39 protein-coding genes and 4 pseudogenes (1 of these 43 running past the window's edge) are annotated in these 50,490 nt (G+C 37.4%); 27 read left to right on the top strand and 16 right to left on the bottom strand.

Annotation, left to right across the window (positions count from 1 at the left end; genetic code table 11):
- The first annotated feature begins 504 nt into the window (after window positions 1–504).
- The 14 genes from G6R30_RS03615 (at window position 505) to G6R30_RS03550 (ending at window position 10,925) form a co-directional block, all read left to right on the top strand.
- On the top strand, window positions 505–738 hold the full coding sequence (locus tag G6R30_RS03615; protein WP_213821535.1) for a helix-turn-helix transcriptional regulator: 234 nt from the start codon (window positions 505–507) through the stop codon (window positions 736–738).
- A complete protein-coding gene (locus tag G6R30_RS03610) occupies window positions 728–1,699 on the top strand; it encodes a replication initiator protein A (protein WP_213821534.1) in 972 nt (323 codons plus the stop codon). Before G6R30_RS03615 ends, G6R30_RS03610 begins: the two co-directional genes overlap by 11 nt.
- A gap of 27 nt (window positions 1,700–1,726) precedes the next feature.
- Window positions 1,727–2,002, top strand: coding sequence for a hypothetical protein (locus tag G6R30_RS03605; protein WP_213821533.1), 276 nt, complete (start codon window positions 1,727–1,729; stop codon window positions 2,000–2,002).
- Entirely contained in the window at window positions 1,971–2,327 is a 357-nt protein-coding gene (locus G6R30_RS03600; protein ID WP_213821531.1) for a hypothetical protein, read from the top strand. The genes G6R30_RS03605 and G6R30_RS03600 overlap by 32 nt, the downstream gene beginning before the upstream one ends.
- Window positions 2,317–2,751, top strand: a complete 435-nt coding sequence (locus G6R30_RS03595; RefSeq protein ID WP_213821528.1) for a single-stranded DNA-binding protein — start codon at window positions 2,317–2,319, stop codon at window positions 2,749–2,751. The genes G6R30_RS03600 and G6R30_RS03595 overlap by 11 nt, the downstream gene beginning before the upstream one ends.
- Window positions 2,752–2,755: 4 nt before the next feature.
- On the top strand, window positions 2,756–3,724 hold the full coding sequence (locus G6R30_RS03590) for a hypothetical protein (protein ID WP_213821526.1): 969 nt from the start codon (window positions 2,756–2,758) through the stop codon (window positions 3,722–3,724).
- Between the two features lie 205 nt (window positions 3,725–3,929).
- Window positions 3,930–4,307, top strand: a complete 378-nt coding sequence (locus G6R30_RS03585; protein ID WP_213821524.1) for a hypothetical protein — start codon at window positions 3,930–3,932, stop codon at window positions 4,305–4,307.
- A gap of 15 nt (window positions 4,308–4,322) precedes the next feature.
- Complete coding sequence (locus G6R30_RS03580; protein WP_213821522.1) at window positions 4,323–5,108, top strand: DNA/RNA non-specific endonuclease; 786 nt, start codon at window positions 4,323–4,325, stop codon at window positions 5,106–5,108.
- Entirely contained in the window at window positions 5,109–5,822 is a 714-nt protein-coding gene (locus G6R30_RS03575; RefSeq protein WP_213821520.1) for a hypothetical protein, read from the top strand.
- Window positions 5,812–6,126, top strand: a complete 315-nt coding sequence (locus tag G6R30_RS03570; protein ID WP_213821518.1) for a hypothetical protein — start codon at window positions 5,812–5,814, stop codon at window positions 6,124–6,126. The genes G6R30_RS03575 and G6R30_RS03570 overlap by 11 nt, the downstream gene beginning before the upstream one ends.
- The gene (gene mobP2, locus G6R30_RS03565; RefSeq protein WP_213821516.1) at window positions 6,110–7,591 is read left to right on the top strand and encodes a MobP2 family relaxase; all 1,482 of its coding nucleotides are present in this window, start codon (window positions 6,110–6,112) and stop codon (window positions 7,589–7,591) included. Before G6R30_RS03570 ends, mobP2 begins: the two co-directional genes overlap by 17 nt.
- A 228-nt stretch (window positions 7,592–7,819) precedes the next feature.
- Complete coding sequence (locus G6R30_RS03560) at window positions 7,820–8,128, top strand: hypothetical protein (RefSeq protein ID WP_213821514.1); 309 nt, start codon at window positions 7,820–7,822, stop codon at window positions 8,126–8,128.
- 330 nt (window positions 8,129–8,458) lie between these two features.
- Window positions 8,459–9,565, top strand: coding sequence for an McrB family protein (locus tag G6R30_RS03555; RefSeq protein WP_238476783.1), 1,107 nt, complete (start codon window positions 8,459–8,461; stop codon window positions 9,563–9,565).
- Window positions 9,543–10,925 (top strand): McrC family protein, encoded by a 1,383-nt coding sequence (locus G6R30_RS03550; protein ID WP_213821510.1) that lies wholly within the window; start codon window positions 9,543–9,545, stop codon window positions 10,923–10,925. Before G6R30_RS03555 ends, G6R30_RS03550 begins: the two co-directional genes overlap by 23 nt.
- Window positions 10,926–11,138: 213 nt before the next feature.
- Here G6R30_RS03550 and G6R30_RS03545 read toward each other — a convergent pair whose 3' ends face one another.
- Together G6R30_RS03545 and G6R30_RS03540 are read right to left on the bottom strand one after the other, a co-directional pair.
- The gene (locus tag G6R30_RS03545) at window positions 11,139–11,777 is read right to left on the bottom strand and encodes a DUF4230 domain-containing protein (protein ID WP_213821509.1); all 639 of its coding nucleotides are present in this window, start codon (window positions 11,775–11,777) and stop codon (window positions 11,139–11,141) included.
- 235 nt (window positions 11,778–12,012) lie between these two features.
- Entirely contained in the window at window positions 12,013–12,639 is a 627-nt protein-coding gene (locus G6R30_RS03540) for a plasmid pRiA4b ORF-3 family protein (RefSeq protein ID WP_213821506.1), read from the bottom strand.
- A gap of 369 nt (window positions 12,640–13,008) precedes the next feature.
- Between G6R30_RS03540 and G6R30_RS03535 the strand changes: the two genes are divergently transcribed.
- The 6 genes from G6R30_RS03535 (at window position 13,009) to G6R30_RS03510 (ending at window position 22,135) form a co-directional block, all read left to right on the top strand.
- Window positions 13,009–13,350: a hypothetical protein gene (locus G6R30_RS03535; protein ID WP_213821504.1), complete on the top strand. Its 342-nt coding sequence runs from the start codon at window positions 13,009–13,011 to the stop codon at window positions 13,348–13,350.
- 215 nt (window positions 13,351–13,565) lie between these two features.
- Complete coding sequence (locus G6R30_RS03530; RefSeq protein ID WP_213821502.1) at window positions 13,566–16,763, top strand: helicase-related protein; 3,198 nt, start codon at window positions 13,566–13,568, stop codon at window positions 16,761–16,763.
- Complete coding sequence (locus tag G6R30_RS03525) at window positions 16,764–17,339, top strand: DUF4391 domain-containing protein (RefSeq protein WP_213821500.1); 576 nt, start codon at window positions 16,764–16,766, stop codon at window positions 17,337–17,339.
- Window positions 17,336–19,180: a site-specific DNA-methyltransferase gene (locus G6R30_RS03520; protein WP_213821499.1), complete on the top strand. Its 1,845-nt coding sequence runs from the start codon at window positions 17,336–17,338 to the stop codon at window positions 19,178–19,180. The genes G6R30_RS03525 and G6R30_RS03520 overlap by 4 nt, the downstream gene beginning before the upstream one ends.
- Complete coding sequence (locus G6R30_RS03515; RefSeq protein WP_213821498.1) at window positions 19,180–20,454, top strand: SIR2 family protein; 1,275 nt, start codon at window positions 19,180–19,182, stop codon at window positions 20,452–20,454. The genes G6R30_RS03520 and G6R30_RS03515 overlap by 1 nt, the downstream gene beginning before the upstream one ends.
- On the top strand, window positions 20,444–22,135 hold the full coding sequence (locus G6R30_RS03510) for an ATP-binding protein (RefSeq protein ID WP_338018327.1): 1,692 nt from the start codon (window positions 20,444–20,446) through the stop codon (window positions 22,133–22,135). The genes G6R30_RS03515 and G6R30_RS03510 overlap by 11 nt, the downstream gene beginning before the upstream one ends.
- Before the next feature lie 354 nt (window positions 22,136–22,489).
- Here G6R30_RS03510 and G6R30_RS03505 read toward each other — a convergent pair whose 3' ends face one another.
- Window positions 22,490–22,789 (bottom strand): type II toxin-antitoxin system RelB/DinJ family antitoxin, encoded by a 300-nt coding sequence (locus tag G6R30_RS03505; RefSeq protein ID WP_213821497.1) that lies wholly within the window; start codon window positions 22,787–22,789, stop codon window positions 22,490–22,492.
- Window positions 22,790–22,849: 60 nt separating this feature from the next.
- Here G6R30_RS03505 and G6R30_RS03500 point away from each other — a divergent pair, with 60 nt between their 5' ends.
- The 3 genes from G6R30_RS03500 (at window position 22,850) to G6R30_RS03490 (ending at window position 29,432) form a co-directional block, all read left to right on the top strand.
- On the top strand, window positions 22,850–25,966 hold the full coding sequence (locus tag G6R30_RS03500; RefSeq protein WP_213821496.1) for a type III restriction-modification system endonuclease: 3,117 nt from the start codon (window positions 22,850–22,852) through the stop codon (window positions 25,964–25,966).
- A 389-nt stretch (window positions 25,967–26,355) separates the two neighbouring features.
- A complete protein-coding gene (locus G6R30_RS03495) occupies window positions 26,356–27,696 on the top strand; it encodes an SspB-related isopeptide-forming adhesin (protein ID WP_213821495.1) in 1,341 nt (446 codons plus the stop codon).
- Window positions 27,697–28,406: 710 nt separating this feature from the next.
- The gene (locus G6R30_RS03490) at window positions 28,407–29,432 is read left to right on the top strand and encodes an IS30 family transposase (RefSeq protein ID WP_213821494.1); all 1,026 of its coding nucleotides are present in this window, start codon (window positions 28,407–28,409) and stop codon (window positions 29,430–29,432) included.
- 567 nt (window positions 29,433–29,999) lie between these two features.
- On the opposite strand, the gene G6R30_RS03485 is transcribed toward G6R30_RS03490, so the two are convergent.
- The 8 genes and pseudogenes from G6R30_RS03485 to G6R30_RS03450 form a co-directional block, all read right to left on the bottom strand.
- Window positions 30,000–31,988, bottom strand: coding sequence for a hypothetical protein (locus G6R30_RS03485; RefSeq protein WP_213821493.1), 1,989 nt, complete (start codon window positions 31,986–31,988; stop codon window positions 30,000–30,002).
- Between the two features lie 376 nt (window positions 31,989–32,364).
- Window positions 32,365–32,889 carry a hypothetical protein gene (locus G6R30_RS03480; RefSeq protein ID WP_213821491.1) on the bottom strand — a complete coding sequence of 175 codons (525 nt, stop codon included), beginning with the start codon at window positions 32,887–32,889 and terminating at the stop codon, window positions 32,365–32,367.
- A 48-nt stretch (window positions 32,890–32,937) separates the two neighbouring features.
- Window positions 32,938–33,825: pseudogene (gene mobL / locus G6R30_RS03475) on the bottom strand (relaxase MobL); the annotation flags it as partial.
- A gap of 1,481 nt (window positions 33,826–35,306) precedes the next feature.
- Window positions 35,307–36,194 carry a phytoene/squalene synthase family protein gene (locus G6R30_RS03470; RefSeq protein ID WP_213821489.1) on the bottom strand — a complete coding sequence of 296 codons (888 nt, stop codon included), beginning with the start codon at window positions 36,192–36,194 and terminating at the stop codon, window positions 35,307–35,309.
- Window positions 36,191–37,678, bottom strand: coding sequence for a phytoene desaturase family protein (locus G6R30_RS03465; protein ID WP_213821486.1), 1,488 nt, complete (start codon window positions 37,676–37,678; stop codon window positions 36,191–36,193). The genes G6R30_RS03470 and G6R30_RS03465 overlap by 4 nt, the downstream gene beginning before the upstream one ends.
- Window positions 37,679–37,746: 68 nt before the next feature.
- Window positions 37,747–38,052 (bottom strand): hypothetical protein, encoded by a 306-nt coding sequence (locus tag G6R30_RS03460; RefSeq protein ID WP_213821484.1) that lies wholly within the window; start codon window positions 38,050–38,052, stop codon window positions 37,747–37,749.
- Window positions 38,053–38,436: 384 nt separating this feature from the next.
- Window positions 38,437–39,687, bottom strand: coding sequence for a lectin-like domain-containing protein (locus G6R30_RS03455; RefSeq protein ID WP_213821482.1), 1,251 nt, complete (start codon window positions 39,685–39,687; stop codon window positions 38,437–38,439).
- A 333-nt stretch (window positions 39,688–40,020) separates the two neighbouring features.
- On the bottom strand, window positions 40,021–40,176 hold the full coding sequence (locus tag G6R30_RS03450) for a hypothetical protein (protein ID WP_213821480.1): 156 nt from the start codon (window positions 40,174–40,176) through the stop codon (window positions 40,021–40,023).
- Window positions 40,177–41,219: 1,043 nt separating this feature from the next.
- Here G6R30_RS03450 and G6R30_RS03445 point away from each other — a divergent pair.
- The gene (locus G6R30_RS03445; RefSeq protein WP_213821478.1) at window positions 41,220–42,176 is read left to right on the top strand and encodes a GMP reductase; all 957 of its coding nucleotides are present in this window, start codon (window positions 41,220–41,222) and stop codon (window positions 42,174–42,176) included.
- 76 nt (window positions 42,177–42,252) lie between these two features.
- Here the strand turns inward: G6R30_RS03445 and purB are convergent, their stop codons facing one another.
- A complete protein-coding gene (gene purB, locus G6R30_RS03440; protein ID WP_213821475.1) occupies window positions 42,253–43,548 on the bottom strand; it encodes an adenylosuccinate lyase in 1,296 nt (431 codons plus the stop codon).
- A gap of 203 nt (window positions 43,549–43,751) precedes the next feature.
- Between purB and G6R30_RS03435 the strand changes: the two genes are divergently transcribed.
- From G6R30_RS03435 to G6R30_RS03425, 3 genes and pseudogenes are all read left to right on the top strand, one after another.
- Complete coding sequence (locus G6R30_RS03435) at window positions 43,752–45,032, top strand: adenylosuccinate synthase (RefSeq protein WP_213821473.1); 1,281 nt, start codon at window positions 43,752–43,754, stop codon at window positions 45,030–45,032.
- Window positions 45,033–45,335: 303 nt separating this feature from the next.
- A pseudogene (locus G6R30_RS03430) lies at window positions 45,336–46,591 on the top strand (nucleobase:cation symporter-2 family protein).
- 87 nt (window positions 46,592–46,678) lie between these two features.
- Complete coding sequence (locus G6R30_RS03425; protein WP_213821471.1) at window positions 46,679–47,266, top strand: xanthine phosphoribosyltransferase; 588 nt, start codon at window positions 46,679–46,681, stop codon at window positions 47,264–47,266.
- An 84-nt stretch (window positions 47,267–47,350) separates the two neighbouring features.
- Here the strand turns inward: G6R30_RS03425 and G6R30_RS03420 are convergent.
- From G6R30_RS03420 to G6R30_RS06265, 4 genes and pseudogenes are all read right to left on the bottom strand, one after another.
- Window positions 47,351–48,070 (bottom strand): annotated as a pseudogene (locus tag G6R30_RS03420) (IS3 family transposase); the annotation flags it as partial.
- Between the two features lie 110 nt (window positions 48,071–48,180).
- Complete coding sequence (locus G6R30_RS03415; RefSeq protein WP_213821469.1) at window positions 48,181–48,438, bottom strand: transposase; 258 nt, start codon at window positions 48,436–48,438, stop codon at window positions 48,181–48,183.
- A 977-nt stretch (window positions 48,439–49,415) separates the two neighbouring features.
- On the bottom strand, window positions 49,416–49,649 hold the full coding sequence (locus tag G6R30_RS03405; RefSeq protein ID WP_213821465.1) for a hypothetical protein: 234 nt from the start codon (window positions 49,647–49,649) through the stop codon (window positions 49,416–49,418).
- A 159-nt stretch (window positions 49,650–49,808) separates the two neighbouring features.
- Window positions 49,809–50,490, bottom strand: a pseudogene (locus G6R30_RS06265) (aldehyde dehydrogenase family protein); its annotated part runs 84 nt beyond the window's last position; the annotation flags it as partial.

The raw sequence follows: 50,490 nt of genomic DNA, 5'->3' as shown, positions 1-50,490 counted from the left end.
TCATACCTATGAATCGAACCTAGTGATGTAAAAAAAGTGTCTAACTTATTGACATACGAGCAAAGCGATACTGAAGAGTAATCAGTATCGCTTTATCTTTTTAAGTTGAAAAACTTTTTTGCTCAAACTAGAAATTGTGAGTGCTAGGAGAGAAAATAGTGGTTAGCGGAAAAAGATGATTTATTTTGCTAATGATAGATGTTGGTTGTTTTTTTATTAACTACTGTACCGTGCATAATCTAACGTAACATAGGCTTGTTGACACGTTGGCGCACAAGGGATTACACAATTTACTAAAAATCCAAAGTCAATAAATTGAAATGAAGTAACGTTTTTGTAACATTCGTTATTTTAAAAGCTCATAAGTCCTGTGTGGGCTTATTTTTTTTGCTTAAAAACAGCCTAAATATTAAGAAGTTGTTAAGAAACCGTCTTCATGACGGTTAATTATCGGTAATAAAATCAATGGAAATTGACAACTAAAACAAGGGAGAACGAGACAAAATGAAACATTCTTTTGGGTCAATTGTAAAAGCCTATCGGGAACGAAAAAGACTCACACAATTGGAATTAGCTGTGAAATCAAAAGGGGAGCTATCAACGGCGACGATTTCAAAAGCTGAAACCGATCCAAGTTATAATCCGAAACTGACGACGTTCATCAAATTTTACAAAATTATGGATGTGCCATTTGAAGATATTGTTGCGACATTAGAGGGGACTGCTGATGACAAATGATCAAGATACACCCAGGAAAATGGAACGTGTTAGTAGAGATCAAGTCGAAACTAATGAACGATTCTATAAAATTCCAAAAGCACTGTTTGAAAATGAATTTTATGCCGAAATGAAACTTGAAACAAAAATGGCTTATGCAATTCTGCGTGATCGTTTCTTGTTGTCCATTAAGAATAATTGGATTGATAAAAATGGTGATGTTTACTTGATTTACAAAAACAGTGACCTGCAAACAATCCTTAGTGTTGGCGAGAAAAAAGTCATTAGTTTGAAAAAAGAACTAGCAGATTTTGGTCTCCTTGAAGAAGAACGACAAGGGTTAAATAAACCAAACAGACTTTACGTTGGCAACATAAATGCTGATATTGAAGTTATGCACAGGGCTAATCCCTTGGGGGACAAGGAACTGTCAAAACGACAGTTCCGGAACTGTCAAAATGACAGGTCAAGAACTTCCAAAACGACAGCTCAAGAACTGTCAAAACGACAGTCAAGTGAGACTGAGAATAGTGAGACTATTTTGAGTGAAACTGAAACCAATTCTTTTGATGAGGATGAAATAAAGACTAATAATAATTCAAAAAAATCTCAACAATCGTTTATAGCAATCGGCAAAATCATTCAAAACAATCCTGAATTAAGAAGTGTAGTCCAAGGTTTGATTCCTGATTTACTTTTGAATGAATCCCAACAAGCAGAAATTGTTGTCCGCGCTCTTGATCGTGGCTATCACTTTTTGACGAACGAACTTGAAAAAGGTAATTCTATTTTGACTTTGCAAAAGCAATTACAAGGTGAGGTTGCCATAAAACAGTTGCTTTTAAACACTGGTTTCAAACAAGTAGATTACATGCGCGACCATCTGATTGATATCAGCCAATATGGTAAATATTTTGCTAGTGGTTTTGACAATCGTTTGAAAATTGCGGTCACAACAACTCAATCGGTATCAGGATTTTAACTTTAACTTGGAGAGAGGAGAGATATAATGGCAAACCAATACAACGTATTTATTGCAGTAGACTTTTTCAACTCAGACATACTTTTTGTGGCTAACTCATCAGGTGAACTCAGCCGAAAAGTGATTAAAGCAATTGAAAATCATAAATTAGAAAGCGATGGCGCAGTGAGGTTATACCGTACCTCTTATCAATCAATTAAGGCTATCGAAAATTTGATGGTACGCCACCATTTACCATTTCATGAAGCTGCAAGACCGAAAGGAAGAGATTATGAAAGTCAGACAATTAACGCTGTTGGATGAGCAAAGTTTAGAAGAGCTACAACAAACTAAATATGTCGTCATTCTCGTTAAAGAATTAAAAAATAATCTCGTTCAACCCACAAAAAAACAAGCCTTTGTTTGCTTAAAACCAAATGAAATGAAAGTCAAAGGTGAGCTGTTTGACGATTGCTTAGGGAATCATTACGTCGGTTGTACAGTCCTGAAAGGCATTCACTATTCTGAATCTGGTAACCAAATCCCCGTATTTAAACTACCAAATAATATCCAAGACTATTTAGCCAAACAACTGACACCGATTATTAATTTACTGGATCAAAAAAGGAGAAATTATTATGCAAATTAATCACCACGTAGGACGTTTAGTTCGTGACGTAAACTTTACCGTAAGAGGTGAAAAAGAAACCAAAATTGCCTACTTCAAATTAGCCATTAATGATTTAAAAGACGGCAAAGCAACTTACATTGATTATGTTGCTTTTAACAAAACAGCAGAATTGATTCGTGATTATGTAACTGATGTTGGACAAGTGGTTGAGGTTGAATTTGTGATGCGGAATCACAATTACACCGATAAAAATACTGGTCAAAAAATTTATGCTATACAAAATCAAGTGACACAATTCCGCATCTATAAATCTAATCAGTCATCAAAAAAGCTTGTGGATCAAACACAGATTGCTGACAGTAAAAATAGTGAAGTGACAGATAAGGAATTGCCACCATACCCTGACTTTAACAGCAATGCATTTGAGTATGTAGAGGGGTAGGACAATGACTGCAATAATCACAATAGCTGATAAATTTAGAAATATATTTCAAAGATTTAGTCGCTTTGGGACTTGGTTTTTGGAACATCAACGGCGCAATTTAATTGCCATATTTAGCCTATTTATTCTAATAGCTTTTAGTACAACCGTGATGGTTAATATTACTCCTCGACCTTCAAATTTGCCTAGTACGGAGTTAAATACCCCAGTGTCATTTGGCACTTTGAACAAAACTGCTAGTCTGACAAAAAGTGTTTTTAATAAAAATAATGGTGTTTTGGAACTGCATTATACAATTTCTGACGGAGCTGTTTCTGATCAAGATTTGGTTGATATTAGCAAAATTAAATTCACTGCTATGACTGATCATGGTGGTAGTCAAGTGACAGGTCGTGTCGTACCAACTTCAAATAATACACTCGTGGTCCAATTTAAAAACTTGAGTCATAACTTCAATGCTGTAACACTAACAGCTCATGATAAAAGCATCAATACTGCCACAGTCGAAGCGCCAAGTAGTGTTAGTGCTGAAAGCTCAAGTACGAAGAAAACGGCAACAGATACAAATACGGCAAGTGGCAAATTCATCATCAATCGTGACAAAGTATCTAAATCAAATACGCTAACATTTGCCAGCCAAAAGGAACTTGAAGTTAGCGAAAGTGAAGCTAAAATAGCGGCAGAACAAAAACTGATTTCCAAGAATACGAACGCGATTGCTGAATATCAAAAAGCAATTGGTCAACAACAATCTTCCATCAAAAAGTACCAAAAAATACTCGCCCAGTCTGATGACTCAGATACACAAACTAGCATTGATAATGCGCGTGATGCCATTACACAAATACGAACACAAATTAGTGATGCACAAAAAAATATTCAACGTGCTAAGACAAATATTACTCAATATCAAAAGACGAAAAAGCACGCTGAAGATGGCAAATCATTGTTGCCAAAACCAACCGATTTGTAATTCTAAATAGTTCAAAGATCCCCTATTGGGCTATTTTTTTCAATCAAATAAAGGTTTAAAAAGGGTTAAACGCAGGTTAAAAAATGGTTTAACTGTAATTCATTGAGGTAATCCCTTGAAAGGCCTGCACGGCGGGATTAAAACCACAAGGTTTTCCTTTCCCCTTAACCTGTTCCCAATTCATTAAGTATTTTATGGAGGTTGTATGAAAGGTATAACAAAAACAATTAAAAACATTGATGAACATGCTTTGAAAATCATTGAAGCACAAGCATCAAAAGAAAATGTATCGTCAAGTCAATTAATTCGAGAACAAATTGAAGACTATGCTAAGCGACTTGAAGAAGATAGCGCAGCAAAAATATTGCATACGTATCTCGACGATTTAATCATGGCTAACAATAACGTTGTGCACGGATTAAATGACAATACAATTGCGATAGGTGAAATGTTTAAAACAATTCTAGCGCGACTTGAAATGTATTTTCCAGACTTAAATGATGAGGTAGAACGAATTCAAAAAAACGCTCGCCCTCAGGAAAAAAATTTGCCAAAGTCGATTGACTTTGATGAGTTTGAATAAGCAGAAGGAGTTCAAATGAAAAATTATAAACGTGGTCGATTTGCGAGAAGAACCTTATTAGGTATTGTCATATTGATAGGTGTTGTCTATTTAAACCGTGTCTCGATTTTGCAAAAAATTGTAGCAATAGGTTCCCAATCACAACTGATTAATATTGATAAACAAAGTAGCTCTCCAACACAAAATGATGAGCTAGTGAACTTGAAATACACTGGTCAAACAGTTGTTGAAGTCAATCATAACCAACCAACATTTACACAAGATGATTTACAAATAAAACAGGGTGGCTGGCAAAAACTTTCGTCCCTAGATTGGTTAGGCAGACCACAAGCTGTTAATGCGTTGCTTAACCAAAAATTGATGCCGGCATCTCAAAAGTATAAAGCGCGTGGACGATTAACTATTAAAACGCCAGGATACCATGCCATCAAAATGGGAACGAATAATACAGACTGGTTATACAACCGTAGTCATCTGATTGGATATCAATTTACTGGTCTAAACAATGAAGCCAAAAATTTAATCACAGGCACGCGACAATTGAACGCGGACAGTCGCGATAATGCCAAAAGTATGGTGACTTATGAAACTGAAATTGCTGATTACTTGCATCAGTCAAAAAATAATTATGTGCGTTATCAAGTCAAACCAATTTACAAAAATGTTGAGTTAGTACCCCGTGGTGTTCACATGATGGTACAGTCAAATGACAATACTTTGAAATTTAATATTTATGTTTTTAACGTTCAAGATGGCTGGACAATCAACTATTTAAACGGTAATGCTGAAAGGAGCGAATAAGTGAAAGATGCAATAGAATTCAAAACAAGTCAAATGAAGGCACTCATCAAAAGAAGAAATGTTTTGAATAAAAAATATGATACAACGCTACCCGAAGATATTCCTTTAGAGGTTAAATCAGAACTAGAGTTTATTGAAAATTTGTTAAATGAATTTGACATCAATCAATTAATTTTTGATGAAAGACCAACAATGATTGGAATTAAAAATTCACGAGATGAAGAATGGTATTTTCAACAAATGAAACATTGGATAGAAAGACACCCAAATGCTCTTAATGCGAAGTTTAGTCGAAGTAGTGTCTATAAGTTTGCTTTGCATTTCTTCGTAGAAAATATTGCCCTTAATGCTAACAATGCTCGTCTCAATTACTCGGAGCTAGCCCAGAAGGTAAACGATGCCAACTCCACAAAAAGTGATTCAAAATTGACTGCGCAATTGGCAAATGTAGAGAATTTATTAGGCTTTCTTTTAACCATGCAGCAACGTCAACTTGAATATATTCCAGAAGGCATTAATTTAGAAAATGGTTTTGTTAAATATGCCATCAACCCAATTAATCCAACCGAGTTCCAACAATTTGGTACACCAACAGAACTCAATCCAAACAATGAATTGGCACAATCTTATGAAGAATATAAAAAAATTCGGAGTCGCGATAAGCAGCTGATCAAAAAATATCACCAAACAGGAGGACAACTCGATGACGACTAAAAAGCATAACAAAAGAAAAGCACAATTGACAGAATATTTAGCACAACTTGATGAATTTAATTGGCATCATCCGACGCAAGTTAGTGAGATGGCTGACAGTCAACATGAACGCGATAATCGTACGTACTATTTGGCTCAGATAAGTTTAATTCTGTTTAATAACTATCAACAATCCTACATGCAAATTGCTCAAATGCTGAACATGTCTTCCAGAACAGCCCGCCGTTTGACAATTGATTATGAACAAGATTTTGATAGTTTAGAAGAGATTATGGAGGAATTGCAAAATGGCGAAGACTGGTGAAATTGCTGCATTTGCCCTGGGTGAAAAAAAGACGGCAATGGTCAATTTACCAGCACAATTTGTCACGTCTAGTACAGCAGATATGAAGGGGCAAAAATACTCAGATCTAGTTGACTATGCTAATAATTCTGAGAAAACGAGTGATCTCAATAATGAGTCCATAACTGATCTCATTGATTTAAAGGAACAATTTAGCAAGCCTGGCTATGCTAACCGCAATTCTGCGGTAACAGAAACGCATCCAATATTTGGTCGCGATAAACTAAATTATGATAATCACGATATTTCTGTATTGAGAAAAGACTTGGATGAGGCTCAAAAAAATGGCAATAATATCCATGAACTCGCTTTTTCAATCAGAGGGGATTGGTTAGTTAAAAACAATCTCTATGATCCCGAAGCTCGTATGATAGACCAAAATAAATTGAAGCATGCAGAACAAGAGGTTGCTAAGACGCTAATTAACAAAGGATTTAATTTACCTTTGGGAGAAGATGAAAATGACGTTGTTTGGTTTGGTGTGATTCATCAGGATACTGACCACCTAAACATGCATCTGTGGTTTGCTAAAAAAAACCAAGAAACGCGGCCTGAGATGATCAAGCAAGAAGGTAAGTATAAAGGGCAGCCAATAGGTGTTATACCTTTAGAATTGATTGAACAAGCCAAGCGACAGTTTAGAAAACAATTAATGTCATCACAGGAATTAAGGCGGCATCAGGAAATATTAAAAGGTGTTGGTGGCTTTAAAAAAGAAATCGTTGAGGCAGCGCCTGAGAACCTATTAAATGATCGTCATGCTAAAGCCATCAAACAAATTTATGATGCTTTACCTCAAGACATGAAAGGGCGGTGGCAGGTTGGTAATGCTCATTTAACCGCTGGAAAAGGCAAAATGGCAAAAGCAAATCAATTAACAAATCAACTTTTAGACGATTTATTTGAAAAAGAGCTTAAACCCGAATATGAGGGTTTTAAGTCGTTGGCACAAGAATATGATGTCATTAATATTGAAGAACAAGGTGTGATGCATAAGGGGCAACGCAGGTGGTCTGAGAATAAGGAAGATGAATTAAGAAAACGCTTAGCGAATCAACTATATAAACATTTAGCACAAATTGAAGACACCTCAATAAATGATATTGACCAACAAATTTCGGAATTGTTAAGTCAGGTTAAACAGCGCGACAAAAGTAGTAACGCAGATAAAACTAAAATAGTATCTAGCCCTCAGGAAAAAAATTTGGCCCCAAAATCACCGGCCAACAATGTAAAACAAAATTCAAAGCACATAGGCGACCAGATGCCACTGCGGGGTGGTTCATTCAATAAAATTAGTCACTTGTGGCGGCAGGACATTCGCGCTGAAACAAACGCAGAACGTCAGTTCTTAAGAAATCAAAAGAAAGTTGAACAGGAAAAGGCCCAAGAAGAATATGAGTCAGAAATATCAAGAGGAATATAACAAGCATATAAGAAGCATTGCTATCATGTCACATGGCTGCGTGGCTTTTTCTATCAGAAGTCAAGTGCTAAATTTAATTTTGCAATTATTTTTTCAACGAATATTTTCGTCCGTACTTGCCTCATAGTAGTCATCATATACAAAAATGCTGTGCTAATATATAATACGACTTAGAAGTTTTTTTTGACGTTTGACACAAAAAAGTTAATAAATGCTGGAGGAAAATTGATGAGTAGTTTTACAGAATGGGCTGTCAAGTACGGAAAATTGCAAAGAGGTACAGCGGCAACTTATTGGAGCGGATTAAAAAACACAAAATTTAAGAGTGATGATATCCCGCTAACTGATATCGATAATATAGAGGACTATATTTTTAGAACTGGAAAACATAATGTTGAAAAATCCGACATAAAAAAACTCTTCAATACTCCTGATTATCGCAATGATTCTGATATTTTATCTTTTACTCAAAAATATGTCGAGTACTTAAAAAATAGTCAAGACTACGAAAATTTTTTTGCAATGCTCAAATTTTAGGTCAAACAAACTGAGAATAACATTGAAGACGACGGGAAACGAGTTGGGTTTCAGGAAATTAAGTCTGAAAACGTAATCAAAGCCGAAAATATGTTTACTGATCCGAAATTTCGAAAAGAGTATATAACTTATTCAGACTTTTCGATTCGAATTTCTTTCTTCAGAAGTGGTCAATACAAAGGTGACAAAGTTAACTTCATAGTTTATTGGCCAAAAACCCTAAAAAGTAGGTGGCTTAACATTAGATACCAGCATAATTCTCAGCAAATAGTTGTAAACTATAGACGTGAATTATCTAATAACACAGATAGCTTGGATTTTAAGGAATACATGACAAAATTGGGATATGAAACTGGGACTATCTTTCAGCTCAGTGAGCTCGGCTTGTCGGAACAAATGCCTAATGAAAAAGTCAAGGCATTGTTTGATTATTTTCATGAAATGGTTTTAGCGGCAAACTCTTTTAAAAAAGAAGGTGATAACGTGAAAGCACTTGAATTCATCGATAAATTAAAGCAAGACTATAACATTATTTTGCATGGCGCACCGGGAACAGGTAAAACTTTCCTAGCTAAGTCAGTTGCTGCTGGAGTTATAAGTAATGGTGAAACAACAAATTTCAGCAGCCTAACAGAAGAACAACAAAACCAAATTGGGTTTGTTCAATTCCATCCGAGTTATGATTATACCGACTTTGTAGAAGGTCTAAGACCATTAGCAAAATCTGATGGTAATGTGGGATTTGAACTTAAAAATGGTATTTTTTCAGAGTTTGTGAAGAAAGCTTTACGACAAACGGAACATGCACCACAACTTGGCGAAGAACAAACGATTGAAAATCAAGAACAAATTTATCCGGTAACAAAAAAGCCATTTGTATTTATTATTGACGAAATTAATCGGGGTGAAATTTCAAAGATATTTGGTGAATTATTTTACAGTATCGATCCTGGTTATCGTGGGAAGACAGGTGCTGTGTTCACACAATATGCTAACTTGCATGATGATCCAAGCGAAAAGTTTTTTGTACCAGAAAATGTTTATATCATTGGTACTATGAACGACATTGATCGTTCTGTCGATAGCTTTGATTTTGCTATGAGGCGTCGATTTCGTTTTGTAGAAATCAAAGCGTCAGACCAATTGAAAATGTTGGATACGCTCGAGGAAAGTGTTAGAGAGCAAGCTGTTAAAAAATTAACTGATCTAAATAATGAAATTTCTGCAACAGAAGAGTTGAATGAAAACTATCAAATTGGCCCATCTTATTTTTTGAAACTTAATCAGATTGATTTTGATGAACTTTGGAATGATTATCTGCAACCTCTTTTAGAAGAGTACATACGTGGCATGTATAATGAAAGTGAAATCATGGATCGATTCCAAGCGGCATATTATCAAAAGAGTACTCAAGATGAAAACGATACTAATTACTGATAATACAATGAACGATAAGTCGATATTGAATTCGATATCTTCATTAACGAACCAGATTTTGGATAAAACATTGAACCAGTTAGAGGAAGAAGACTTATTTGTTTTCCCAAATATCACAGATAACTCTGATGATCTAAGTGGCGACCAAATGGTTTTACAAAGTGTGAATAATAGTTATCGTTCAAGTAACGTTATGGGATTTCTGGGTTTTGACGACGAAGAATTGATTATTCAATCGCGTTTTTCACTTGTTCAAGGTGACGAGCAGCAAAGGAACGACTATTTTTTTCAATATTTGTTGGAAAAAGTTCTTGATCTACCAAATGTAACTGATTTTGATACTTCTTTTAGTCAGTCAGAACGAATTTTTAATCTTTATATTTTCTTATTTCCATTGTATTTGAAGAAAGCTATGCGCAAAGGACTGTATAAAACCTATGTCTGGCGAAGCTACAATAATTCGAACGTGAAGGGCATCATAGACGTAAAAAAACACGTTCAAGTCAATACACCATTTGTTGGTAATGTTGCTTTTAAACAGCGAGAATTTTCATTTGACAATGCTATGAATCAGCTCGTTCGGCATACTATTGAATTTGTTAAAACTAAGGAATTTGGAAAGGTAATCCTCGCAAAATGTAAAGATCAATCAGATAAAATCATTGAATCTACACCAAATTATCAATATTTTGACCGAAATAGAGTTATTACAAATAATAAACATAATCCTATTAGACATGCTTATTATCATGAGTATCGTTTATTACAGCGTTTATGCCTAAAAATCCTGCAACATCAAAAACACAACATAGGCTTTGGTCCAAATCATATTAATGGTATTTTATTTGATGGAGCATGGCTTTGGGAAGAATACATCGATAAGTTGATTGGGAAAAATTTTTATCATCCAAAAAACAAGTCAGGTATCGATGCGCAGCAATTATTTTCAAAAAGCAACAATTTTTCCAAAATTGGTCGAATTTATCCTGATTTTATTAGTAAAAATAGTAACAAAAGAATAATAGCAGACGCTAAATATAAACCCATTAAGAACATTGCAAATAAAGACTATTTACAAGTTTTGGCGTATATGTTTCGATTTAATGCCAAAATGGGGTTTTACATTTATCCAGCAAACAACAACGAATCAGAATCAGATCCTGAATCCAAAATGTATTTGAACGAAGGAACCACTTTTGAAAATAATGTGAAGCATCAAGAAGATATTATTATTACAAAATTGGGTTTGATAATACCGGACAATAAGGATTTAACATATTCTGAGTTTTCTCAAGAAATGAAATTTAATGAAACCCAACTTGTAAAATCGATAATTTATGATCAAGATGTTGGCTATTAATTACTTTTATTCTGATCTAAAGTAAAGTCTAGATATCCTACTACGCACTTGGTAAAATATCAGTATTTCACTAACTGCAATTCGCATATTTTCTGGTGCGTGAACAGTTGTTTTTTTATGAACACAAGACATGAAGGGATACAAGTTTAAAAGACGTCTAACATTTTCGGTGTTAGACGTCTTTTAAATTAGTTGTTATGTAGCAATATTCGATTACTCAAAATTAACTTTCACACTTGTTTCTTTGCCAGTCGACTTGAACAGTGTGGTGTAATAATCCTTAGCCGAATCCTGAATCATGTCTTTGTATGTTTTTAAGTAATGCTTTTGTTTACTACTTGAAAGTGCTTGAGAAACAAGTTGCCCCGTATCTACGTTTTTTGTTGATGCACTCAAAATATTGCCACTGTCATCATAAAGTTGGTAAGGGTTTTTCTTATCTAATTCGACACCAATAACGTCGAATTTAGGTACTGTAATATCAACTTGGTTCTTATCATTATATTTAATCTTAACAGGCTTTTTGATTCCCAACTTAGCATCATAGTTTAAAATAATTATCGCTTTTTTCTCTGTTAGTGGTACCCCTATGTGAGTCCATGGTATTTTGAGATTATTTTGTCTTGTTTCGATATCTTGTATACCGACATTCAAAAAAACATGTTCATCAACTTTTTCAAGGTTTTTAACCATTGTAGCTGTAGTTGACTGACTGGTTTGTGTTCCGGCTTCTTGATTATTAAAAAGACTATTTAATTTAAAACCAGCAATCAAACCGACAATTAAAATCACGACTAACAAGACAAGGATAAGCCATGTCTTAGTTCTACTACTTCTTCGCCTAAACTTCATTATAGTTGTACCCGCTGTATATATTATTTTTTGTTAACGAATTTCATAACTAATCCAAAAATTACCAATCCAACAAAAGCCAGGGTAGGATTTAAAAATAGTAATCCAAACAATACCAAAACTAAAATAATAGTTATCGCTTTTTTCATCTCACACTCCAGTAAATTCTCTCAATTAAATATTACTATATCATATTATAGGGTTTCACTAGAAACAATAACTAGAGTTTTCCTAACTACTCATTATCTTCGTATTGACGCTTCAAAATGCTTATTTCGGGCTTCAGTTTCTCATTGGCAATTGGCAACGAGAAGGGACAAAGGTGGGGTAGTTGATTACCAAAAATCTCATAATAATGATCAAGCTCACCACTTTCAAATGCCTCTATATAATCATGTAATCCAGAGTTGCCGCCGATATCTTCGATTAGTCCATAGCCCGATCCTCCAGTGACCCTAGGAATGTCATGCAACAATATTTCTTTTGTTTCTATTGATTCAACGTTTAAAGAAAACTTCCAATTATCTCCGAAGTCGTACTGAAATGTAAATTGATTATTGAGATTTGAAGACGAAAAAAATTGATTCAAATTTGTTTCCATGACACTATAATGCTTACCGGGTGCTACGAATTTTGGTAAATCCATTGCTGGTAATAAATAATAGTAAGATTGCTGATGATTAAAAAGTTCAAAACTCTTTTGAAAACCAAATAGGTGGGAGCCTTCTAATCCAAAAGCAGATATCAAGGTATAACCCAAATATGCAAGTGAGCGTTCCGCATTAATCAAAATCGTTCGACCAATGACTGGTTGAAAATCATCGAGTTTAGCTTCAATTTGATAGATAGTATGAGCTGCCATTGTTTATTTCTTTCAAGTTATTTTTGTTTGTTAAAAATAAGTTTAGCACATCACCCTTAAGGCTAGTATAAATTTATAAGACTGAGATTATTGCTACACTAGACTGGGGTTTATTGCTGTTAATTGTTGCTAAATAATTTTACTTAAGAATGCCTTGACAATAGCAAAAAAATATTATAAATTTAATTCAACAAATAAATCACGTGTTATATCAAGAGCTAGTGAGTGGTTACACACTTTGACCTAGCAGCAACCTGCCGACCGGTAAGGTGCTCCACTGTAAACGGATATACGTCACTTAACCGTGTTCGTATATCGAGCGCGGTTTTTTTGTGGCAAAGTCCCAGTGACGTTAAACAGGAGAAATAGATGTCAAGTATACTAGATGATCAACTACGATTAATGGCTTTAAAGCAATACGGGTTAATTGAATCAATTAAAACACCTGACATCTCTGAAGCAGATTTAGCATTAATACTGAAAAATGCAGAAAATAAAAATATTGAACAATTAGCAACTGAACAGCTCCAACATTTTAATAGTCAGGCCATCCAAAATAATTTGAATTTGTATCACAAATTCTATGATTTGAAAGGTATGGCAGCTTACAGAGCGAGAGCAAAAAGTATTAATGAACTTAAAAAAAGATATGCGAAAGCAAATCCTGATGAAAAAGTTAAAATTCTGGATATTTTATATAATGCTAATTAATGTGATGGCACACTCAAAACAGGCTTTTTTGCGTTTGTCGTGATATCAATTGCTGTTTAAAAGCTAAATTAGATTATTGATTTGATAGAACGCAATCTTGTTCACTTAGTATGGTCAACTTGCGTTGATTAGTGGCATAATATAAATATGAATTATAGATATGATTAGTGTACTTAAAATATGCGTTTACATTGGAACGAAAGAAACTACGCAAAATGGAAATATATAATAATATCACTAAGCGTGTGATTGATGATTTAAAACATGACTTAAGACCGCACAGTAAATTAAAAATAGCGGCAGCATCATTCTCAATCTATGCTTATGAGGCTTTAAAAGAAGAACTTGAAAAAATCGATGAACTTCAATTTCTGTTCACCAGTGATTTATTCACGAAAGAACACGCACCCAAGGAAAGGCGAGAATTTTTCATTCCACGCGTGAATCATGAACGAAAACTTTATGGCGATGATTTTGAATTGAAAATTCGGAATGAATTATCTCAAAAGGCAATTGCCAAAGAAGCGGCTAATTGGATCCGTGGAAAAGTACAATTTAAATCAAATATTTCTGGTCAACGATCTGACAACTTTATTGTTGTGCAAGATAATGTTGAGGATGCTGTTTATGCACCCTTTGACGAGTTTACAACGGCTGAATTAGGTACTACAAAGGGCGATAAGCTATTTTATAATATCACGAAGTTTGAAAATGAAAATACACAACAATTTGTAGACGCTTTCGAAGCCGTATGGCATAATCCTGCGTATGTTGATGATGTCACGAATACTGTTCTTGATAACATCACCGCAGCTTATCAGGAAAATGGACCAGAACTCATTTACTATATTGCTTTGTACAACATTTTCAGCGAATTTTTAGCTGATTTGGATGAAGACTATATGCCAAACGAACGATCTGGATTTAAAGATTCTAAAATTTGGTCATTATTATATGATTTTCAAAAAGATGCGGTAATTGGTGCCATTAGCAAACTTGAAAAACACAATGGTGTTATTCTGGCTGATTCGGTGGGATTGGGTAAAACATTCTCAGCTATCGGTGTCATTAAATACTATGAGTCAAGAAATAAAAATGTCTTAGTGTTGGCGCCAAAGCGCTTGCAAGATAATTGGAATACTTACAAAAACAATTACAAGAATAATCCACTGGCTGAGGACCGACTCCGCTATGACGTGTTATTCCATACAGACATGGATCGCGAACGTGGCGAAAGTAATGGCATTGATTTATCTAAACTGAATTGGGGGAATTACGACCTCGTTGTGATTGATGAAAGTCATAATTTCCGTAACGGTGAAGGCACCACGCATCGCCGAGAAGATGATTATGAGAATCGCTATCAAAAGTTAATGAACAAAATCATCAAATCTGGTGTCAAAACAAAAGTGCTAATGTTATCAGCCACTCCTGTTAACACTGATTTCTCAGATTTACGAAATCAACTGATGTTAGCAGCTGAGGGAGATGGCGACAACTTAACGGCAACATTAAACACAAATAATTCTGTTAACGACATTTTTGTGCAAGCGCAACGCGCGTTTAAGGATTGGTCGGACTTGGATCCAGAGGAGCGATCGACTGAACACCTGTTAGATATGCTTGACTTTGATTTCTTTGAGTTATTGGATAGTGTGACCATTGCCCGCAGCCGTAAGCATATTGAAAAATATTATGATAAATCTGATATTGGTAGTTTTCCCACGCGTTTGGCGCCAATTAATAAGAGTCCAAAGTTAACCGATTTGACAATTACTTATGACAGCATCTTTGGCTTCATTGATCAAATGAATCTTGAAGTCTACAATCCCTTAAAATACGTGCATGCTTCAAAAATAGATAAATACATCGATCCAACACGACCAAATGCCGGTAGTTGGGCTAACCGAGAAAAAGGGCGCAATCAGTTAATGATTACGAACTTGTTGAAACGTGCCGAAAGTTCTATTTATGCATTCCGCTTAACTGGTGAACGCATTTTAGATAATATCAATACTAAACTTGAAACCATTGCTAACTATGAAAATTATCATACGGGTAGTATAGTGACAGATGAAGATGATCATTTTGATGATGAAGCATTTACTGTTGGGAAAGATTTAAAAATCGACTTGGCAGATATGGATTATGTGTCATGGCAACAGCAATTACTCGCTGACAAGAATGTTTTTGAATCTATGCTGACCATTGTAAACAAAATAACACCGATGCATGATACAAAAATGGCGGAATTAAAAACTATAATTCGCAACAAAATTCAGCATCCAATCAATGCAGGTAATAAAAAGATTTTGATTTTTACCGCGTTTGCTGACACAGCCGATTATTTGTACAATAATTTGGCTGACGAGTTACTTGAAAATGAAAAAAGTCATACTGCATTGATTTCAGGCATGCGAACGACATCCAATATTTCCAATGCCAATAATGACTTTAACGAATTGTTAACGCTGTTTAGTCCCAAATCAAAAAATCGCGACGCTCTTGGTTTAACTGGAGAAATTGGCGTTGTCATTGCGACGGATGTGATTAGTGAAGGGCAAAATTTACAAGACGCGGATTATCTGATTAACTATGATATTCATTGGAATCCGGTACGTATTATTCAGCGGTTTGGGCGAATTGATCGTATTGGGTCTAGCAATACCCAAATTCAGATGGTGAATTTTTGGCCAGATATTACGCTTGACGAGTATATTAATTTAAAGGCACGTGTTGAAAATCGCGCCAAACTGGTGGCAATTTCTTCCACTGGTGAAGATACACTTGATAACACAGATCCAGATATGGCTTATCGTAAAAAACAGCTACAAACCTTGCAAAATGAAGTTGTTGATTTGGAAGAAATGTCTAGTGGTGTTAATATCATGGACTTGGGGTTGAATGAATTTCATTTGGATTTACAGCAGTTACGTGCAAAATATGGTGACTATGACGCCAAACCATACGGCATTCACGCTGTCACTCAAGCAGATGAGCAACATCCAGCTGGTGTGATTTTTATCTTGAAAAATCGCAATAATGCCATGAACATTGACCGACAAAATCGCTTACATCCGTTTTACCTTATCTATGTTGCTGATAACGGCGACATTGTCGCCAATCATTTCAATCCAAAGGCAATCTTAGATGACATGCGTTATCTATCAAAAGGCAAGGACAAACCTATCAGCATACTAACAAAGCCGTTCAATTTAGAAACACAAGACGGACGCGACATGGCTAAATACTCTGACCTGTTAAATCAGGCGATTGATTCAATGGTTAGCGTTAAAGCCGAAAAAGACATTGATAGTTTATTTACCACGGGTGGCACGACTGCGCTTGAAAATGATGTCAATGGATTAGATGATTTTGAATTGATTGATTTTCTAGTCGTTAGAGGTGAGTAGATGATTATTGGTATTCCTAAACAAGCACTAGTCAATCGCATTATCCCCAAAGATAGGTTTAACTTTCAAGACGCAACTAAAATCAATCGCATTCGTTGGTTGGGCAAATTAGCGCCTACAACAATTAACTTACCAGCTAAAACGATTCCCGAGATTCAAATTTTTAGTGTTGAAATGCCTGAGTTTGATGAAAAAGTAATTGTACGTATATTGGATAAGGTGCCACAAGTTATCTTGTTTATTGTCAATGATGAACTAGCTGCTATGCGATATGATAATCAGGTAATTATGAAGGAAATGGCTGGTAGCCTTGAAATTCGTGGAATTACGCTGGATGACGTACGAGATAACTTTGTGCGGCAGTTACTGGACTTGTCTGATTTATCGCAACCGTTAGCGCAACAAATCACGCAAGTAAGAGAAATTCAACGTCTGCAATTGGAAATCAACAAACTCAACCAACAAATCACACGCACTGTCCAAACTAATAAAAGGCAAGCACTGGCTCGAAAACGATATGAATTTGAGCAGGAATTGCGCCGATTAAACAACCAAAATCAAAGGAGAAACAAATGACTGATACACCTGAAAGTGTCAATCTGTCAGATGTCAGCTTGCGTAAAGTTGATACTGAATTATTGAATGAACTGAGGGACTTATTCGCCCGTGCCGAAGACCAAAAAGAACGCTATGATTTTACTTGGAATGGTAAAGCCAAGGCGTACTTTGAAGCAGCAACGCCAACAACCAAGACTTTACGTCCTCAGCCTGAGGAAAGTTACATATACGCTGATGATGATTATCAAGAAAAGGTAAATACGTTCAATGATTCTGAAAATCTGTTCATCACTGGTGACAATCTAGAAGCTCTCAAGCTATTGCAGGAGTCTTACTTAGGCAAAATTGACATGATTTATATTGATCCACCTTATAACACGGGTAAGGATTTTGTCTATCATGATAATTTTAAGTTAACTCAAAAAGACACAGATGTCGCAGAAGGTAGTGTTGATGAAGACGGTAATCGTCTGGTTAAAAATGAAAAAAATAGCGGACGATACCATTCTGATTGGTTGAGCATGATGTACCCACGATTGAAGTTGGCACGAAATTTGTTGTCGGACAGTGGTGTTATTTTTGTGTCGATTGATGATAATGAACAAGCTAACTTGAAGTTGTTGATGGACGAGGTTTTTGGTGAGTCAAGTTACCAAGTAACTATTTCAAGACTAACAGGTACTCCTACGGGCAACGGAAACTCAACATTTGTAAATGAACTTGATTATTTGCTTGTATACGCCAAAAATAGTTTGCAGTTTAAAACAAATGGGCTACCTTTATCTAGTGAACAGCAAAAAATTTATAATGAATTTGATCAACATGGTCGCTATTTAACACGTTCTTTGAGACGTACCGGGGGTGAAGATCGGAGAGAAGATCGGCCTTCTATGTATTTTGGAGTACAAGCACCTGATGGAACAACCATTTATCCTAAGGGTCCATCGGGTTACGATAGCAGATGGGTGGTAGGTTCCGACACATATAAGCGTATGGTATCTGAAAATTTGATTATCTGGAAATATGTTTCTGGAAATTGGCAAGTTTATCAAAAATTTTATTTAGAAAATAGAACACAACAACCTTCCAACCTTTGGAAAGAAAATGTAGGAAATAAACGAGCCACGAAAGAAGTACGTAAATTATTCGATAACAAAAAGATTTTTGATTTTCCAAAACCTGTTGACTTAATTTCTCAAATAATTCAAATTGCGGCTGCAAAAAATGCAGTCATTTTAGATTTTTTTGCTGGTTCAGGAAGCACTGCTAATGCTGTTATGAAACTCAATAAAACAGATGGCGGTAATCGTAAATTTATTGTTGCGACTCTTGATGAACCAACACCAGAAGATTCAGAGGCGCGCAAAGCAGGGTACAAAACAATCGATCAAATTTCCCGTGAACGAATCCGGCGTGCAGCCAAAAAATTGGGCGATACCAGTGGTTTCCGTGCCCTGAAAGTTGACAAAACTGGTCTCAAGGAAGATGTTTTCAAGACTGCTGGTGAGCTGAAACAGGAAAATCTGCAACTTGACGTTGACAACCAAGCAGACGCACGTAGTGATTATGATTTGTTATATGACGTCTTGGTGGACGGCGCTCTGGAATACAATCGTCAAATTGCAACAGAAACGATCAGTAATGAACCAATCATTAAGTATGATTATTTAGGTGAACTATCCGGCGTTATTGTTTATTTCGGTGATAATCTCACCAACGAACTCACTCGCGAGATTGCCAAGCTAAAGCCACTGATTGCCGTGTTCAAAGAATCAACCTTTAACAATTCATCAGACAAAGTTAACGTCCTTGAACAGTTCCGAGTGATTAGCCCTGAAACGAAAGTTAAGGTGATTTAATGAGTGACGAAAAGAAAGTAGTGTTTAAAACACCTCAACTTATTTTATCTAAAAGTAAAGACAATGGCGAAATTCAATATTTTAGAAATAATGAACGTTTAAAAAATGGCGATTCGGAGGACTTTGTTGAAAAAGATTTTAATCAAGTTATTTCTTCGGAAACAAAGATGTTCATTAATCAAAAAATTGATAATATTGTAGTTTTGTTTGGTGCTGGTGCGTCTGTAACTGATAATAATTGGGACGAGGATAAGAATGGTGTGGCTAAAACAGGTGTAACAGTTGCTAAAATAGCTGAAAAGGTTTTAGAAAAATTACATGATGGAAATTACGATTTAAAAGGTGTAGAACTTAAGGTTTATCCTCTTGATGAAATCGCTAACATTAGTAAGTATAATGATAATGTCTTCGAAACAGATGAAGCGGGAAACGTTGTGCTGGGTCCAAATTTCAATCTCGAAGATTTTTTGTCTAATTTATTTTCATTCGAAAAATTTGTAGAAATTTCTGAAAAAGAGGTATTTGAAAATACGATAAATGCAATTCAGGACATCATAGTTAAGGCAACATCTTATGACTATGATGACAAAATATTTAAACATGTTAAACTACTCAATATTTTGTCTAAGTTTGCAAAATCTGATAGCAAGATGAATATAATTACTACAAATTATGATACATTGATTGAAGATGCGGCAGAAAGTATGAAATGGACAGTGTTTGATGGATTTTCCTTCTCACGCTCACCTCAATTTGATAGTGATATGTTTAACTGGAGTTTAGTAAAAGATGTTCCAAATGTGAAAACGCACGAAAATATTTTTAAAAAGAATGTTATCAATTTATTAAAAATCCATGGTTCATTAACTTGGGAACGTTCAGAAAAGGATGAGCACATCATTCGCAAACCTAAAGAGGTAGTTCGGAAACCAATAATGGTTTTCCCAAGTTCTGATAAATATGCTCAAAGTTATCAAGAACCTTATTTTGATTTGTTTAATAAGTTCCAAAACATGCTACAAAAGAGAAACACTTTGCTCTTAACAATTGGATTTAGTTTTGCAGATAACCATATTGCACGAATGGTATTAAATGCAATTAAATCGAATGATAGTTTAACCACTTTGATTACAAATTTCAATATAGATTCGAATATTAAAAACTGGAAAGAACTTGAGCAAGCGATGAATAATTATTACAACGTTGCATTTTTACAATCCACCTTAAATGGCGAATTAACCGATTATCTTGGGGGCGAAACAGTTGATAATTGATCAGTATTATAGTCGAAAAATTGAAGAAACTGTTGGTTCAGGTCAATGGAAAGAAATGGGTGTTTCAAAAGAAAACTTTTATCTTGGCATGATATCTCAGGTTTCACGTGAGAGTGCCTCTGTTCAAGTTGAAAATTTGTCCTTACTAGTTCATCGAAATGTTCGATTAGAATCGCTTGTTCCGAATACTATTAATTATTTTGTTGTAATAGATAATGTTCAAGGTTTGTTCATTGGCGAAATTTATTTGTCCAAGGTTAACTCATCTGATTCTGTGCATGATTCAATGAATTCAGGACGTAAGGAAGATGTTTTCCCAGAAATTAAAATTGATGTTATTGGATTGCTTGAGAAAGATAAATTTAAGTTAGCTGGCTTTAAAACTGTTGGCATTGCTGATAAGGTCTATATAGCTAATCAACAGTTAATCACTAAATATCTTAGTTCACTTGAAATCAACGATTATCCTCTTAAAGATAAAAAAGGTAAAAATCAAATTGATGATGAGGGGAAGGTAAAGTATCAAAAGCCATTAGATAATTTAGCTCAAATTGCTGAATTTCCCAATAAAATTTTAGAATTAGCACCAAATACGCTATTCGATAGACATCTTATGGCCGTCGGAACAACTAATTCCGGTAAATCAACATCAGCTCTGTCAATTCTGGATAAAATGATTACTTCTGGAAAAAAAGTCTTAATAATTGATCCGACTGGTGAATATCAAAATACATTTGATAAAAATGAAATAGACAAATTGACTCTTGGATGTGATACTAAACTCCCTGTAGGACAAATATCTTTAAGCCAGTGGGAACGTATATTTGAAACGAATGAAAACACTCAAGGTGCAACATTAGGGAGAGCCATTCAGTCATTACGTTACCAAAAAAAAGAAGGATTAACTGGAGTATTGAATAAAAATGGTGAAACAGTATTAGCCATTGACTCAAAGTTGGCGTCACTTGACGTTACAGACACTAGTTTTGATATTACAAATCTACCTAAGCAAATACAAGCTGAAGCTGTTCAACTTAATAAGGCAGGAGATACCTACAGTACAAATTCTTTTAACGCTAACACAAATAACTGGCTATACGAAAAGGTGCAGTACGTACTGCAAAATACTAATCTAGTTAATTTTTTTGATGATGATAATTCAAAAAATTTACTTACAAAAATCAATAAATTTGTTAGTGGCAACAAAGGATTATACATTGACTCATCAAATATTGGAGCTACAGATGGTATTGGAACAATGATTATTGACCTAATCAGTAATCATATTATTAATAAGAAACGAGATGAGATCAAACCTTTTGTGATGTATATTGATGAGGTTCATCGTTATACGCAGAATGCCGAAAACTACACTACTGGTCTTATTTCGATTGCACGGGAGGGACGTAAAAAAGGTATTTTCCTGTTTTTGACAACTCAAAACCCGAAAGATGTGCCTGACGTATTATTAGGACAAGTTGGTACAATGATTATTCATCGTTTAACACATTCGGAAGAACTAAAGGCGATTCAAAATTTAGTTCAAGAAAATACTTTGGCACAAATTAAAAAGCTTAATCAAGGGGAAGCAATATTAACTAGTATTAATTTATTGTATGACATTCATGTGCATTTTAAAAAATCGAGTCGAACACATGACAACGATACACCATTGCTATAAAACATCTATAAAAGCATACGGTATCTAATAATCTGAAAGGAACGAACCAACGTTTTGTCCTTTTGCAAAGACATGTGTGACGTAAACTTTCTTCTCACCACGATCAACATAGAAAATGCCAAAATAGTGCTGATAAGGCATAAAATATTGATAATCATTTGCAACGCCTGTCAATTCAAAGCGATTTTTGACGAACGGAAAAAAATTTCTGCTGAAAAACGCAACTTATAAGCACCTTTTGCAATATTTATCATCGTTTTTCTGGCAGTATCTGGACGTTTGATTTGATCGTTGATGTATTGACCAATAGCTAGAATTTCTTTTTGAGCGATGGCTGTGATAGCGACTTCATAATCAGTTAAAATGATAGTCCGCTAATTCTTCAGCAACTTGTTGAACGGGTTTGGCCTGATCACGATTATATTTGAGTTCACGGTCAGAGATGGTAAGCATTTGATTAAGTTCTTCAATGGCTGCTTCACGGTCAAACGCTTGAGGCACCGTCGTATCAAACGGCAATCTGTTTTGCGCCACAAGTTGCTTAGACGCCATGACAACAAAAGTATTGAAATTCATACCGAGTGCGTCAAGTTTAGTGTTAACTGCTTTTTTTAAATCATCATTCATGCGGATGCTGGTAGCTGATGTAGTCATAATGATACCCCTTGTAGTTTATAAACTATATTTTAACATACAATAGAAACAGGAGACACAATGAAACTCCAATATAAAAATCAACAATTCCAACTAGACGCAGTCAACGCGGTGACAGCTGTTTTTGAAGGACAACCCAAACAAAATGGGCTTAGTTACATGATGGATATGGGCGCTAATCCGAATATCAGGTTGGACGTTGCCAATACTGGCTTTAAAAATGAAGATATTGCGTTAGCTGATGATGAGCTTCTGCGCAATATCAAAGCCATTCAAAAAGAAAACGGCATTTTGAGTGATAATAAGCTGGTAAAAATGGCGATTGGTGGCAAAGATAAGGCCACAAAACGTGATAATTCACGAGAAAGCCTGACACTAACCGTTGAAATGGAAACAGGAACGGGTAAGACCTACACCTATATCAAGACCATGTTTGAGCTTCACAAGCAATATGGTTGGTCAAAGTTTATTATTGTCGTACCAAGTATCGCGATTCGAGAAGGTGTGGCAAAGACTTTTGAATCAACAGCTGAACACTTTAAGGCAGAGTATGGTTTAGCGATTCGTCCATTTGTTTATAATTCTAGTCAACTGGATAAAATCGAAGCTTTTGCTAGTGACGCGGGTATTAACGTCATGATTGTCAATACGCAAGCGTTTAATGCGCGTGGTGCAGATGCGCGTCGTATTGATATGGTACTGGATCAATTCCGTGGTCGCCGTCCAATTGATGTGATTGCCGCAACCAATCCAATTATGATCATTGACGAACCTCAGTCTGTTCTTGGTGATGGATCAAAGTCTGAATTGAACGCAACGCGAGTTGGTTTAACAAAGTTTAATCCACTGTTTTTTGTCAACTATTCTGCTACACACCGCGATAACTATAACATGGTTTATCGTTTGGACGCCGTGGATGCCTATCAAAAGCAGTTGGTTAAGAAGATATCTGTTAAAGGTATCGAATTGTCAGGCTCGAATGCTTCAAGTGGTTACTTATATATCGAATCAATTGCAGAAAAGCCAAATCTAAAGGTTCGCGTCCAGTTTGAAAAAATTTCTGCAACCGGAAAAGTAGTTAAAATCTCTAAGTTACTTGACCAAGGAGATAATATTTATCAACTTTCAGGTGAAGTCGAATCTTATAAAGCTGGTTTTGTCGTTTCTGAAATCAACGCGGTTAACCAATTTGTCGAATTTACCAATGGTATTAAGTTGCATATTGGCGAAGTCGTTGGTAACGCTAATGATGATGATTTACGCCGCATCCAAATCCGAGAGACCATTAATTCACATCTCAGCAAGGAAGCTAGTTTGTTTAAGCGCGGGATAAAGACCTTGTCGTTGTTCTTTATCGATGAAGTTGTGAAGTATAAGGACTATGATGCAGTTGACGATAAGGGTGCTTATGCATTGATGTTTGAAGAAGAATATGAAAACATTGTCCGAGACCGATTAACTGACACTTTGCTCGATTCTGCTTATCGCGCTTATTTAGAGCGTGAAATAAATACACCAGAAAAAGTCCACGCGGGTTATTTTTCAGTCGATAAAAAAGGTAAGTCGATTGATAGTAAGGTTAAGCGGGGCAGTGAGGCAAGTGATGACATATCTGCCTACGACTTAATCATGAAAAATAAGGAACGCTTGCTGTCATTTGATGAACCAGTGCGCTTTATTTTCTCTCACTCGGCTTTGAAAGAAGGTTGGGATAATCCCAATGTCTTCCAGATTGCGACGTTACGTCAGTCATCATCTGACATTAAAAAACGTCAAGAAATCGGTCGTGGTTTGCGTTTGTCAGTTAATCAAAATGGTGATCGCCAAGATGCGCAATCATTGGGTGAAGGTGAAGTACAACAAGTGAATGTGCTCACGGTTATTGCCAATGAAAGCTATGAAAATTTTGCACGTGATTTACAATCTGAATTAGCAGAAGCGGTTAAGAACAGACCTAAGTTTGTTGAACCAAAACTGTTTGAAGGACGTGAGTTGGTTGCAAAAGATGCGTCTGATCAAACAGTTTCATCGATGACTGTCGATAATGCCCAAGCAGCCGAAATATGGGCGAGTTTGAAAGCCAGCGGTATCATTACTAAAGAGAAACAAACATCTGATAGTTATAAAGAAATGTCGGTTGATGAACAAATTGCTGCCATCAAAGCAAGTTTGGATGATGATTATCAGGCGTATGTGTTGCCGATTCAAGAATTGGTTAACAGCGTTTATGATCCTCAGTCGGTTCCAATCGAACCTGAAAACAAACGTGTCACTTTAAAACTCAATAACGAGAAGTACGCAAGTCAGTCGTTTAAAAATCTATGGTCTAAAATCAATCGTAAAAGTTATTATACTGTCAACTTTGAGGATGATGAAATCATCGAGAAATCTATCAAGCAGATAAACAAAGAATTAACTGTTGCCACTCTGAAAGCACGTGTCACACAAGGTAACATGAATGCTGATGATAGTGGCACAGTGTTTACGATGAATGAACAACACACAGAATATATCGATACCCCAAGCAATCACGTCAAATATGATTTGATTGGTGAGATTTCACAAAATGTTGGGTTGCTTCGCAAAACAGTGGGAAAGATTCTAGCAGGTATTGATGAATCACAATTCAGTAAATACAAGTCAAACCCAGAAAGCTTTATCGCGCAAGTTAGTAACATCATCAATGGTGTCAAGGCACAAAATATTGTGTCACATATTATTTATAATAAGTTGGATGAAGTTTGGGATGAAGATGCAATTTTTGCTGACGGTGACATTCAGGGTATTATTGGCGAAAATGTTTTTGATGCTAAGAAACATTTGTACGACAGAGTTCGAGTCGATTCTAAAACTGAAAAGCGATTTGCGAGTGAATTAGATATTCAAAACGATGTGGAAATGTACGTTAAGCTCCCCGGTGGTTTTTATATCAACACACCAGTTGGCAAATACAACCCAGATTGGGCAGTCGTTCTGAACGAGCCTGATCAGAAGCATGTGTATTTTATTGCCGAAACCAAAGGTGTATCAGATAGCATTCAATTGACACTGAAAGGTGTTGAAAATGCGAAAATTGAATCAGCTCGTGAACATTTTAAAGTGATTTCCAATAATGAGGTTAAATATGATGTAGTAGATAGTTATGAAAAAATTATGGAGAAATTAGCAAATTTCTAAATGGGTTCGGTTTGTCATCTAGTATTGCTAACTAATTTTTGACAACTAATTCTTTATTGTGGTTGATAATATTCTTTAATCTAGTTAATTATTTTCAGACATATTTAACTATACCAATTTAAGTTAACATAAACAGCGCTATACAAAGTAACGCTATATCAACGTTTCAAACGTGTCAAAAATAAGGTTTCCAAAAAAACTTTCACAAAGTCTTTGGAAGCCTTATTTTATTACTCATTAACTTTGATGTTGTCGTTGATGGTTCAAAGGTCAAAGACTTTGCTCAAGTTTCTGATTTAGGTTGGAACAAAGATAGTAAGGTCACTGCAATTGGTAAAACACAAGTTTTGAATACTGACAGCACAAACTTTAATGCCCCTTCAAAGGATATGTACTTAATTAAGGATTTCAATAAGGGACAACAGTTCAAAATTGAAAACGTTGGAACGGACAAGATTACAGGTAAAAAAATCAACGCGATCATTACCTTTACCAATACGGTTAAAAGTACCAGCTCTGATTCACATTACCTAGCCGTTGGTAAGCAAGATATGGATGGTCAAACTAATGATTCTGTCCGTTTTGAATATCTTAATACCGATGGCGTCAAGACTAAAATCAATTATGAATACTCTGATGGTAAAGCGGCCAATTTGGTAACCGCATTCGCCATTGGTGACGTTGATGTCTTACAAGGTACGCAGACTGACTATGGTAATGTCACGCAATTGAGTCCCAAAGACAATGGTCTAGAGATTGACAAGAATGCCCCTTCTGGATTGTTTGGCACTTATACGACAAGTGCTGCTGGTTTGGATGGTTTTAACGACACACCGCTTGGAACGGTCGGTTTAGTAGGAACAGGTTCAAGCTTCACGTATAACTTCTTTGATGAATACACTAAGAATGCCAGCAAAGCAGATACGACGGCAAGCAATGTTATTACCGAAAAGGGTGGCTTGGTTAATGCCTGGAAGGCTTTGGGAACACAATATAATCTATTTGGTTCCTCTGCGGCTCTAAATGTGGTGACACCACCTGTTAAGCCAACACCACCAACAAAGGAAACGGTTAAGGCTAGTTACAAGCTCAGCGAATTATACACAACGCCAGAGCCACACAAGTCAGAAACAGATGATAGTGGTAAGGATAACAACGGTCAAAACGTTAAGCCAGGTCAAACTTTGAAATACAAGTTGACGTGGGACTTGAAAGGTTTAGAAGCCATTGACGTGGATAAGGATACTTTAGCTAAGGGCTTGTCATTCATGGATGATTATGATGAGACTAAGCTAGATATTACTGATCAAACTAAAAAAGATTTCACTGTCATTGATGCTAAAACACAAAAGTCAGTGATGGATGAACTCCAACAAGATTGGGATATCAAGAACGGTAAGTGGACATTGAAGGCCAAGAACGTGCAGGACTTTTTGACTAATCATGCAGGTCATGAATTGACCATCACGTTTAATCCAGTGGTTAAAAAGGATGCCACGGGTACGGTGACAAACACTGCGGTTCAAAATGACTTTGGTCAGGATTTTGATACTGAAACAGTGAAGAATCCAATTACGCCTGATACACCAAAGCCAGATACACCATCAACGCCTAATACAAGTTATGGTGAAGCGCCAAAGGGTTGGTTATATGGGGCGATTGCAGCGATTGCACTAGCAGGCGCCGCCTTTGGATTCCGCAAGCCAATCAAGAAGTGGTTCCACAAATAACAACTTTTAACAGTGCCTAAGGGCATTGTTTTTTTGTTTTGTCCTTATCAATCGATAAAATAATAAACAATAACTCTTGTTTTGTTCTTCACAAAGTGGTATATTTAAGGTGTTCAGAGGGGGTCTTGACATGTGATATTGATAGTCTGTTTTCCTAAATATATCATTTCTTTTTTGAAATTTATCATGTCTCACTTCACACATTTAACAATATTGCATGGTCTCTCAGAACATTTTTCCTAAGTTAAACAGTGAATCTTTACTCCAGATTGACTGCGCAAATAGAGCCGTCCTTTGATGGCTTTTTTGTGTGCGCTTATCAACAAACACACTTGTCAAGCCAGACGGACATGTCAAATTGATGACGATTAAATAAAATCATTTGCACGATATTATTAGAAAATATAGATACATGACTTAGGTGAAAGCAAGTCTATTATCTATATCAATGTACGTATACACGTCAATATATGATAAACATAATGATGAGTATGTTAGCGTATATATTTATAACTATATCCATGTATATATACGTGTGTATATTATTATTATACTTGCTATTATACACACGTATATAATTAAACCATAACAGTCTTCAAACGCTGATACCAGGCTATTTGCGCAGTTGTTCACTTTTGTTTTTCTTAACATTTTAACTATTGACCGAATGTCAATTTTATAGTCTTATTGAGAGAAGGAATAATTGCTACATGACTAAGAAAAATCCTAATTCCAAATACGCTCGTTTAGATTTTAGTGAACGTGTCACTATAAAAAATATGATCGATGACGGTAAAACAAATGCCGAAATTGCTCGCAAGCTAAACCGACCTCGGGCTACCATTACACACGAATTGCAGCGTAATGCCCGTGTCATGACTTGGCGTGGCAAAAAGAAAATATTGCGCCATACATACGAACCTGTGCAAGCAACTAGACGTGCTGAGTATTACCAGTCAAAGGCGCATCATTCACAGCCCAAAATCACACCTAAAAAGCGCGAAAAGATTGATTACTATCTCAAAAAGAAACATTGGTCGCCAGAACAAATTGCACACGGTGTGCCACGTATTGACGTCTGCACACGGACAATCTATAACTGGATACTTAATCGCAACCTGAGTGCGACATTAAATGATTTACCGCTTAAAGGCAAAAGACGCAGGCATCTAAGAGCCAAACCAGTTAATCCAGAACATAAACGGATGATGATTGAAACGCGTTCAATTCACAACCGTCCAGAAGTCATCAATAATCGCTCAACATTTGGTCATTGGGAAATTGATGGGGTGATGAGTCCTCAAGATTCCCAATCTTTCGTGATTACCTTTGTAGAGCGAAAAACACGTTTTATGGTTGGTGTCAAATCCAAGAGTAAGAATTCAGAAGATGTTAAAACAGCCATAGATACCTTTATGTCAAGGTTTGACAACGTTTGTGACAGTATCACATGTGATCGTGGCTCAGAATTCACCAGTAGTTTATTTATTTACAGCATTGAAGATACGTACGGCAAAAAGTTATATTACGCTGATCCACAATCACCAGGTCAACGTGGTACAAACGAGCGAATGAATCGTGAATTAAGGCGTGTATTTCCTGCTGGTTATGACTTTACTAAGATTACCCAACGTAAGCTTCAAAACGCCATTCAGGACATCAATGAGCGTCCTAGAAATGTGCTCAGGTTCAAAACACCTGAAAAAGTCTTTACTAAGCGAATCATGGCAGCTTAATCATCAATAGATGCTAAAAATCGCTAATTGTTAAGACAGTTCAAAGTCAATAGCTTTGGGCTGCATTTTTGCGTATAATAATAACCAGATAAACACGAATTAAGTGCTTGATTGGCTTAAAAAAGTCAAAATGGCAATGCAAAAACTAAATATGCGACCAACATTAAGCAACAAAAATAAATTATGGTAGTTGAAATTTAGAAACGCAAAACCACAAAGAGCACAAAAACAGTCTTTGTAATCAGATTGTAAACAAATCCGCTATCACAACAGCGACAACGGATTAGCCAAAATAAAATCAATTTTTTTAGATTATTTGTTACTTTAGGGGTTGACAAATTCATTTTATTAACTACTTTACATAATATATATTATCGAAAGTAAATATAATGTGGCATTTGTCAACCCCTAATGCAACAGTCCGATATTTAATTCAATTAATAATTCTTATAAACGCCTATTTCACGGCGTTTTTTATTTTGAAAATTTTTTTGATTTTTTTCTGTACACCAAATAATCCTGCCTAATTTTTTCAATTTGCCAGGACTGAATCTATTCTGCTGATAATCAGGTTATTCCAGGAACGTGTAGCGCTTTGTACTTAAGATGTCGTTTAAAAGCGCTCATTTGTATGCCACGCCCCCAACGCCGGCGATTGCCAAAGCTACAGCAGCGGCATAACCGACCTTTTTTAGATCGGGTCGAAGTCTTCTTTTTTTCAGGTACTTGTTGAAGCTTTTGCCATTCCATGAAGTCCTTGAAGGTAAAGGTATCTTTATCTTTTCCGGCAATAAGCTCCATTTGGTCAATAGTCACGTTGTTAGCCTTTAAGGAGCGAATTTCACCTTGAAGTTCGGCCTCACGTTGCTTAGAAGAATTGATAGCGATCATCGCTTCGGCCAATTGTTGATCACGTTCATCTAATGATGATTGCAAGTTATTGGCCTTACCCTTTTCAATATCAACTGCCTGCAAAGCAATTTCTCGCTTTTGTGCAGCGATGTGAATCTTGCGTTGTTGTTCTTCATATTTTGCCAAATACTTGTTTTCCTCTTCTACTAGAAGGCGCATGTATTCGTTCGATGAATTTTGCAATGAAGTAGCTAAGGTTTTCAACTCTGATAGCATTTGGCTCGACATGTTATTAAACTGTTCAGCTTTTTTATTATCAAATTCAGCCTGATAATTTGCTTGTGCCTCAGCAATCCGCGACTTCTCCTTCTGTCCAAACTCAACCTCCAAATCTTGAAGTGTCTGCTTCTTATCTGACATTAAAGTGGTGTCAATTTCTTGCAAAATTGAAGCGTGTCGACGATTTTCTTCATCACGCTTGTTTTGAGCAACAGTCAGGAGGTCTTTTTCAGCGGTTGACTTGGCCGAATCAAGTTCGGCTTGGATAGTCGGTTGAACGGTGTTTTGTGCAAGCTCCAAAGCATTGTGGGCTAAGTCGAACTTGGTTGACTGATCCGTCAAATCTTTTTTGATTTGCGCTACCTTTTCGCCAAGTTTCTTTTCCGCCGATTGATTCAAAGAATCTAATGCTAACTTGCGCGTTTCATTAAATTTCATCTTCTTGCGATTAAGCTGGGAACGAACATAGCCATCATCAGCTTCCCGCAATTCATGAAATTCACGAACAGGCAAGAGTTCAGCTTGAATTGAGCCGCTATCAACGACCTGGTCTAATGCCGAGAAGATGTTTGGCAATGGTGAACGACTCTTTGAATCAGTTGGAACACTTTCTGATTCTTCGAACGCAGGTACCCCATCATCTTCAAAGGCATCCGTCACAAACTCTGAGGAATCATCTTCTCCCCATTCTTCAGCTTCATCTGGTTCATTATCGGAATCCAAAACTGATGACTCCGAATCTTCAATCGGTTGAGCGGGTTCGTTGAAGTTATCCGAAACATCATCTGTTTCGTTTTCACGCTTTTCAGCGATCACAAACACCTTTTTCTCATCACCGTATTTGGTGCGCCACTCATCTTCACTTGGAAGACTAATGGACTCCGATGGCATCAAGCCAAACAATCCCTTAAAAGCCTGACCATAGGTTGAATCGTAAAAATCAAGGATTGCTTCGATATAGTCTCTTCTACCTTGGTAACCCACATCATCATTTCTCAAATTCATAAAGTAATTTGCAATGACTTGGGGCAAGTGAACAAATTCGTTATTCAGCGTAAAAGCAATCGCAAACTTATCCAGAACAGATAAGACAGGTTCGGCATCATTGCGCTTCTTCGAACGCTTTTTATCGTTGGGTTTCGTATAGCCTGATTCAATCAGTTGTAGAGTAACAGCCCCAACATGGCCTGCTTCTTGATAGTCACTCATCAGAAGTTCAACGAAGAACATTGATGCGACGGGCATTGTTGACCTGTAGGTCGGTTTACCTGCCGCTTTCAAGCCCTGATCAACTTCCTCAATGATATTGTCTTGCGTTTGCGGTAATGTCGAGTCCGCCAAGTTGAATTGAAATTTATCTCGAATCAACTTTACAGTAGGTTGCTCAACATCGTCATTAGGTTTCTTTCCAAATGGCAATTTCATGTTTTAAACCATTTCCTTTCATAAGCTATCTCCACTTTGTTTGTCTTCATGAAATCTACTCATTTACACCTTTTTTACAAAAAAGCCCGCCTTATCTCTAAGACGAGCTAAAATCAGAATTGTAATTGTAATTGTAATTGTAATTGTAATTGTAATTGTAATTGTAATTGTAATTAATGGAAATAAAAAAGGAGCACTTACGCGCTCCCCCTGGACCTCGTTTAGATCAACACAGAAGACCAATTCAGCTTGACCTAAACAAGGATGATACTATCATATCAGATTTACTAGTGATTGCATATTAGTATTTTATTTTGAATATGACAAATTTTTCCGAATTCTGGTCACGCACGTTGTAACACACACTATCTAATAGTTACTTTCCTTCATATACTGGTTTAAGTTTGTTACTTACGACTGTCACATCATCTATATAAGAATTCTCTTTCATCCAGTCTAACATTCTCTCATTAATGTCATTATTATCAAATATAATTCTTTTATGTCCCATTGTTTGATTCATAATTTTCATGAATTTACCATCAGCTAGATTACTTTGTCTTAGATAAAATTGCACATCCGAAATTGATAGTTCACGGATATTATGGCTAAAAAGCTTGTCATTATTATTGTCTGTTATCGTTAATGCTTTTTTTAGTGCTGACTTATCCATTACAACTTGAGACTCGAGAAGAATCTCCTTTATAGAATGTGTATAAAAATCGCTTTTCAAATCCACTTTTTTATTAGCCAACAACTGCAGTAAATCGCCATCAAGTTTTAGATGTTGTAATTTAAGTAAAATCTGAATCATGTTATTAGAGAGTTGAGAAATGTCTTCAGCTTCTAAATTTCTACCCTCATAACTTTGCCAAATATCCTGAAATGTTTCTTCGTTCAATGAAGAATTTTTAAGAGAGGAAAAAATGACTCTTCTGAAAGTGGTTCATCAAATTGAATTTTTTGTCCATTTATAGAAATTTGAAAAAAGTGTGTTGAAACGAGCAAGTAATTCAATGTTTTCATTCAGCGAATTAACTTCAGATTGTGCATTCAATTTTTTAATAAAAAATTTCTGCCTTCCTAATTCACGTTTTACTTTTTTAGGAACGGGCTGTTGTTTGCGCCCCATTTCGTTGACTTGTTCTTCAAGTTGTTTTTTAATGGCTTGATGTTCATCTAACGAGCTACCGAACAATTTTAAATCATAGCCATCCTCTGGAATCTTTTTTATTGAACGATACAGTTCATTGATTAAACGCTTTTTAATAAGCTCTTTTTGCGATTCAACATAGTTTAATGTTTTAGCATTTTCACCATATGATCGTTTATAAATTGACCGTAATTTACGATTAATCTCTTGCAGATGATGACTCGTTTCTAAGGTTTCTGTATCGAGCGTTAGTAAGTTTTCAACGAAATCATTCGCAAGAGCATTTGCACTTTTCATCGAAACGGCATTTGAATTTGCGCGCCAGTCTTTTTTACTATCCGGCAAGACCTCAATGATGGCATTTAATAATGCTTGCTGCTTTTTTAGGACACTTTGCTCGGTTAATTCACCCATCTTTTCGATTAGTTTCTTTTCTGCTAGTTGACGTGATACAAGGAACTGTTTTTCAATCACTTGGCTTTGCTCTAGCTCAATATTACTTAGAAAACTTTTTTTCAAATGATTCAGTGACTTTTGCTTGAACACACCTTTAGGTTGACTTCTATTACCAAATTTCGACGTCCACGTTGGCCGTGATGATTCTTCTTCAAAAATACCCAGATGAATATGTATATGTTTATCGTTTTCGTCCCCACGCAGGTGAATATTTCCCCACCATTCTGCAGATTCGTCGTCCCCTTGTCGCCCACGTTTTTTGTACGATTATAGTACAAATCGCCCAATGACTTACCCTGCAATGACAAACGCTTAAACTTATTAACCATGGTATTAAACCTTCTTTCTTAAATACAAAATATAAAATAAATTAACTTAAAACAAAAAAAGACTAAAAAGCCATTTTATAAAACTATTCAATTGTCTTGTAGATAATCTACAATCATTTACTTTTATAATAGATATTTAGCGATTTCATCTTCTGTGAAACCGGTATAGAGCTATCTAGCTAGTCAAGAGAGCAATATAGCTTTAGCTATACTGGTTCTCTATTTAATTTTTTGGTTAGGACTAGACTGGCACAACTTAATTAAGTTGCTTTCCTCTTGCTTTCGCTCAACGACCGCCCTCTCGGTTTGAAAAGTTGCCACACTCTCAAACATAAGACCACCGATTTGTATTGGTAACTGGGATACTAGGGAATGATAACTAGCATACAAACATTTCTCTTTATTCATATACTATCCCCATTTTTTCATGGACGCCACTCCTATGGGACTAATCTATGCCCAGAGCAACAAAAAAACTTGTTGCCATAATTGTTTTTTTCATTTAATTAACTATAATAGAGCCAATTAAATATTTCTTTTGCAGGAGATTAATTTTAAACAATTAATTTAAATATTTAATTATCAAAGTACAAGAACGCATTTTCAGTGAACCCTCATTGAAGATGTGCTTTTTTCATTTTCTCTTCATTTCAAAAGAAAAAATCATAGTCAAGGTAACATCATGTGAAATCACATGTGCTTCTTAACTATGATTATAAGTTTACATTATCGATCCAAAGATCGATCATTTCTCTTTATTTATAAAATATCCCCATTTTTTCATAGACACCACTCCTAAGGGACTAATCTATGTCCAGAGCAACAAGAACTTGTTGCCATAATTGTTTTTTTCATTCAAAGAACTACAATGAAGTTCTTTGAATATTTCTCTTGGCGGAGACTAGTTTTAAACAATTAATTTGAATATTTAATTATCAAAGTACAAAAATGCACTTTCATTAGAGCTGTGTTTTTAAATTTTCTTTTCAAAAGAAAAAATCATAGTCAAGGCAACATCATGTGAAATTACATGTGCTTCTTAACTATGATTATAAGTTTACATTATCGATATGAATCCAATCAGCTGAAATATTTCAAACTAACAAATTAGCATCCTCATGATATATGAGTGAATCAGTATTGTTTTCCTTATTATAAGCAGGCATCCTAAAATAAATAGGCGTCAGCGAATCCATTACATGAGGATATGCGTCATAATGTCCCACCGTATTGGCACCTTATTCATCACGTACAACAAGGAGATTATCAAACATGAACACATTCACACATACGAATCAAGCTCGGCGATGTAAAAAAGTATCTAACTTATTGACATACAAGCATCTTTTTGATTGTTGCAACAAGAAAAGTTCCATGGATTTAGCGAGACTTTGATAAGCTGCGTAACCAAAAATAAGTCCGTACAAGAATCTGAATCTTCTCCCACTTAGTCACATACATTCGCTTGGAAATATCAGTGAAGCCACCGTTAAGTAGTTTTAACAAAATCTTCTTGTAAATTTCAATTGACAGCTTCAATGCAAACCTACTCTGAGGATTTTCGATTTCATTGACGATAAAGTCAGTGTGTTCGTAATCAGCCATAGCGGCTTGAGCGACTTTCCGCACAACCTGCCGTTCCCTAGATTGAAGCTGCACCGCCATAAAGGGATTTTTGTCACTATTATCCAACAACTCCTGAGGCATGAAAAGACGCCCTTCTTCAGCATCCTCATGCAAGTCACGCAAGATGTTAGTAAGCTGAAGCGCAATGCCGACTTTAATAACCTGGTCCTGTTCGGTCAACTCTGTCTTTCCTGACAAAATCGTAAAAATCATGCAGCCGACAGTTCCTGCCACCTGGTAACAGTAGTCTTCCAGTTCGGCCAAAGTCTTTGGCTGTTGGAAATTCAAATCGTGTTGTTGACCGGCAATCATGTCAGCCATCAAATCCCGATTAATCTGATAAAAATCAAAAACATAGGCCACTTTTTCAGCAAGCGAAGTAAAGTTCCCCTCATCTGTAAAAGTCTGTTCAGCTGTGTTCTGCCAAGCAGTTACCATTTCATCGAAACAGCCAGGTTTATGCTCGTCGGCGGTATCATCTAATTCACGTAAGAATTCATAGATAACAAAAATACTGTAGGCCTGCTCACGTGGCAGGCGTGAAAAAGCAAAATAAAAGGAAGAAGAATTTTCCTTAATCACTCCTTCACTACTCTCAAAAGCCTGCAAAACAGGAGCAGGCATCTGCTGCTTTAGCTTCATTTAAAGTCTCTCATAACTTCCTTAGCGGCGAGTTCGCCACTGGTAATCACAATTGGTACCCCAGCACCGGGATGTACACTAGCACCCGCAAAATACAAATTTTTCAAACGGCTGTCCTTGTTGTGGGGACGGAAATAGTTACTCTGCATCAAGGTTGGCTTTAGTCCAAAGGCCGTTCCGTAAAGACTATTGTAGCGACTTGCAAAGGTCTTAGGCGTGAAGACATGTTTAACGACAATGTGCTGACTCAAGTCAGTCAAAGCCAAATCTTTTTCGACTTTTTCAATGACTTTTTCACTGTAGTCTTCAATCATCTGATCCGACCAATTATCATTTTCCTTCAAGTTGGCTACAGGAACCAAAACGTACAAAGAAGTCTGCCCTGACGGCGCAAAGCTATTATCGAGTGACGACGGATTGTAAACATAGAAGGAAGGATCTTCTGGCAAGGTACCCGTATCAATTTCGTGAACGTTTTGCTCAAAATCCTTGGCCATCTTTATGGTGTGCAGCTTCAAATCAGCATACTGGCGGTCAATACCTAGGTAAAGCATGAAACAGGACATGGCGTAGTCCATTTTTTCGACTTTGGCCTTGCCATACTTTCCCTTCTTTTGGTCTGGCAAGCCCAGTAAGCTTTCCATAGCATAAGGAAAATCAGCGTTAGCTACCACGGCATCGGCAGATTCAAAACCTTGACCAATCCGTAAGCCAGCGACCGTCTTATCGTTTTTCACGACAATTTCGTCAACTGGTGACTCGTAGCGAATCTGACCACCGAGCTCTTCAAACCGCTTGGCCATGGCCTTAGCATATTCATACATACCGCCTTTAATAAACCAAATCCCATAAATCAGTTCAATCATGGGAATAATATTGTAAATTGAAGGCCCATTAAATGGCGAAATACCAATATAAAGTGTTTGAAAAGACATCAAGTACTGCAAGTTGGTGTTCTTGATATTCTTACTAATTGCTTTAAAAGAGGTCGAGAAAGTCCGCAGTCTCATCGCCTGCCAGAGAGTTTTCAAGTTATAAAAATCCCCTGGTCCTCGGAAACTCTTGTAGATGAAGTTGTTTTTGGCGTTGATATATTTACCGTAAATATCAGTCAGATACTTCAAAAAGCCTAACATTTCGCCATCACCATAGGCTTCGAAATCACGGGCGATGTCAACCAAGTCAGAAGACAGCTCGAATTTATTGCCTTCCGTCAGCACATCCATAAAGGGATTGACCCGCTCCATGGTGAAGTAGTCACGGTAGTCGACGCCAGTGTCCTTAAAGGGTTGCTCGTAGACATCTGGCATCATCACGATGGTAGGACCCGTATCAAACTTGAATCCAGAATCCTCAATCAAGTCCATCTTACCACCAGGATGATCGTTCTTTTCATAAATTGTGACGTCAAAACCTGCTTTTTGCAAATAAATGGCAGTAGTTAAACCGCCAACTCCTGCGCCAATAATGCTAACCTTTTTCAAATTTTACACATCTTTCTGTTATTTGTGAATAAATGAAAACTTCACAAAAGAAATAATTAATTTCTTATCTATAATTTGCTTCCTAACGTCCAGTCAACAACTCCTGAATAAGTAGCAGCCTTTACATGATTATTTGCTTTAATTAAAAGGCCTTCGTCTTGCTTAAACTCCCTTTTAAAAAGACTTTTTGTTTCAACATCGTTTTTATCGGAATTTGTTATTACTGACTGAGCATCTTTTCCTAGTAAAATATAATTATTTTTATTATTGAAATAAACCTCAAATGGTTGAGTCTCTTCATTTGGTGTATAAGAGCACATTAAATCAAAAGATGGATTTGCATATCTAGTGTCACTAATCAAAACATCCATCATTTTTGGATTAGTCCTTGACAAGTAATCCTTTTTTTCCGGTAAGTCTTTTAAATTATATGACCACGACAAGAAGACAATATTGGTGTAAGGCGATTATGGCGTTTATTAAAAGAGGCAAACTGTCAATCAGTGATGACCAAAAAATATCGTAAGCCAGTCACTGAAGTTCTTTACGCACAACGCCTGAACCTGGTTAAAGGACTTGATGACCAGTCTGGTGTTTGGTCGGCAGATGTCACTTATATTCGGGTTCGCTTAAAAATAGTATTAATTTGCATATACTTTTTGTGTTGGACATCTCCCTTGATTGAATATCAGCAACTGGCCAGATAGATATAATTATTCACTTCAATTTTTGGGGTACACGTCATTAGTTAATAAATATTATTTTTTTGTTTTAATCATTAATATTGTAGATAATCCTAAAAGTCCTAATGTAATTAGACTATTCATTAAGTTTTTAGCCCTTGAACGTGTTCCCGTTTCTGGCTGATCAATGTCCTTAACGACTTGATCATGTTCTTCTTGCAATGACTTGTTTTGATCATCTTTTTGTTCATCTAGGCGCTTGCCTGGTTGATGAGCTTGATTAATCTGTTCTTTACCATTGTTGAAAGCTTGGTTTACTTCATCCGCATCTTTTGCCTGTTCAATGGCCTTTTGTCCATCTTCCAGCGCCTTATCAGCATCAGCTTTTTGCTTCGCTTTTTCTTCCGATGTTAATGTTTCATCCTGATCAATGTCCTTAACGACTTGATCATGTTCTTCTTGCAATGACTTGTTTTGATCTTTCTTAATGTCTGTCAAGGATGGCGTATATTCAAAACTAGTGAATTCAAAAAGATGTTCGTTAGTCAAGTCCCCAGTCGATGCCGATATGAAGAAAGCTAAATCATTATTTTTTATATACTGTGAAGCGTCAAAAGTAACTGTTCCTCCGCTACCCGATACCGTCATTTTCTTAGTTTTACCATCATAAATAACGGTAAGATCCGACCACTGATTGTTAGCACCTTTTATTGATGAATGTGTTACACCTTCATCACCAGATTTGTTAATCACTTTTTTATTTGAATCAGTGTAAACTAACCCCATTGTATTATTAGGATATATATCTTTGTCATAGTACTCATTTGAGTCATTATTTCGGAAGGTGTCAAACTTCACTCCAAATGCATTCGACAATCCTCCCATACCAAAGGCATTTCCTTGTTTACCAATAGTTCCTGGCGTCTCATCAGCAAAGCCTACAGCTATCCCATCTCCTCCGGGATTATTGCCTCCGAAGCGAATTTTTCCCTTAAGCGTAAAACTTTGAGACATGTCAATTTTAGTTTTTAAAAAAATCGAACCTGCTTTGAACTTTGAATTCTGTGTCAGCCTCACTCCTTTCTCTTCTTGAGTGTCTTTGTAAAACTCAGCAGAACCCGCTAACTCAAAGTAATCTTTAAAATCCACAGCTGTGACGGTTTTGGATTCATTGGGTTGCTGAGAAACCACTTCTGCTGAAACCGAGCTGTTTGAGTTCGGTACTAGTGCAGTTGACATAGAAAACAATACTACAATTGATAGGCAAGCAGAAATCCAAATTTTCCCTTTTTTATAGAGCTTGAAATGTCCTTTTCGTTCTTCCATGAGTTTCCCTTCCCGTCTACAAAACTCGTTTATATCCATAAAACTTTATTTTAAATAAATTTTACCACACTTAATTTTAAATAAGTTATTTTTTTAGAAAGTCATGAAGAATTTTAAACATAGAAACTCCTTAACTTGTGTACAAGTCATAGTCAGAAAAGGGTCATCCGCTGACGGCATATCTGGTTCATCAAGGACAGACGGGTAATTTGTATTATCTTCTACTGGTTACTTTGGACGGTTTTCAGCTTGATGGACAAAGTTGATTAAGTTAGAAAGTCAAAGACTAGTAAATCAGTTTTATCCTGCACGGCTTTGGCTTATGGTGGCAGATCAGGCATTTGAGCAAAAGGGCTCCGATGCTGGAATCGCTATCACCAGTTTTTTGGTCAAGTCTGATAGAGCCACTTCCAGCACTTCGGTATCGAGTTGTTCCTTACCATAGCGGATTGGCGTAAACTCCTTTAACTGGTTAACATAAACTAGCACGTAACGGTCTGTTTTGTATTTCCGAATGCGGGCCAGTGCGTGTTGGATGTTTTAGCCATTGGTAGCGAAGACGCAATTTTTTGATTGGGTACGAGCAAATTTGTAATTAGTGGCACTTCCAAAAGGCTTGACGTGAAAACAGGAATGTTGACGGCTTCTTTCGTTACGTTTTGAAAGTTATCAAAGAAGCCACAGGCACCAATGATTGCTCGAACACCATTGGGTTCGAGTTTTTTTAGCAGCGGCGATGATTGTTTTGTTTAGTAATTTATTGCCCTGAAAAAGTAACTTTAGGTCGATGTCAATAAACTTCATAAAGAATGGGATAGTCAAAGACCTCAGCGTTAGCGATGTTGCGCAGTGTTTTCTCATAATCGATATTTGGTGCAAGAATGCCGATTGTGTAGCCGGCGAATGGATGGCGGTTATGATTTTGCTTGATAGTTATGTGTGTCCTCTTTCAGTTACTTTATCTATTTTTTGGAGTAATAAAAAGTCTCGTAGTCAGAAGACTACGGAACGAATAAATCGAGTTCCCCCCTGAATTCTGGCCAGTATCACTACTGGCTACTCGACAGATACGTCATTGAAGAGATACCATAACATGCTAACGGGTGATCCAGTGCTGGCTAACATTTTGTTCACCCGCACGAAGAACTTAAAGGACCATGTTCAAAAACAGTGGTTCCTATCGATGTTTGATTACTAAGAGTAATGGCTGATTTTTTAGAAGTTAAGAAAAGAACATTTTTTCAATCGCATCATTTAAACAATCAGATAAGCTCAGTTATTTTTTACAAATTCCCTCAATAAATTAAAACGAACGTTTTATACCTTTCGCATTTTATCATTTGTATATTTAGCTTGAAAATAGTTTTTTGAGAGAAAAAAATTGATTTTAATTAAATAAAACCGTATATTAATACATGTACATGGGGAAAGCAAAAAATAGGAAAAACGTATTTTTTTGCAATGTGATGTGTTGATTAATCGGAAAATAATCCCCTTTAAATGCTTTAACTCACTGTAGGAATGGAGAAATTATGAAGACATTTGATTATGATACAGTTCGACTTTTACCTAAAAAAAGCATTTTGAAAAGTCGACGTGATGCAGATACAAGCGTTCAACTCGGTCAACACACGTTTCGGATTCCGGTGATTCCCGCCAATATGGAAAGCGTCATTGATCAAAACTTAGCCGAGTGGTTATCCGCTCGCGGTTACTTTTATGTCATGCACCGGTTCAATCCAAACCAGCGATTTGACTTCGTTCAATCAATGCAACAAAAAGGATTAATTGCATCAATCAGCATTGGTATTACAGAGGACGAGTGCCAATTGATTGACTTATTTAAATCAAAGAATATCACACCGGAATACATCACGATTGATGTTGCCCATGGTCACTCCGATTACGTGTTTCAAATGGTTGCTTACATCAAGGAAAAGTTACCAAAAACATTCTTAATTGTTGGCAACATGGGAACGCCTGAAGCAATTGTGGAAGCGGAAGCAGCTGGAGCAGACGCCACAAAGATTGGCATTGGCCCGGGAAAGGCATGTATCACAAAGGATAAAACTGGCTTTGGAACCAATGGTTGGCAACTGGCCGCCCTTTCTCAGTGTGCACAGATTGCGACGAAGCCAATCATTGCAGACGGTGGGATTCGTCATCATGGCGACATTGCAAAGTCAATCCGTTTTGGGGCAACCATGGTGATGATTGGTTCTATGTTTGCCGGTCATGATGAAACACCTGGTGAAATTATCGAAAAAAACGGAAAATCCTACAAAGCTTACTACGGTTCTGCTTCAGCTCGTCAAAAGGGAAACGAGCACAACGTTGAAGGTCAAAGCCTCTTAGTTGAATATAAGGGCCCCCTCGAAAAAACTTTAAAAGTAATGGAAGAAGACCTCTCCTCTGCCATCTCATATGCGGGAGGGAAAAAACTAACTAGTCTGAAAACCGTTGATTACGTCATTTTAACAAATTACTAAACAAGAAAGCACCCGCTAAATGCGAGTGCTTTCTTGTCTTTTACAAAAACGTTATACGAATTCATCTTAAATTGCTCTACTCTATTTTAAGACGCTTAAAAACCTCATCAATTCGCCTGAGGTGGTAGTTATAATCAAAAGCATCTGCCAAGCTATCTGCGCTCAACCTTTGCTTAATTTCCGGTGACTCTTTAACTAATTTTTCGAATGAAATATTCTCGTCCCATCCCTTAGCAGTTAGAGGTTGAACCAAGTCATAGGCAGCTTCACGGCTCAATCCTGAGTCAATCAATTTCAACAGTACACGTTGGCTGTAGATTAACCCCCCTGTCTTATTTAAGTTTTCTTTCATCCGCTTTGGGTATACCTCAAGCTGGGTCAAAATCTTTGTAAAGCGGGTTAGAATGTAGTCAATCAACGTTGTCGCATCAGGAAAAACGATACGCTCGACAGATGAGTGTGAGATGTCCCGTTCATGCCAGAGAGTAATGTCTTCATAGGCTGGAACGAGGTAGCCGCGAAGCACGCGTGCCAAACCGGAGATGTTTTCACAGCCGATTGGGTTTCGCTTGTGAGGCATGGCGGATGAGCCCTTTTGCTTCTTGTCGAAGAATTCCTGAACCTCTCGAATTTCAGTTCGCTGCAACGATCGGATTTCAGTGGCAAAGCGTTCCAAAGAGGAGCCAATCAAGGCAATTGTTGCTAGGTAATCGGCGTGCAAATCCCGAGGCAACACCTGACTGGTAATTGCTTGGTTTTTTAGACCTAGCATAGCACAGACTGATTCTTCGATGACCGGTGGAATGTTTGCAAAAGTCCCCACTGCACCTGAGATTTGTCCAACCTCTACTGCAGAAGAAGCGCGTTCGAAACGGTCAATCTGTCGGGTAACCTCATCATACCAACGCGCTAATTTAAAGCCCCAGGAAGTCGGTTCGGCGTGAACCCCGTGCGTACGACCAATCATTACCGTATCTTTATATTGAACAGCCTGCGCTTTTAACAGCGCATGAAGTTTCTTTAAATCTTCTAAAATAATTTGGTTGGCCTGTTTTAAACGTAGTCCGTTTGCCGTATCGACGACATCCGTACTCGTGACACCGTAATGAATCCATTTCTTTTCGTCTCCAAGTGATTCCGAAACGGCCTGAGTAAAGGCAACAACGTCATGGTGCGTTTGCTTTTCAATTTCTTTGATTCTATCCAAATCAAAAGAAGCGTTTTCTTTTATCGCCCTTAAATCTTCAGATGGTATGAGTCCATGTTCGGCCCAGGCCTGGTCAATGGCAATTTCAACTTCTAGCCATGTTTTGTACTGGTTTTCCATCGACCATAATTGTGCCATGGCCGGACGTGCATAACGATCTAGCATCATATTCCCCCAATTTCTCGAATAACTAAATTTTATCACAAAAAATAGTTTATTGTTCGTTTTTATAACATATAAATTAATATTATTTTGAATTATAATTAAGTGAAGCGAACAAAATTCGTATAATTACCTTGTTATTTATTTTAATGTTCGTTATAATAATTCTGTTAAATCAAATGAATGAAGAAAGCAAGGAGTGAATCATGCCAGGAACTGTTATCGTTGGAAGTCAATGGGGAGATGAGGGAAAGGGCAAAATCACGGATTTTCTTAGCCAAAAAGCCGATTTCGTTGTCCGCTATTCTGGTGGCGACAACGCCGGGCACACCCTTGTACTCGGGAATGAAAAGATTCACTTACAATTAATTCCGTCGGGAATCTTACTAAAGAATGTCCAAAACGTCATTGGCAACGGGGTGGTTTTGAATCCTGAAACGCTGTTTAACGAAATCGATTACCTAGCTAAATACGGTGTCAATACCAAAAACCTGGTGATATCAGACCGGGCACAGGTCATTATGCCTTACCACCGCTTGCTTGACAGATTGCAAGAGGGAAAAAAAAGTCATAAGCTCGGAACGACTCAAAAAGGAATTGGCCCAGCTTACATGGATAAGGTGGAGCGAATTGGTATTCGTGTTTGTGATTTAATCGATCCAGAACTTCTAAAAACACGTTTGGAAACAACTTTGGTGGCAAAAAACGAAATCTTAACGAAGTTGTATGGACAGGAGCCACTTGATTTTGATGAGATTTATGAGACTTATAAGTCCTACGGTGAGCGGGTGAAGCCCATGGTAACGGACACATCCTACTTGGTTAATAAAGCACTAGATGATAACAAAAAAGTCCTTTTTGAAGGTGCTCAAGGATCTATGCTGGACATTGATCAGGGAACATACCCCTTTGTCACCTCATCTAACCCTATTGCTGGTGGTGCAACCGTTGGAGCTGGAGTTGGACCGACCCGCGTTAACGAAGTTGTCGGGGTTTCCAAGGCCTACACCTCCCGTGTTGGCGAAGGCCCATTTCCGACCGAACTTCATAATGAAACGGCGAACACTATTCGAGAAGTAGCTCACGAATACGGTGTCGTGACCAAGCGCCCCCGCCGAATTGGCTGGTTGGATACCGTCGTTCTTCGCCATGCCGTTCGGATCTCTGGAATGACACAACTTTCCTTGAACTGTTTAGACGTTTTGACTGGTTTTAAAACCGTTAAAATCGCGGTTGCATATAAATTAGACGATAAAATCATTGACCACTACCCGGCCAATAACCGTGAGCTCGCCCGCTGTCTGCCAATATACGAAGAACTTCCTGGCTGGAAAGAAGACATCACGGGGGTTACAAGTATTCAGGACTTACCAATTAACGCTCAGAAGTACTTAAATCGGATATCTGAAATCGTCGGTCTTCCCATCCACACCTTTGCTGTTGGTCCTGAACGAGAGGCAACACATGTCCTAACTAAAATTTGGTAAGAAAAAAAGATCCCATATTTTTTTATAACCAACCAGACTCGCACAAATTTTAACGTTTATAATTTTAAAAAATGAAGTAAAAACATTTGTTTTCATATCACAACACATTCACCTTTTTGGAGTTATATACGGCTTTTAATGCTAACCGAGTTTTTACCGTCAGGAAAAAAGGACAACTATCACCAAGGGCTTTAAAGCGCGATCGAGATTTTTGGAGCGCTTTTTTGTATCTTCCGATAGAGGACTCCGTGTGCCATTTTTAAAATCGAGTATAACAGGACTTTATCATCTCAAGGAGATGCCATGGAAAACCCAACAAAACCACTTCCTAAATTACATGCTCTACTGCTTGGATTACAGCACGTGCTGGCAATGTATGCTGGCTCCGGCTTAGTTCCTTTACTAATTGGAGCCTCCCTGCACTTCTCCGCCAATCAGTTGGATTACTTGAATTCCGTTGATATTTTCTGTACAGGCTTGACTAGCTTATTTCAACTAAAACAAATGCCGATTACAGTCATCGCCTTACCAGTCGTCCTCGGTTCTTCTATCCATGCCGTTTCTCCATTAATCAACATCGGCTCCACACTTGGATATGGGGCCATGTACGGTGCGACGATTGTTGGCGGTCTATTCGTCGTTTTAATTGCTCATAGTTTTTCCCGCTTGCGTGACTTTTTTCCACTTGTCGTCACTGGTTCATTGATTCCCGTGACTGGGTTAAGCCTAACACCCATCGCTCTCCAAAATTTGGGTGGTGGTACAGCAACTGCTAAAAGCTTCGGTTCTTGGCAAAATTTACTGATGGTTTTCTCACCATCATGGTTACCTTAATCTTGATGAAGTATACCAAAAAGGGCTTTTTAAAGGCCATTGCGATTCCACTTGGAATTGTTTTTGGCACCATCTTTTCAGCACTTTTAGGTGCCGTTTCACTTAAACCGTTGATGATGCCGCTTGGTTCCACTTACCCCAACCTTTCTTTCTAGGCATGCCCACTTTTTTTGGTCCGCTTCCTTAACAATGATAGTGATCGTCCTAACCACAATGGTTGAAGCAACCGGCGTCTACTTTGCCCTTCCTGATCTCGCTGGTCAAAAGCTGGACCAAAAGGACCTCGCTCGGGGCTATCGAGCAGAGGGTCTGGCTGCCATCCTTTCAGGTATCTTTACCTACTCAACCTTTTCTCAAAACGTGGCCGTCGTTCGTTTGTCAGGTGTGAGAACGAAACAGCCAATTACTGCGCGGCCAGTCTTCTACTCATCCTGTGCCTGTTACCAAAATTTGGCGCGCTGGCGACCATCATTCCAAGTGCTGTTCTTGGAGGTGCAATGATGGTCATATTCTCCACCATTGCAATTCAGGGGGTTCAGATTCTCGGAAAAGTCAATTTGACCCAAGAAGGTATTTTACTGACTGCTAGTCTTTCAATTGGTGTTGGACTTGAGATTGGCTCTGTACCGACTTTTCTCAACCAATTTCCTGAAGCCCTCAAGCTAATTCTGACAAACGGTGTTGTTGTGACAAAGCTTATTGCCGTTTTACTAAACCTTTTTTGAATGGTTGCCCAGATAACAATAGAAAAGCAAAACAAAGCATCAATAATGATAAAATAAAAAAATCATGAACTAGTTAAAGGAGTGGTTATGAAAGAACTAGAAAAAAGAATTCAAGCCGATGGTCGTGTGCTTGGGAAAAATATTTTAAAAGTTGATTCCTTTTTAAACCATCAAATCGATCCCCAGTTGATGCAGGATATGGGAAAGGAATTCGCTCGTTTCTTTGCTGATGAGGGAGTTACAAAAATTTTAACGATCGAGGCTTCTGGTATCGCACCTGCAGTCATGGCGGGACTGGCTCTGGACGTCCCTGTTGTCTTTGGCCGTAAAAGTAAATCACAAATTTTAACGGATGACGCCTTGACGGCTGATGTATACTCTTATACCAAGCAGACGACGAACCAGATTCGTGTCGATAAGCGCTTTCTAACGGCTGACGACCGCGTACTTCTAATCGATGACTTTTTGGCAAACGGCCAGGCTCTGCTTGGATTAAAGGCAATTGCTGATCAAGCGAACGCCAGCATTGTCGGCTCCGGCATCGTGATTGAAAAAGCCTTTCAACAGGGTCGGCAAAACGCCCTTGACGCTGGGCTTACTAACGTTCACTCACTGGCCCGCATTGCGGCCTTTGAAGATGGGCAGGTTCTCTTTGTAAACGAAGAGACCGAGTAAACAGATTGCCAAGTGAATAGCAAATGAAAAAAAGCAGACCGTGTGATAGCGATCTGCTCGTATTTCAATAAGTTAGACACTTTTTTACATCGCCAATCTTGATTCGTATGTGTGAATGCATTCATGATTATATCGGTGAATATACCGCGAAATTTGGGTCATTAGCTCAAATTTACTCTTAAATCGATTTGAATAAATCAATTCTCTTCTTAAAATTGAATGAAAGGCTTCGATTCTCGTATTGTCATAGGGGTGCCCTTTCTTCGAGCAGGAGTGGCGAATGCAATTTTTTTCCAGTACATTTTCAAAGACACTACTCGTGTACTCGCTCCCCATATTACTGTGCAGATAAGCCAGTGTTGGATGCTGGCCTAATGCCTCTAACAAAATGTCGGAGACAAAACGTCCATCTCTGATTGAGCTCAGTTTATGAGCTAGTACTTTTCGATTTTCTGGATCATAGACTGTTCCCAAATATATATACTGACCACTCGGAGCTCGGATATAAGTGACATCTGCCGACCAAACACCAGACTGGTCATCAAGTCCTTTAACCAGGTTCAGGCGTTGTGCGTAAAGAACTTCAGTGACTGGCTTACGATATTTTTTGGTCATCACTGATTGACAGTTTGCCTCTTTTAATAAACGCCATAATCGCCTTACACCGACATCAATTTTTTGTCGGTGTAGGGCGATTTTTATTCGTTGATAGCCATAGACACGATCACTGGATAACCAAATTTCTTTGGCCCTTGCTTGAATCCACTGATTCTCTTGTTCTCGTTTACTTGGAACGTGGTTTACCCAATTATAAAAAAATTACTCCGTGCAATCTTTAAGACACGAAGTACAGTCGCGTCACACGATGACCAGCAGTGGTATTAGCTTGAATATTGGCAATGCGGTATCACGATTTAATTTTTTGCCAGTAATACCGCCGCTCGTTTTAAAAGATCATTTTTCTCTCGGGGATGATCCTTTTTCTTTTTAATATCATTGTTTGTGTAGATGGTATTACCAATCATTTGTTTTTGAGCACCGTGTGCCCATTTCAAAACAGTGGTTGAGGCCATACCAAATTCTTTTTCGAAGGACTTAGAAGAACGTCCTTCGTGATAAAAAGCAATCATTGAATCCTTGAATTCCTTTGAGTAACGGGGTCGTTTTGTCATATGCTAAAATCCTTTTCTTTATTAAGTGATAATACAGTGGACGGGTGCATAAAATCTGTCTACTTTATTAGTATACGAGCACAGCATTGCTCGTGTTGTTCGATGGGTTAATTTTCGTGGATTAAGATGAACGACTGCCGCAATACTATCCACTAAAGGCAGCATATTCTGAAACTGTTACTTTCAATGGTTTTATCTTTGGTACATGGATACGAGACAATCTGGGCTTCATAGAGTTTTTGATAGGTAGCCAATACTTCCTTTGCCTTAAACCCTTCTTTTACCAAAATGGCTGACAAGGAAGAAAGATCAAGTAGCTTGGGAGGCGAGGTCGTGTTCTTTTTCTTATCGGGCATCCTCTTGAACGGCTGAATGTTCCTTGAATTGCTCAGTTTTCAATAAATTTTCAGTCAATTTGATAGTAAACTGGCACATTTTAGGCTTTCGAATCGACTTTACGAGCATAGTGTAATTGCCCTCTTCGTTTGAAAACGTTACTCCAAGTATGTCACCTTCACGTTATGCTTGATGCTTTCTCCGAACTGCTGGTAAATCTTAAGCAACATGGCCGTCTTTAAACGTTCTTGACGCAAAACAATGGGATAGCCTTCATTTTTTTGTCAAAGTAGTGGCGGTCCTGGTTAGCTGCATTGACGCGAACTCCCATTTATTTCTGGTTAATCCCTTCTGATAAGCGCTATGTGTGGCCTTGCTCGTAATCGGTTTGAAATTAGTCAAAGCCTTAATCAAACTTTTGGTGCTTTCATATGTAAAAGTCGAACGGAAAACAGGGCCTGTCCAGCTAATCGCATCAATTACTTCCCAGGCGAGTAGCTCCCGCTTGCCTGATGAATCGGTATCCGTTGCAATGATAATCCCATCGACATGAGCTGCTTGCGCCCTAACCTGATTAATAATCTCTTTTTGTACTTTCCGAACGTTTGCTACACGAATTGTAGGACTTTAATGTATGTTTGTTACCAGAACAAATCGTCTAGACTCCACGGAAGATACTTTAACTTCCAATATTCATACTTCGCCTTCAAATAAGCTGGGGTCTGCTGATTGGGTTCTTTTAAAGTCATCCAAAGCCAACGGAGGTTCGTTAATTCAAAGTCATAATCGGCCAATAGTCCTTTTTTCCCACCCAGTGCCTTAGCGAAGTCTTTTCGGACACTTGGCTTTTTCGTCATAATTAAATAGTGCGGCATGCTTCCTCCATTAATGATACGGTAACGACAGCATTGTTTCGATTTTTTATTATATAAAAAAAGCGGCACTGATGGACGGTACCGCTTTAATTGTCATGGGTAAAAGGACATGGCAATTTTATTTATAAATTCTTCTCGAGCCAAGACGACATGTTGTTTTTATATTCGAATTTGTCCGTCCCCAAACACTTCGTATTTAATGGTTGTTAAGGAAGACAGTACCCATTGAGCCACGAGCATGTAGTTTCTGCGTTGATATTCCGATGTCAGAACCAAAACCAAATTCAAAGCCATCGATGAAACGAGTGGAAACATTTTGATAGACAACTGCGGCGTCGACATCCTGAACGACTTTGACAGCGCGAATTAAATCATTGTGTTCTTCTACCTAATCCGCTTCCACCGCTGGTTGCCCCCGTTGTCAATCGCTTGGGCTGTTGTATCGCGACTAACATCAACGCGGGCCTCTATCAGGGCTGTCATTAACTTTGGTAAAAAGTTCGAAGCGATCGTTTCGTGAACAGCACTTTTTCGGCATCATTGCAGACGGCTGGTTGTGAAGTTTTGGCATTTGAGATAGCGCGAATGGCTTCTTCATGATCGGCCGAATCATAAACAAAGAGATGTGTGTTGCCCGCACCCGGTTCAATGACAAGAACATGGGCATTTTCAACGGCAAAGTCAATAAACGTCTTAGAACCGCTCGGAATTAATATGTCCAGGTATTCTCTTAAGCGCAATAATTCGTTTATACTTTCGTGTGAGGTGTCTTCAATTAGTTACAAGGTATTTGGGGGTTCATGCCTTCTTTGAACAGCGCTTCGCGCAAGACGGTGGCAAA

The sequence above is a fragment of the Fructobacillus parabroussonetiae genome, assembly GCF_018437265.1.
GTDB classification, from domain to species: Bacteria; Bacillota; Bacilli; order Lactobacillales; family Lactobacillaceae; genus Fructobacillus; species Fructobacillus parabroussonetiae.
This window is presented reverse-complemented; position numbering and strand designations above follow the sequence as displayed.

What these genes read in the sequence shown, in the direction of transcription:
- G6R30_RS03515 (WP_213821498.1), top strand. Translation starts at nt 19,180, where the DNA reads ATGAGTGACGAAAAGAAAGTAGTGTTTAAAACACCTCAACTTATTTTA.
- G6R30_RS03520 (WP_213821499.1), top strand. Translation starts at nt 17,336, where the DNA reads ATGACTGATACACCTGAAAGTGTCAATCTGTCAGATGTCAGCTTGCGT.
- G6R30_RS03470 (WP_213821489.1), bottom strand. Translation starts at nt 36,194, where the DNA reads ATGAAGCTAAAGCAGCAGATGCCTGCTCCTGTTTTGCAGGCTTTTGAG.
- G6R30_RS03460 (WP_213821484.1), bottom strand. Translation starts at nt 38,052, where the DNA reads ATGATGGATGTTTTGATTAGTGACACTAGATATGCAAATCCATCTTTT.
- G6R30_RS03535 (WP_213821504.1), top strand. Translation starts at nt 13,009, where the DNA reads ATGTCAAGTATACTAGATGATCAACTACGATTAATGGCTTTAAAGCAA.
- G6R30_RS03610 (WP_213821534.1), top strand. Translation starts at nt 728, where the DNA reads ATGACAAATGATCAAGATACACCCAGGAAAATGGAACGTGTTAGTAGA.
- G6R30_RS03540 (WP_213821506.1), bottom strand. Translation starts at nt 12,639, where the DNA reads ATGGCAGCTCATACTATCTATCAAATTGAAGCTAAACTCGATGATTTT.
- G6R30_RS03455 (WP_213821482.1), bottom strand. Translation starts at nt 39,687, where the DNA reads ATGGAAGAACGAAAAGGACATTTCAAGCTCTATAAAAAAGGGAAAATT.
- G6R30_RS03585 (WP_213821524.1), top strand. Translation starts at nt 3,930, where the DNA reads ATGAAAGGTATAACAAAAACAATTAAAAACATTGATGAACATGCTTTG.
- G6R30_RS03525 (WP_213821500.1), top strand. Translation starts at nt 16,764, where the DNA reads ATGATTATTGGTATTCCTAAACAAGCACTAGTCAATCGCATTATCCCC.
- G6R30_RS03405 (WP_213821465.1), bottom strand. Translation starts at nt 49,649, where the DNA reads ATGCCGCACTATTTAATTATGACGAAAAAGCCAAGTGTCCGAAAAGAC.
- G6R30_RS03485 (WP_213821493.1), bottom strand. Translation starts at nt 31,988, where the DNA reads ATGAAATTGCCATTTGGAAAGAAACCTAATGACGATGTTGAGCAACCT.
- purB (WP_213821475.1), bottom strand. Translation starts at nt 43,548, where the DNA reads ATGCTAGATCGTTATGCACGTCCGGCCATGGCACAATTATGGTCGATG.
- G6R30_RS03505 (WP_213821497.1), bottom strand. Translation starts at nt 22,789, where the DNA reads ATGACTACATCAGCTACCAGCATCCGCATGAATGATGATTTAAAAAAA.
- G6R30_RS03605 (WP_213821533.1), top strand. Translation starts at nt 1,727, where the DNA reads ATGGCAAACCAATACAACGTATTTATTGCAGTAGACTTTTTCAACTCA.
- G6R30_RS03500 (WP_213821496.1), top strand. Translation starts at nt 22,850, where the DNA reads ATGAAACTCCAATATAAAAATCAACAATTCCAACTAGACGCAGTCAAC.
- G6R30_RS03570 (WP_213821518.1), top strand. Translation starts at nt 5,812, where the DNA reads ATGACGACTAAAAAGCATAACAAAAGAAAAGCACAATTGACAGAATAT.
- G6R30_RS03555 (WP_238476783.1), top strand. Translation starts at nt 8,459, where the DNA reads ATGACAAAATTGGGATATGAAACTGGGACTATCTTTCAGCTCAGTGAG.
- G6R30_RS03550 (WP_213821510.1), top strand. Translation starts at nt 9,543, where the DNA reads ATGAAAACGATACTAATTACTGATAATACAATGAACGATAAGTCGATA.
- G6R30_RS03490 (WP_213821494.1), top strand. Translation starts at nt 28,407, where the DNA reads ATGACTAAGAAAAATCCTAATTCCAAATACGCTCGTTTAGATTTTAGT.
- G6R30_RS03530 (WP_213821502.1), top strand. Translation starts at nt 13,566, where the DNA reads ATGGAAATATATAATAATATCACTAAGCGTGTGATTGATGATTTAAAA.
- G6R30_RS03445 (WP_213821478.1), top strand. Translation starts at nt 41,220, where the DNA reads ATGAAGACATTTGATTATGATACAGTTCGACTTTTACCTAAAAAAAGC.
- G6R30_RS03600 (WP_213821531.1), top strand. Translation starts at nt 1,971, where the DNA reads ATGAAAGTCAGACAATTAACGCTGTTGGATGAGCAAAGTTTAGAAGAG.
- G6R30_RS03590 (WP_213821526.1), top strand. Translation starts at nt 2,756, where the DNA reads ATGACTGCAATAATCACAATAGCTGATAAATTTAGAAATATATTTCAA.
- G6R30_RS03495 (WP_213821495.1), top strand. Translation starts at nt 26,356, where the DNA reads ATGTACTTAATTAAGGATTTCAATAAGGGACAACAGTTCAAAATTGAA.
- mobP2 (WP_213821516.1), top strand. Translation starts at nt 6,110, where the DNA reads ATGGCGAAGACTGGTGAAATTGCTGCATTTGCCCTGGGTGAAAAAAAG.
- G6R30_RS03595 (WP_213821528.1), top strand. Translation starts at nt 2,317, where the DNA reads ATGCAAATTAATCACCACGTAGGACGTTTAGTTCGTGACGTAAACTTT.
- G6R30_RS03415 (WP_213821469.1), bottom strand. Translation starts at nt 48,438, where the DNA reads ATGACAAAACGACCCCGTTACTCAAAGGAATTCAAGGATTCAATGATT.
- G6R30_RS03435 (WP_213821473.1), top strand. Translation starts at nt 43,752, where the DNA reads ATGCCAGGAACTGTTATCGTTGGAAGTCAATGGGGAGATGAGGGAAAG.
- G6R30_RS03615 (WP_213821535.1), top strand. Translation starts at nt 505, where the DNA reads ATGAAACATTCTTTTGGGTCAATTGTAAAAGCCTATCGGGAACGAAAA.
- G6R30_RS03560 (WP_213821514.1), top strand. Translation starts at nt 7,820, where the DNA reads ATGAGTAGTTTTACAGAATGGGCTGTCAAGTACGGAAAATTGCAAAGA.
- G6R30_RS03580 (WP_213821522.1), top strand. Translation starts at nt 4,323, where the DNA reads ATGAAAAATTATAAACGTGGTCGATTTGCGAGAAGAACCTTATTAGGT.
- G6R30_RS03425 (WP_213821471.1), top strand. Translation starts at nt 46,679, where the DNA reads ATGAAAGAACTAGAAAAAAGAATTCAAGCCGATGGTCGTGTGCTTGGG.
- G6R30_RS03545 (WP_213821509.1), bottom strand. Translation starts at nt 11,777, where the DNA reads ATGAAGTTTAGGCGAAGAAGTAGTAGAACTAAGACATGGCTTATCCTT.